The organism is Bacillus sp. AFS001701 (assembly GCF_002559405.1).
In the GTDB taxonomy this organism is placed as follows: domain Bacteria; phylum Bacillota; class Bacilli; order Bacillales; family Bacillaceae_G; genus Gottfriedia.
The window spans coordinates 1-57,209 of sequence record NZ_NTZO01000107.1 but is presented as its reverse complement, the minus strand read 5'-3'; the positions used below and the strand labels follow the sequence as shown (position 1 = coordinate 57,209).

The 57,209-nt window shown below is 36.8% G+C and carries 69 protein-coding genes and 2 other annotated features (1 of these 71 running past the window's edge); all 69 genes read right to left on the bottom strand.

Annotated elements, in window-relative coordinates; all coding sequences use genetic code 11:
- Nucleotides 1-400: the 5' end (the start) of an ATP-binding protein gene (locus CN514_RS09190; protein WP_098232318.1), read on the bottom strand. Its footprint begins 854 nt before the window's first position; the window shows 400 of its 1,254 coding nt (coding positions 1-400); the start codon lies at nucleotides 398-400; its stop codon lies off the left edge, out of view.
- Between the two features lie 173 nt (nucleotides 401-573).
- Nucleotides 574-2,268, bottom strand: coding sequence for an NAD-dependent malic enzyme (locus CN514_RS09185; RefSeq protein WP_141529339.1), 1,695 nt, complete (start codon nucleotides 2,266-2,268; stop codon nucleotides 574-576).
- 226 nt (nucleotides 2,269-2,494) lie between these two features.
- The gene (gene aspA, locus CN514_RS09180) at nucleotides 2,495-3,931 is read right to left on the bottom strand and encodes an aspartate ammonia-lyase (protein WP_098232310.1); all 1,437 of its coding nucleotides are present in this window, start codon (nucleotides 3,929-3,931) and stop codon (nucleotides 2,495-2,497) included.
- Between the two features lie 18 nt (nucleotides 3,932-3,949).
- Entirely contained in the window at nucleotides 3,950-5,221 is a 1,272-nt protein-coding gene (locus tag CN514_RS09175; RefSeq protein ID WP_098232309.1) for a cation:dicarboxylate symporter family transporter, read from the bottom strand.
- A gap of 332 nt (nucleotides 5,222-5,553) precedes the next feature.
- On the bottom strand, nucleotides 5,554-5,946 hold the full coding sequence (gene rpsI / locus CN514_RS09170; RefSeq protein ID WP_056467505.1) for a 30S ribosomal protein S9: 393 nt from the start codon (nucleotides 5,944-5,946) through the stop codon (nucleotides 5,554-5,556).
- Between the two features lie 21 nt (nucleotides 5,947-5,967).
- A complete protein-coding gene (rplM, locus tag CN514_RS09165; RefSeq protein WP_098232308.1) occupies nucleotides 5,968-6,405 on the bottom strand; it encodes a 50S ribosomal protein L13 in 438 nt (145 codons plus the stop codon).
- 157 nt (nucleotides 6,406-6,562) lie between these two features.
- Nucleotides 6,563-7,306, bottom strand: coding sequence for a tRNA pseudouridine(38-40) synthase TruA (gene truA, locus CN514_RS09160; RefSeq protein ID WP_098232307.1), 744 nt, complete (start codon nucleotides 7,304-7,306; stop codon nucleotides 6,563-6,565).
- A 12-nt stretch (nucleotides 7,307-7,318) separates the two neighbouring features.
- On the bottom strand, nucleotides 7,319-8,113 hold the full coding sequence (gene cbiQ, locus CN514_RS09155; RefSeq protein WP_098232306.1) for a cobalt ECF transporter T component CbiQ: 795 nt from the start codon (nucleotides 8,111-8,113) through the stop codon (nucleotides 7,319-7,321).
- Nucleotides 8,110-8,976: an energy-coupling factor ABC transporter ATP-binding protein gene (locus CN514_RS09150; RefSeq protein WP_098232305.1), complete on the bottom strand. Its 867-nt coding sequence runs from the start codon at nucleotides 8,974-8,976 to the stop codon at nucleotides 8,110-8,112. The genes cbiQ and CN514_RS09150 overlap by 4 nt, the downstream gene beginning before the upstream one ends.
- The gene (locus CN514_RS09145; RefSeq protein WP_098232304.1) at nucleotides 8,952-9,794 is read right to left on the bottom strand and encodes an energy-coupling factor ABC transporter ATP-binding protein; all 843 of its coding nucleotides are present in this window, start codon (nucleotides 9,792-9,794) and stop codon (nucleotides 8,952-8,954) included. Before CN514_RS09145 ends, CN514_RS09150 begins: the two co-directional genes overlap by 25 nt.
- A gap of 113 nt (nucleotides 9,795-9,907) precedes the next feature.
- On the bottom strand, nucleotides 9,908-10,270 hold the full coding sequence (gene rplQ / locus CN514_RS09140) for a 50S ribosomal protein L17 (RefSeq protein WP_056467487.1): 363 nt from the start codon (nucleotides 10,268-10,270) through the stop codon (nucleotides 9,908-9,910).
- An 84-nt stretch (nucleotides 10,271-10,354) separates the two neighbouring features.
- Nucleotides 10,355-11,299, bottom strand: coding sequence for a DNA-directed RNA polymerase subunit alpha (locus CN514_RS09135; protein WP_098232303.1), 945 nt, complete (start codon nucleotides 11,297-11,299; stop codon nucleotides 10,355-10,357).
- A gap of 166 nt (nucleotides 11,300-11,465) precedes the next feature.
- Nucleotides 11,466-11,855 carry a 30S ribosomal protein S11 gene (rpsK, locus tag CN514_RS09130; RefSeq protein ID WP_056467481.1) on the bottom strand — a complete coding sequence of 130 codons (390 nt, stop codon included), beginning with the start codon at nucleotides 11,853-11,855 and terminating at the stop codon, nucleotides 11,466-11,468.
- 29 nt (nucleotides 11,856-11,884) lie between these two features.
- Nucleotides 11,885-12,250, bottom strand: coding sequence for a 30S ribosomal protein S13 (gene rpsM / locus CN514_RS09125; RefSeq protein WP_098232302.1), 366 nt, complete (start codon nucleotides 12,248-12,250; stop codon nucleotides 11,885-11,887).
- Between the two features lie 21 nt (nucleotides 12,251-12,271).
- Nucleotides 12,272-12,385 (bottom strand): 50S ribosomal protein L36, encoded by a 114-nt coding sequence (gene rpmJ, locus CN514_RS09120; protein WP_000868344.1) that lies wholly within the window; start codon nucleotides 12,383-12,385, stop codon nucleotides 12,272-12,274.
- Nucleotides 12,386-12,423: 38 nt separating this feature from the next.
- On the bottom strand, nucleotides 12,424-12,642 hold the full coding sequence (infA, locus tag CN514_RS09115) for a translation initiation factor IF-1 (protein ID WP_056467475.1): 219 nt from the start codon (nucleotides 12,640-12,642) through the stop codon (nucleotides 12,424-12,426).
- A 226-nt stretch (nucleotides 12,643-12,868) separates the two neighbouring features.
- A complete protein-coding gene (locus tag CN514_RS09110) occupies nucleotides 12,869-13,519 on the bottom strand; it encodes an adenylate kinase (protein ID WP_098232301.1) in 651 nt (216 codons plus the stop codon).
- Between the two features lie 49 nt (nucleotides 13,520-13,568).
- Complete coding sequence (secY, locus tag CN514_RS09105) at nucleotides 13,569-14,873, bottom strand: preprotein translocase subunit SecY (protein ID WP_098232300.1); 1,305 nt, start codon at nucleotides 14,871-14,873, stop codon at nucleotides 13,569-13,571.
- A gap of 1 nt (nucleotide 14,874) precedes the next feature.
- On the bottom strand, nucleotides 14,875-15,315 hold the full coding sequence (rplO, locus tag CN514_RS09100; protein WP_056467467.1) for a 50S ribosomal protein L15: 441 nt from the start codon (nucleotides 15,313-15,315) through the stop codon (nucleotides 14,875-14,877).
- Between the two features lie 30 nt (nucleotides 15,316-15,345).
- Nucleotides 15,346-15,528 carry a 50S ribosomal protein L30 gene (gene rpmD, locus CN514_RS09095; protein ID WP_056467464.1) on the bottom strand — a complete coding sequence of 61 codons (183 nt, stop codon included), beginning with the start codon at nucleotides 15,526-15,528 and terminating at the stop codon, nucleotides 15,346-15,348.
- Between the two features lie 15 nt (nucleotides 15,529-15,543).
- Nucleotides 15,544-16,044 (bottom strand): 30S ribosomal protein S5, encoded by a 501-nt coding sequence (gene rpsE, locus CN514_RS09090; protein ID WP_056467462.1) that lies wholly within the window; start codon nucleotides 16,042-16,044, stop codon nucleotides 15,544-15,546.
- A gap of 20 nt (nucleotides 16,045-16,064) precedes the next feature.
- Entirely contained in the window at nucleotides 16,065-16,427 is a 363-nt protein-coding gene (gene rplR, locus CN514_RS09085) for a 50S ribosomal protein L18 (protein ID WP_069033615.1), read from the bottom strand.
- 33 nt (nucleotides 16,428-16,460) lie between these two features.
- Nucleotides 16,461-16,997, bottom strand: coding sequence for a 50S ribosomal protein L6 (rplF, locus tag CN514_RS09080; RefSeq protein ID WP_069033614.1), 537 nt, complete (start codon nucleotides 16,995-16,997; stop codon nucleotides 16,461-16,463).
- Nucleotides 16,998-17,027: 30 nt separating this feature from the next.
- Nucleotides 17,028-17,426 carry a 30S ribosomal protein S8 gene (gene rpsH / locus CN514_RS09075; protein ID WP_056467453.1) on the bottom strand — a complete coding sequence of 133 codons (399 nt, stop codon included), beginning with the start codon at nucleotides 17,424-17,426 and terminating at the stop codon, nucleotides 17,028-17,030.
- Between the two features lie 33 nt (nucleotides 17,427-17,459).
- Nucleotides 17,460-17,645 carry a type Z 30S ribosomal protein S14 gene (locus CN514_RS09070; protein WP_056467450.1) on the bottom strand — a complete coding sequence of 62 codons (186 nt, stop codon included), beginning with the start codon at nucleotides 17,643-17,645 and terminating at the stop codon, nucleotides 17,460-17,462.
- 34 nt (nucleotides 17,646-17,679) lie between these two features.
- Nucleotides 17,680-18,219, bottom strand: coding sequence for a 50S ribosomal protein L5 (gene rplE / locus CN514_RS09065; RefSeq protein ID WP_069033613.1), 540 nt, complete (start codon nucleotides 18,217-18,219; stop codon nucleotides 17,680-17,682).
- A 28-nt stretch (nucleotides 18,220-18,247) separates the two neighbouring features.
- Complete coding sequence (gene rplX, locus CN514_RS09060) at nucleotides 18,248-18,559, bottom strand: 50S ribosomal protein L24 (RefSeq protein WP_056467443.1); 312 nt, start codon at nucleotides 18,557-18,559, stop codon at nucleotides 18,248-18,250.
- Between the two features lie 56 nt (nucleotides 18,560-18,615).
- Entirely contained in the window at nucleotides 18,616-18,984 is a 369-nt protein-coding gene (gene rplN, locus CN514_RS09055; protein ID WP_056467440.1) for a 50S ribosomal protein L14, read from the bottom strand.
- Nucleotides 18,985-19,030: 46 nt separating this feature from the next.
- On the bottom strand, nucleotides 19,031-19,294 hold the full coding sequence (gene rpsQ, locus CN514_RS09050) for a 30S ribosomal protein S17 (protein WP_098232299.1): 264 nt from the start codon (nucleotides 19,292-19,294) through the stop codon (nucleotides 19,031-19,033).
- A gap of 21 nt (nucleotides 19,295-19,315) precedes the next feature.
- A complete protein-coding gene (gene rpmC, locus CN514_RS09045; protein ID WP_056467434.1) occupies nucleotides 19,316-19,516 on the bottom strand; it encodes a 50S ribosomal protein L29 in 201 nt (66 codons plus the stop codon).
- A complete protein-coding gene (gene rplP, locus CN514_RS09040; RefSeq protein ID WP_056467431.1) occupies nucleotides 19,506-19,940 on the bottom strand; it encodes a 50S ribosomal protein L16 in 435 nt (144 codons plus the stop codon). The genes rpmC and rplP overlap by 11 nt, the downstream gene beginning before the upstream one ends.
- Before the next feature lie 2 nt (nucleotides 19,941-19,942).
- Entirely contained in the window at nucleotides 19,943-20,602 is a 660-nt protein-coding gene (gene rpsC / locus CN514_RS09035; protein ID WP_056467428.1) for a 30S ribosomal protein S3, read from the bottom strand.
- Nucleotides 20,603-20,605: 3 nt separating this feature from the next.
- A complete protein-coding gene (rplV, locus tag CN514_RS09030; protein ID WP_056467425.1) occupies nucleotides 20,606-20,947 on the bottom strand; it encodes a 50S ribosomal protein L22 in 342 nt (113 codons plus the stop codon).
- A gap of 17 nt (nucleotides 20,948-20,964) precedes the next feature.
- Entirely contained in the window at nucleotides 20,965-21,243 is a 279-nt protein-coding gene (gene rpsS, locus CN514_RS09025) for a 30S ribosomal protein S19 (RefSeq protein ID WP_069033610.1), read from the bottom strand.
- A 57-nt stretch (nucleotides 21,244-21,300) separates the two neighbouring features.
- Nucleotides 21,301-22,131, bottom strand: coding sequence for a 50S ribosomal protein L2 (rplB, locus tag CN514_RS09020; RefSeq protein ID WP_056467419.1), 831 nt, complete (start codon nucleotides 22,129-22,131; stop codon nucleotides 21,301-21,303).
- Between the two features lie 31 nt (nucleotides 22,132-22,162).
- Nucleotides 22,163-22,453 carry a 50S ribosomal protein L23 gene (gene rplW / locus CN514_RS09015; RefSeq protein ID WP_056467416.1) on the bottom strand — a complete coding sequence of 97 codons (291 nt, stop codon included), beginning with the start codon at nucleotides 22,451-22,453 and terminating at the stop codon, nucleotides 22,163-22,165.
- Nucleotides 22,453-23,076, bottom strand: coding sequence for a 50S ribosomal protein L4 (rplD, locus tag CN514_RS09010; protein WP_056467413.1), 624 nt, complete (start codon nucleotides 23,074-23,076; stop codon nucleotides 22,453-22,455). The genes rplW and rplD overlap by 1 nt, the downstream gene beginning before the upstream one ends.
- A gap of 27 nt (nucleotides 23,077-23,103) precedes the next feature.
- Complete coding sequence (gene rplC / locus CN514_RS09005) at nucleotides 23,104-23,733, bottom strand: 50S ribosomal protein L3 (protein ID WP_056467410.1); 630 nt, start codon at nucleotides 23,731-23,733, stop codon at nucleotides 23,104-23,106.
- Nucleotides 23,734-23,766: 33 nt separating this feature from the next.
- Nucleotides 23,767-24,075, bottom strand: coding sequence for a 30S ribosomal protein S10 (gene rpsJ, locus CN514_RS09000; RefSeq protein WP_088003795.1), 309 nt, complete (start codon nucleotides 24,073-24,075; stop codon nucleotides 23,767-23,769).
- Nucleotides 24,076-24,412: 337 nt separating this feature from the next.
- The gene (gene tuf / locus CN514_RS08995) at nucleotides 24,413-25,600 is read right to left on the bottom strand and encodes an elongation factor Tu (protein ID WP_088070810.1); all 1,188 of its coding nucleotides are present in this window, start codon (nucleotides 25,598-25,600) and stop codon (nucleotides 24,413-24,415) included.
- Between the two features lie 121 nt (nucleotides 25,601-25,721).
- Entirely contained in the window at nucleotides 25,722-27,800 is a 2,079-nt protein-coding gene (gene fusA, locus CN514_RS08990) for an elongation factor G (RefSeq protein WP_069033608.1), read from the bottom strand.
- Nucleotides 27,801-28,035: 235 nt separating this feature from the next.
- Nucleotides 28,036-28,506, bottom strand: coding sequence for a 30S ribosomal protein S7 (gene rpsG, locus CN514_RS08985; RefSeq protein ID WP_056467395.1), 471 nt, complete (start codon nucleotides 28,504-28,506; stop codon nucleotides 28,036-28,038).
- Nucleotides 28,507-28,538: 32 nt separating this feature from the next.
- Nucleotides 28,539-28,961, bottom strand: a complete 423-nt coding sequence (gene rpsL, locus CN514_RS08980) for a 30S ribosomal protein S12 (protein WP_056467392.1) — start codon at nucleotides 28,959-28,961, stop codon at nucleotides 28,539-28,541.
- Nucleotides 28,962-29,207: 246 nt separating this feature from the next.
- Nucleotides 29,208-32,816, bottom strand: coding sequence for a DNA-directed RNA polymerase subunit beta' (gene rpoC / locus CN514_RS08975; RefSeq protein WP_098232298.1), 3,609 nt, complete (start codon nucleotides 32,814-32,816; stop codon nucleotides 29,208-29,210).
- Nucleotides 32,817-32,862: 46 nt separating this feature from the next.
- Entirely contained in the window at nucleotides 32,863-36,393 is a 3,531-nt protein-coding gene (rpoB, locus tag CN514_RS08970) for a DNA-directed RNA polymerase subunit beta (protein ID WP_098232297.1), read from the bottom strand.
- 244 nt (nucleotides 36,394-36,637) lie between these two features.
- Nucleotides 36,638-37,237 (bottom strand): class I SAM-dependent methyltransferase, encoded by a 600-nt coding sequence (locus tag CN514_RS08965; RefSeq protein ID WP_098232296.1) that lies wholly within the window; start codon nucleotides 37,235-37,237, stop codon nucleotides 36,638-36,640.
- Nucleotides 37,238-37,346: 109 nt separating this feature from the next.
- Nucleotides 37,347-37,706: a 50S ribosomal protein L7/L12 gene (gene rplL, locus CN514_RS08960; protein ID WP_069033604.1), complete on the bottom strand. Its 360-nt coding sequence runs from the start codon at nucleotides 37,704-37,706 to the stop codon at nucleotides 37,347-37,349.
- Between the two features lie 56 nt (nucleotides 37,707-37,762).
- Nucleotides 37,763-38,263, bottom strand: a complete 501-nt coding sequence (gene rplJ, locus CN514_RS08955) for a 50S ribosomal protein L10 (RefSeq protein ID WP_069033603.1) — start codon at nucleotides 38,261-38,263, stop codon at nucleotides 37,763-37,765.
- Between the two features lie 43 nt (nucleotides 38,264-38,306).
- Nucleotides 38,307-38,441, bottom strand: a sequence feature (ribosomal protein L10 leader region).
- Nucleotides 38,442-38,495: 54 nt separating this feature from the next.
- A complete protein-coding gene (rplA, locus tag CN514_RS08950; RefSeq protein ID WP_056467376.1) occupies nucleotides 38,496-39,185 on the bottom strand; it encodes a 50S ribosomal protein L1 in 690 nt (229 codons plus the stop codon).
- A 115-nt stretch (nucleotides 39,186-39,300) separates the two neighbouring features.
- Complete coding sequence (gene rplK, locus CN514_RS08945; protein WP_056467373.1) at nucleotides 39,301-39,726, bottom strand: 50S ribosomal protein L11; 426 nt, start codon at nucleotides 39,724-39,726, stop codon at nucleotides 39,301-39,303.
- Nucleotides 39,727-39,895: 169 nt separating this feature from the next.
- Nucleotides 39,896-40,429, bottom strand: coding sequence for a transcription termination/antitermination protein NusG (gene nusG / locus CN514_RS08940; protein WP_097978206.1), 534 nt, complete (start codon nucleotides 40,427-40,429; stop codon nucleotides 39,896-39,898).
- 114 nt (nucleotides 40,430-40,543) lie between these two features.
- A complete protein-coding gene (gene secE, locus CN514_RS08935) occupies nucleotides 40,544-40,741 on the bottom strand; it encodes a preprotein translocase subunit SecE (protein ID WP_235832964.1) in 198 nt (65 codons plus the stop codon).
- A 112-nt stretch (nucleotides 40,742-40,853) separates the two neighbouring features.
- A complete protein-coding gene (gene rpmG / locus CN514_RS08930; RefSeq protein WP_098232294.1) occupies nucleotides 40,854-41,000 on the bottom strand; it encodes a 50S ribosomal protein L33 in 147 nt (48 codons plus the stop codon).
- Nucleotides 41,001-41,133: 133 nt separating this feature from the next.
- Entirely contained in the window at nucleotides 41,134-41,784 is a 651-nt protein-coding gene (gene sigH, locus CN514_RS08925; protein ID WP_056467364.1) for an RNA polymerase sporulation sigma factor SigH, read from the bottom strand.
- 65 nt (nucleotides 41,785-41,849) lie between these two features.
- Nucleotides 41,850-42,329, bottom strand: coding sequence for an NYN domain-containing protein (locus tag CN514_RS08920; RefSeq protein WP_387332445.1), 480 nt, complete (start codon nucleotides 42,327-42,329; stop codon nucleotides 41,850-41,852).
- Between the two features lie 34 nt (nucleotides 42,330-42,363).
- The gene (gene rlmB, locus CN514_RS08915) at nucleotides 42,364-43,107 is read right to left on the bottom strand and encodes a 23S rRNA (guanosine(2251)-2'-O)-methyltransferase RlmB (RefSeq protein ID WP_098232293.1); all 744 of its coding nucleotides are present in this window, start codon (nucleotides 43,105-43,107) and stop codon (nucleotides 42,364-42,366) included.
- Nucleotide 43,108: 1 nt separating this feature from the next.
- Nucleotides 43,109-43,525 (bottom strand): Mini-ribonuclease 3, encoded by a 417-nt coding sequence (locus CN514_RS08910; RefSeq protein ID WP_098232292.1) that lies wholly within the window; start codon nucleotides 43,523-43,525, stop codon nucleotides 43,109-43,111.
- A gap of 4 nt (nucleotides 43,526-43,529) precedes the next feature.
- Nucleotides 43,530-44,930, bottom strand: a complete 1,401-nt coding sequence (cysS, locus tag CN514_RS08905) for a cysteine--tRNA ligase (protein WP_098232291.1) — start codon at nucleotides 44,928-44,930, stop codon at nucleotides 43,530-43,532.
- A 4-nt stretch (nucleotides 44,931-44,934) separates the two neighbouring features.
- Nucleotides 44,935-45,573: a serine O-acetyltransferase gene (cysE, locus tag CN514_RS08900; RefSeq protein WP_098232290.1), complete on the bottom strand. Its 639-nt coding sequence runs from the start codon at nucleotides 45,571-45,573 to the stop codon at nucleotides 44,935-44,937.
- Nucleotides 45,574-45,655: 82 nt separating this feature from the next.
- Nucleotides 45,656-45,875: a binding site (T-box leader), on the bottom strand.
- Nucleotides 45,876-45,917: 42 nt separating this feature from the next.
- On the bottom strand, nucleotides 45,918-47,378 hold the full coding sequence (gene gltX, locus CN514_RS08895) for a glutamate--tRNA ligase (protein ID WP_098232289.1): 1,461 nt from the start codon (nucleotides 47,376-47,378) through the stop codon (nucleotides 45,918-45,920).
- 42 nt (nucleotides 47,379-47,420) lie between these two features.
- Nucleotides 47,421-47,900, bottom strand: coding sequence for a 2-C-methyl-D-erythritol 2,4-cyclodiphosphate synthase (ispF, locus tag CN514_RS08890; protein ID WP_098232288.1), 480 nt, complete (start codon nucleotides 47,898-47,900; stop codon nucleotides 47,421-47,423).
- Between the two features lie 11 nt (nucleotides 47,901-47,911).
- A complete protein-coding gene (gene ispD / locus CN514_RS08885; RefSeq protein ID WP_098232287.1) occupies nucleotides 47,912-48,598 on the bottom strand; it encodes a 2-C-methyl-D-erythritol 4-phosphate cytidylyltransferase in 687 nt (228 codons plus the stop codon).
- A 20-nt stretch (nucleotides 48,599-48,618) separates the two neighbouring features.
- Nucleotides 48,619-49,689, bottom strand: a complete 1,071-nt coding sequence (locus CN514_RS08880) for a PIN/TRAM domain-containing protein (protein WP_098232286.1) — start codon at nucleotides 49,687-49,689, stop codon at nucleotides 48,619-48,621.
- Between the two features lie 49 nt (nucleotides 49,690-49,738).
- The gene (disA, locus tag CN514_RS08875; protein ID WP_069033593.1) at nucleotides 49,739-50,812 is read right to left on the bottom strand and encodes a DNA integrity scanning diadenylate cyclase DisA; all 1,074 of its coding nucleotides are present in this window, start codon (nucleotides 50,810-50,812) and stop codon (nucleotides 49,739-49,741) included.
- A 2-nt stretch (nucleotides 50,813-50,814) separates the two neighbouring features.
- Nucleotides 50,815-52,194 carry a DNA repair protein RadA gene (radA, locus tag CN514_RS08870; protein ID WP_098232285.1) on the bottom strand — a complete coding sequence of 460 codons (1,380 nt, stop codon included), beginning with the start codon at nucleotides 52,192-52,194 and terminating at the stop codon, nucleotides 50,815-50,817.
- Nucleotides 52,195-52,373: 179 nt separating this feature from the next.
- A complete protein-coding gene (gene clpC / locus CN514_RS08865; protein WP_098232284.1) occupies nucleotides 52,374-54,815 on the bottom strand; it encodes an ATP-dependent protease ATP-binding subunit ClpC in 2,442 nt (813 codons plus the stop codon).
- A 20-nt stretch (nucleotides 54,816-54,835) separates the two neighbouring features.
- Nucleotides 54,836-55,903: a protein-arginine kinase McsB gene (mcsB, locus tag CN514_RS08860; protein WP_098232283.1), complete on the bottom strand. Its 1,068-nt coding sequence runs from the start codon at nucleotides 55,901-55,903 to the stop codon at nucleotides 54,836-54,838.
- A gap of 5 nt (nucleotides 55,904-55,908) precedes the next feature.
- Complete coding sequence (gene mcsA / locus CN514_RS08855; RefSeq protein ID WP_098232282.1) at nucleotides 55,909-56,457, bottom strand: protein-arginine kinase activator protein McsA; 549 nt, start codon at nucleotides 56,455-56,457, stop codon at nucleotides 55,909-55,911.
- Nucleotides 56,458-56,476: 19 nt separating this feature from the next.
- Nucleotides 56,477-56,938: a CtsR family transcriptional regulator gene (locus CN514_RS08850; RefSeq protein WP_069033588.1), complete on the bottom strand. Its 462-nt coding sequence runs from the start codon at nucleotides 56,936-56,938 to the stop codon at nucleotides 56,477-56,479.
- Nucleotides 56,939-57,209 lie beyond the last annotated feature (271 nt).

The following is a 57,209-nucleotide window of genomic DNA, read 5'->3' as shown; positions in this document are numbered from 1 at the left end:
CATCGACTGTAAGTGAAGAACCCATCCCATATAGTTGAAGTATTAATTCGATTAAACTAGAAGTGATTTCAATAGTAATACCGAAGATTCCTATTAGTAAAGGATGCTGAAACCGATTCACCTTCAGTAAATAAAATAAAATGGAATATGAAAAATAATATAAGAAAGTAGGAAATCTAACTGAAAAAGATGAGGCAAGATTAAAATCGGTCAATACTAACCAATCTAGTCCAACACGGAATACAAAGACAGATATGCCTATTAATAGCCCCATTAAAACAGAATGATAATTCCTAAAATACAATAAAGAAAAGAAAAAAATTGGGGTTCCAAAACTAACGCGAAATATATTATCAAATGGATGAAAGTTCAGTTCACCCGCTATTGGAACTATAACCATAAGTGCAATAACAATCCAGATATCTTTACCTTGCAGTCCTTTTGATTTCAAATCCGCCACTTCCTGATTTTTGCTACTAGTATATCGCCTTGTTGTTATTAACACAATGATCCTCCATACTACGAAATTTCATAAGAAAATACAGCTTGATAATACAAGCTGTAGTTTTGTTTTTATATAGTGACCAATTCTTTTGTAGCTTTAATCGGACGATATGCAGGCTCCCACATTGCGTTTCGTACTGCTTGCTCAATATCGTCGTGTACAACTCGTGCTACTCCATCAGCAACTGCTGCTTTTGCTACTTCAATCGCAACTACTTCAGAAATAGTACGTAGATTCTCGATTTGAGGAAGTAAAGGTGCACCTAATTTACTTACATCGATCATTTCCGCTACAGCTTCTGCAGCCGCTGCAAACATTCCATCCGTAATAATACTAGCGCGTGAAACATTTGTTCCAAGTCCTAAGCCTGGGAAAATAAGCGCGTTATTTGATTGACCAATTACATAAACCGTTTTGTTATATGTTACTGGAGCAAAAGGACTTCCTGTTGCTACCAATGCTCTTCCTTCAGTCCACTTAATTAAATCAGAAGGTTTTGCTTCTGCAAGTGGTGTAGGATTGGACATCGGTAAAATTACAGGTCTTTCAACATGTGCTGCCATATCTTTTACAATCTCTTCTGTGAAAGCACCGGCAACCGTTGAAGTACCAATTAAAATCGTAGGATGAACTTGGCTTACAACTTCTGCTAGGCTTACACCTGAGTTATTTTCCTCGATTGGGCGTGCATACGGTTGTTGGAAGTCGAACAACCCTTGCATATCCTCTGCAAGCAATCCATTTCGGTCAATACACCAGAATCTGCGGTTTGCTAATTCGAATGAAAGGCCTTCACGTACCATTGCATCACGTACTTGATCTGCGATTCCAATACCAGCCGCTCCTGCACCGAGTACAACTACACGATGTTCACTTAATGGAATACCAGATGCATTCACTGCTGCTAATACAGCTGCAAGTGATACAGCTCCTGTGCCTTGAATATCATCATTGAAAGTACAAACTTGGTGACGATATTTATCTAAAATGTTTCGTGCATTTTTAGAACTAAAATCTTCCCAATGAAGTAATGCATTTGGGAATTTTTCTACAGCAGTCGTTACAAACTTATCAATGAACGCATCATATCGGCTATCGCGAACGCGAGGATGACGGTTTCCAACATAAAATGGATTATCTAGTAGCTCTTCACGATCAGTACCAACATCTAAAACGACTGGCAATACTCTTGCTGGATCAATACCTGCTGCAGCTGTATATACCGCTAATTTACCAATTGCGATATTAATACCTCCAACTCCCCAGTCACCAATTCCTAATATTCCTTCACCGTCAGTAATAACGATTAAATCAATTTCATCTGCATTTGCCCCATAATTATCAAATGCTTCCGCAATACCATCTTCTTCATTAATTGAAAGGTACAAACCACGAGGTCTTCTATATTCATTACTATAACGTTGAATTGCTAACCCAACGGTTGGTGTATAAACAACCGGAAGCATTTCAGGTAAGTGATCAGTTAGTACTCGATAAAATAATGTTTCATTACGATCATGTAAAGCTGATAATGCAACATTTTTATGCAAATCTGTAGGTTGTGACGAGAATTGCGCGTAAGCTCGTTTAGCTTGCTCCTCCAGCGTCAGTACAGCTGGCGGTAATAATCCTGTTAAACCTAATTCTTTTCGTTCCTCTTGAGTAAATGCAACTCCTTTATTAAGCATTGGTACACCTAATAATTCGGCACCACGCAAGGTAGTCTCCACTTCTCCATTCGAACCTACCTTGAATTTATGCATATAATCCCATCCCTTTTCTATCTTTTTTATTTTTATCTTTTTTAGTTAAGCAAAAAAGGGCTTTTCGCCCTTACTTTGTAATTATTAATTGTCAGACTGATTGAAAACGAATTATCTTTCAATCCGCAAGGCCAGAAGCGGTGCTCGATTTACATACATGGCGGTATAAGCACCGCAAACAGGCTAAGCAAATAGATAGTGAGCGTTTATCAGCAGACTGACTGTTTTATTGACGTTCTAAAAGAACTGCACCAGCAATACCAGGGTGAGTCATTTCAAATGGATCTAAAATTAAATCAAGCTCTTCTTCTGATAATACATCATATTTTAAGCAAAGTTCACGAATTGGCTTTCCTGTTAAAATAGCTTCTCTCGCTATTCTCGCAGCAACTTCATAACCGATATGTGGATTAACCGCTGTGATTAGACCAACGCTCTTTTCTACATATTCTTTCATTCTGTCTTCATTAGCTTCAATTCCTTTTAAACAATTATCTGTAAATACACGGAATGCATTATTCATAATGTTAATTGATTGAAGTAAATTAAATACTAAAACAGGCTCCATAACGTTTAATTCTAATTGTCCTGCTTCAGACGCTAAACAGATTGTATGATCATTACCGATTACTTGGAATGCAACTTGGTTAATAACTTCTGCCATTACAGGATTTACTTTACCTGGCATAATAGATGAACCAGGTTGACGTGCTGGCAATGAAATTTCACCAAGACCTGCACGTGGGCCAGAAGCCATTAAACGTAAATCATTCGCAATTTTAGACATATTCATCATACATACTTTTAGAGCAGCCGATACTTCTGTGTAAGCATCAGTGTTTTGAGTAGCATCAACAAGATGCTCAGCTCCAACAAGTGATAAGCCGCTTATTTCAGCAAGTTGCTTAACAACTAGTTCAATATAGCGTGGATCTGCATTTAAACCTGTTCCAACCGCTGTAGCCCCCATATTTACTTCATATAAGTGCTGACGAGATTGTTCGATACGTTTTATATCACGACCAAGTACTCGAGAATATGCTTCGAATTCTTGTCCTAAACGAATAGGTACTGCATCTTGTAAGTGAGTACGGCCCATTTTAATGACATGGTCAAATTCTTTTGCCTTTAAGTCAAATACATCACGCATATAATTCATTGTGTTTAATAATTTCTCTAACATATTTAAAGTCGCGATATGAATTGCAGTTGGGAATGCATCATTTGTAGATTGCGACATATTTACATGGGTATTTGGACTAATACAGAAATAGTCTCCTTTTTCTTTACCTAGTATTTCAAGCGCACGATTTGCAATCACTTCATTTGCATTCATATTCATTGATGTCCCTGCTCCACCTTGAATTGGATCAACAATGAACTGATCATGCCATTTGCCCTCAATAATTTCTTGAGCTGCCTCTGCAATCGCTTTACCATTTCCCTCATAAAGGCGTTTTGTTTCTACGTTAGCAAGTGCTGCTGCTTTCTTTACAATTGCTAAAGCTTTAATCAGCTCTTCGTGAATTTTATAACCAGTAATAGGAAAATTCTCAACTGCACGTAATGTTTGTACACCATAGTAGGCATCTGCTGGAATTTCTTTTTCCCCTAAAAAATCTTTTTCAATGCGTATGTTTGGTTTAATTTCAGTAGCCGCCATTTGTTTTTTCTCCCATCTTTACGCAACTTTTGACTCCTTAATCGAATCAATATATTGTTGCGCTTTATCTTTATCGTATTCGCCTTCCCATTTCGCCATTGTAATGGCTGCTAACGAGTTTCCTAATACATTTACTGCAGAACGAACCATATCTAAAATACGATCAATACCTGCAATTAATGCGATTCCTTCTAAAGGTAATCCCATTGAACCTAGTGTAGCCAGTACTACTACGAACGATGCACCAGGGACACCAGCCATACCTTTTGACGTAAGCATTAGTACAAATAATAATGTTACCTGCTCCATAAATGACATGTGAATATTGTACATCTGAGCAACAAATAATGCAGCAAGTGCTTGGTAAATCGCTGAACCCGTTAAATTAAACGAGTACCCTGTCGGTATAACAAAAGATACTATTGCTTTTGGACAACCCATGTCTTCCATTTTTTTCATAATGTTTGGAAGTACTGCTTCCGAACTTGCTGTTGTAAAAGAAAGAATCAGCTCTTCCTTTAAAATCTTCATAAGTGTAAAAATATTCGTCCCTGTCATTTTAGCATTAATACCTAAAATAACAATAGCAAAAAATGCCACAGTTATATAAACAGCTAAAACAAGTTTACCAAGTGGTAATAAAGTACTTACACCAAACTTCGCAACCGTTACAGCAATTAACGCGAATACCCCAAACGGAGCGGTTTTCATAACTTGATTTGTAACCCAAAACATCGCTTCTAATACGCCTTCAAAAAATCCAAGAACAGGCTTTCCTTTATCCCCTATTGCTGCTACTCCTAAACCAAATAGAACAGAGAAGAAAATAATCGGCAATAAATCACCTTGTGCCATTGATTCAAACACATTTTTCGGGAAAATATGAACAATTGTCTCTGCAAAACCACTTTGTTGTGTTGCAGTTGCTGTTTGTTCATATGCTGAAATATCACCTTTTTGTAGATGAGTCATATCTACGCCTTTACCTGGGTGGAATAAATTCGCTGCAAGCATTCCAATTCCAAGCGCAATCGTCGTAATGATTTCAAAATAAAGAAGTGTTTTTCCTCCAAGTTTTCCTAGCTTCTTTATATCCCCTACACCTGCTACAGCTACTACAAGAGCTGAAATTACAATTGGCATAACGATCATTTTAATTAAATGAATAAAGATATCACCAATCGGTTGAATATAAGATATTGCTTTTTCATTTCCGTATACTAAAGCCCCTACAACAATACCTAATATAAGAGCAACAAAGATTTGCGTAGCTAATCCAAATTTCTTCATATAAATCCCCCTTGTTAACGCTTTCAAATATATAAATGAAATACTTAACTAATTCTATATGCAAACCTACAAAACAATACAAAAACCTACAAACACTTTTAAAATAATTATAAAAAGTTTCAAAAACTTAAATGGTCGAACGGATTGAACAAGGAATAAATCAAAAGAAAAAGTAAAAAATCTGTCCATAATCAAAGGAAAGATAGGGAAATAGAAGTATAGTAAGGGGAAGAATTGAAAATAGCAGAATTTATACATGATGAAATAAACCTACAAAAATAAAAAACTCCTGTCCACAAAGTGGAGAGGAGTTTTGAACGTATAAATAAAAATTAACGTTTTGAGAACTGAGGAGCTCTACGTGCACCTTTAAGACCGTATTTTTTACGCTCTTTCATACGTGCATCACGAGTTAATAATCCAGCGCGTTTTAAAGTTCCGCGGTATTCAGGATCAACTTGTAATAATGCTCTTGAGATACCGTGACGAATTGCACCAGCTTGACCAGTGTATCCACCACCGTTAACGTTTACTAAAATATCATAGCTACCTAATGTTTCAGTTGCAACAAGTGGTTGTTTAACAACTTCTCTTAATGCAGCGAATGGGATGTAATCTTCAAAATCACGACCGTTAATGATAACGCGTCCTTCGCCAGGAACTAAACGTACACGAGCTACTGAGCTTTTACGACGTCCTGTGCCATAGTATTGTACTTGTGCCATGTGAATGCCCTCCTTTTATAATTATCCGCGAAGTTCGAAAACTTCTGGTTTTTGTGCTTGGTGTGGATGCTCGTTACCAGCATACACGTGTAACTTTTTAAATTGAGCACGTCCAAGACGTCCTTTTGGAAGCATACCTTTAACAGCTAACTCAAGCATTTTAACTGGGTAGTTAGTACGCATTTCTAAAGCTGTACGCTCTTTTAAACCACCAGCATACATTGTATGACGGTAGTAAATTTTATCGTTTAATTTGTTTCCTGTTAAATGAACTTTCTCAGCATTGATGATGATTACGTTATCACCTGTATCAACGTGTGGTGTGAAAGTTGGTTTGTGCTTACCGCGAAGTAAAGTAGCTACTTCAGTTGCAAGACGACCTAAAGTTTTTCCTTCAGCGTCTACAACGAACCACTTACGTTCAACTTCGCTAGCTTTTGCCATATAAGTTGTGCGCATTCTATTTTCCTCCTAATACAATATACATAAAGTAAAATTGTTTTTATTGTTTATCTTTAACACGACTGGTTCCGGGGCTAATCGTGGTTCTTAAAACAATACCGTATTTAATATTAAACTTTATACCTTCTAATGTCAAGCAAATGTTACACCAGGATTAGTTGTTATAATCAACTTTCCATAAAAACAGCCCATTAGGTGGTGAAGTCTTGCCAGCCTTGGCTCGATCACGTGCTAATAATGCGTTTTTAACACTTTTTACATCACGCTTTCCTTGCCCTACTTCAATTAATGTTCCAACAATTATTCTTACCATATTATAAAGAAAACCATTTCCTTCAAGAGCGATGACAATACCCTGATCTGTTTTATTAATACTTCCTTTATAAATCGTTCGTACTTTATCCTTAATATCCGTATTTGATGCACAAAAGGAACTAAAATCATGTGTACCTAGTAAGCAATCTAATGCTTCTTGCATTTTAGCAATATTTAGATCAAAAGGAAAAAAATAATGATGGTTTCTAGAAAAAACATTTTCGTCTTTTTCATTCCAAATAAAATAACGGTATTCTTTCCGAACGACATCAAATCTAGAATGAAAATTATCATCGACAATCTCTACATATCTCACATTAATATCTTTAGGCAATTGTGCATTTAATGCTCTCTTCCATTGCTCTGGTTGAAGGGCATATTCACTATCAAAATGAATTACTTGTCCTACTGCGTGTACCCCTGTATCTGTCCTACCAGATGCATGGATTCTTATTGGATTACCTTTGTGCATTTTTGTTAGAACCTTCTCAAAATCTGTTTGGACTGTTCTCTGATTAGGTTGTACTTGGTATCCATTAAATAGTGTGCCATCATATGAAATTATACATTTAATTCGATTCATAACTTATCTCCATTACTTACGTAAAAACAATAATAGTAAAAACAAAATCAGTAAGACAACAAAACATGCTGTATCCCGTAAATGCCACTTCATAATACGAAACTTTGATCTTCCATCTCCGCCTTGGTAACCTCTAGCTTCCATTGCAACTGCTAAGTCTTCAGCTCGTTTAAATGAATGAATAAATAATGGAACAAGTAAAGAAACTAATGCTTTTAACCTGTCTTTTATAGGTCCTGAAGAGAAATCCACTCCTCGAGACGATTGTGCCTTCATAATCTTTTCAGTCTCTTCCATAAGCGTTGGAATAAATCGTAGTGAAATTGACATCATTAAAGCCATTTCATGCACTGGTAGACCAAACCTTTTAAATGGGTTAAATAATGACTCAAGTCCATCGGTAATTTCGATTGGATTTGTTGTTAATGTCAGTAAGGTAGTAATGGAAACTAAAAGAAAAAATCTCAAAGATATATAAATACCTTGAATAATTCCTTCTTTATGAATTTCGACCCATCCAAAATGATAAATTAGTGGTCCCTCTTTATTTGTAAAAACATGCAATAAAAACGTAAACACTGCTAACAACCAGATTGCTCTCAATCCTTTTAAATAATAATTTAGAGGTACTCTTGATAGCAATACTGTTACAATTGAAAATAAAAATAAAATACCGTATGTTATAAAATTATTTGCTAAGAAAACGATACAAATAAAAATGAACATTGTAAGAAGTTTTGCTCTAGCATCTAGACGATGAATAAGAGAATCGATTGGAATATATTTTCCGATAATTAGACTATTCATTTTGTTTCCCCATTATAAAGATTCGCTATATAATTAGCGAGTTGTTCGATTGTTAAACTTGTAGCTTTTTCTTTAATGCCTAACTTTTGATTTAGTTCTTGGTGGAATTTTAAAGAAAGTGGAATTTGTAATCCAATTTCCTCTAGTTCCTTTTCATATGAGAACACTTCTAAAGGGCTTCCCTTTAAATACGTAGTCCCTTTTTGAAGCACATGGATCGTATCAGCATATCTCGCTGCATCTTCCATGCTATGCGTCACCAAAATGATCGTCAGGCCCTTTTCTTTATGCAATTCATAAAACATATCCATTAACGCCTTTTGACCACTAGGATCAAGACCAGCCGTTGGTTCATCCAAAACTAAAACTTCTGGCTCCATTGCTAAAACACCTGCAATAGCAACCCTTCTCATTTGACCACCACTTAATTCAAATGGTGACTTCATTAAATATTCTTCACTTAAGCCTACTTTTTCAATTAGATCTTTAGCTCTTTTTTTTGCTTCATCTTCAGATACACCAAAATTCATTGGACCAAAGCAAATATCTTTCTCTATAGTTTCTTCAAATAATTGCTGCTCAGGAAACTGAAAAACTAAGCCTACTTTTTTTCTTAATGATTTTAAATTCTTATTTTTCTTATCTGATAAAAGAGTAATATCGTCTATTTTGGCGATGCCCTCCGTTGGTTGTAAGAGGCCATTTAAATGTTGCAGAAAAGTAGATTTACCTGAGCCTGTGTGACCAATTACAGCATAATATGACCCATCTGGTATCGTAACATCAATATCATAAAGAGCACGATGCTCGAAAGGTGTCTTCGGCTGATAAGTATAGCCTACTTTTTCAAAAGTAATTTGCATAATTCGCTCACCAAGCTTTCTTGCTCTAGATGGTCTTGTCTCAAAGGTAAACCTTTTTCGATTAATAAACTAGAAAGGTTATTTGTAAAAGGAGATGCTAATCCAAGCGACTCTAAAGAAAACTCTGTTTTTAAAAGCTCTTCTGGCGTTACGCTTTGAACTAAATGACCATCATGCATAATTAAAATACGGTCTGCATGTATTGCTTCTTCTATATCATGCGTAATTGAAATAACAGTCATATTAATGTCTTTATGTAAACTACGAATTGTCTCGATTACTTCTTTTCTACCGAAAGGATCTAACATCGAGGTAGCTTCATCTAATATTAATATACTTGGTTGAATTGCTAATGCTCCTGCTATTGCTACTCTTTGTTTTTGGCCACCAGAAAGAGAGTGTGGCTCATGGAGTACAAATTCGTTCATATTGACGATGTTTAAAACTTCTTCAATTCGACGATCCATTTCTTTTTTCTCAATTCCATGGTTTTCTAATCCAAATGCAATATCGTCTATTACTGTCGTACCTACAAACTGATTATCAGGATTTTGAAATACCATCGCTATTTTCTTTCGGACGTCCCAAATTGTTTTTTCTGATAAGCTAATTTCTTCATCAATCACAATTTGGCCCTCTTCGGGTAATATTAGTCCATTTAAAAGTTTAGCTAATGTTGACTTTCCAGATCCGTTTCGACCTACAATAGCGATCCATTCATTTTCTTTTATATTAAATGATACAGAATGAACTGCATTTGATTGTGCCTGTGGATATTTAAAAGAGATGTTATCTACTTTAATACTATCTTTTCTCATTTGTTCACCTATAATTTCTCATTGTTTATAGATATATAATAGTCTAAAAGTAAACAGAAAAAAAGGGCAACGACATGTTTACAAGAAACGTCGAGCCCTTTTGTATTCGAATATTAAACTAATTCGATAACAACCATTGGTGCAGCGTCTCCACGACGAGGACCAATTTTTGCGATACGAGTGTATCCACCTTGGCGCTCAGTGTAACGAGGAGCGATGTCAGCAAATAATTTTTGTAAAGCGTCTTGACCGTTTTCAGCGTTAGCAACTTCATTACGGATGTAAGCAGCAGCTAGACGACGAGCGTGTAAGTCTCCACGTTTACCTAAAGTAATCATTTTTTCAACAACTGAACGTAACTCCTTCGCACGAGTCTCAGTTGTTTGAATACGTTCGTTGATAATTAAATCAGTAGCTAAGTCACGTAACATAGCTTTACGTTGTGAGCTAGTACGTCCTAATTTTCTGTATCCCATTTCTAGTTCCCTCCTTTGTAAGTAGTATCAAAATTGGGTCATATAGACATGAAGAGAACGCCTCTCCCTTTATCGAAGCTACAATCAGTCTTCTTTACGTAGGCCAAGACCTAACTCTTCTAACTTATGTTTTACTTCTTCTAAAGACTTACGACCTAAGTTACGTACTTTCATCATGTCTTCTTCTGTCTTATTCGCAAGCTCTTGTACAGTATTAATACCAGCTCGCTTTAAGCAGTTATATGAACGAACAGAAAGATCAAGTTCTTCAATCGTCATTTCAAGGACTTTATCTTTTTGATCTTCTTCTTTTTCGACCATGATTTCTGCATTTTTAGCTTCGTCAGTTAAACCTACAAAAATGTTTAAGTGTTCAGTAAGAATTTTTGAACCAAGTGCGATAGCATCCTTTGGTCCAATACTTCCGTCAGTCCAAACATCAAGTGTTAACTTATCGAAATTTGAAACCTGTCCCACACGTGTATTTTCAACTTGGTATGTGACACGAGACACTGGAGTGTAAATCGAGTCGATAGGAATAACACCTATTGCTTGATCCTCTCTTTTGTTACCATCTGCAGGGATGTATCCACGTCCACGTCTAGCAGTTAGACGCATACGTAAATGAGCATCTTTAGCAAGAGTTGCAATATGAAGATCTGGATTTAGAACTTCAACATCGCTATCATGCGTAATATCGGCTGCAGTAATTGGCCCTTCACCGCGTACATCAATTTCTAATGTTTTTTCTTCGTCTGAATAAATTTTCAGAGCAAGTTTTTTAACATTAAGGATCATTGTTGTAACGTCTTCTACAACACCTTCAACTGTAGAGAACTCATGTAACACGCCATCAATTTGAATAGCAGTAACAGCGGCACCAGGAAGTGAGGATAAAAGGATACGACGTAAGGAGTTACCTAGCGTTGTACCATATCCACGCTCAAGTGGTTCAATAACGAATTTACCGTATTTGGAATCGTCACTGATCTCAACCGTTTCGATTTTCGGCTTTTCGATTTCAATCATTTTTTAAACCCTCCTTCAAAACGTCGAAACCCTCGGTTAGACCATGCTAACCGAAAGTCCCTATTAGGCAGTTCCTAATTGTGCACAACAAGAGATGTCTGTTAATATTTGCCAAACATATATCATAATCCATTATAGACAATTTTTGAAAATTTATACAGACAAATTATACACGACGACGTTTTGGTGGACGGCATCCGTTATGTGGAACTGGAGTAACGTCTCTGATAGCAGTTACTTCAAGACCAGCAGCTTGAAGAGCACGGATAGCAGCCTCACGACCAGCACCCGGACCTTTAACAGTTACGTCAAGAGTTTTTAAACCGTGTTCCATAGAAGCTTTAGCAGCAGTTTCAGCAGCCATTTGTGCAGCGAATGGAGTAGATTTACGAGATCCTTTGAAACCTAATGATCCAGCGCTTGACCAAGAAATTGCGTTACCATGAACATCAGTGATTGTTACGATTGTGTTATTGAAAGTTGAACGAATATGAGCTGTACCAGCTTCAATATTCTTTTTCACACGACGTTTACGTACATTTGTTTTACGTGCCATGTTGAATACCCTCCTTTACTTAAAAAATATTATTTCTTCTTGTTCGCTACTGTGCGGCGTGGGCCTTTACGAGTACGAGCATTGTTTTTAGTGTTTTGACCACGAACAGGTAAGCTACGACGGTGGCGAATACCACGATATGAACCGATTTCGATTAGACGTTTAATGTTTAAAGAAACTTCACGACGAAGATCCCCTTCAACTTTCAACTTGTCGATTAATTCACGAATTTTACCTAATTCTTCTTCTGTTAAATCACGTACACGAGTGTCTTCTGAAATACCAGCATCAGCTAAGATTTTTTCAGAAGTTGCACGACCGATTCCGTATACATAAGTTAAAGAAACAACCACGCGTTTGTCGCGAGGAATATCTACACCAGCAATACGAGCCATTCTAGTGCACCTCCTTTTTTATTAACCTTGTTTTTGTTTATGTTTTGGATTTTCACAAATTACCATTACTTTACCACGTCTGCGGATAACTTTACATTTTTCACAGATTGGTTTTACTGATGGTCTCACTTTCATGATTTCAACCTCCTTGTAGATTACGGAGTGCATATTTATTATTTAAAACGGTACGTAATACGGCCACGAGTTAAATCATATGGAGATAGTTCTACAGTAACTTTGTCACCTGGAAGAATACGAATGAAGTTCATACGAATTTTACCAGAAACGTGTGCAAGAACGACATGACCATTTTCCAATTCAACCTTGAACATCGCATTCGGAAGTGTTTCCGTAACGGTACCTTCAATTTCAATTACATCATCTTTCGCCATTAGGGCATTCTCCTTTCTTCAAATCAGTAGCTTGCTTGTAGGCAAACATACGCTTAGGAACATTAAGCCAAAGTGCTCTGATATGTTGGAGATTTTTGGCCTACTAAAGACCTATATTATATCAATCGTTCCAAGCAAAGCTATGTTTAAGCTTTTATAACTGTATCAGTTTTGACGAAACAACAATACGTCATACACAAGGAACGACGATCTTATCGTTCAATTATTAAACTAACTCTTTTAAAAGATTATCAATGTCGTTGAAGACTTTAGTAATCTCTTGTTCACCTTCAATTGTTTTTACATAACCAAGATTATTGTAGAAATCAAGTAAAGGCTGAGTTTGTTTGATATTTACTTCAAGGCGATTTGCAACTGTTTCTTCATTATCATCCGCACGTTGATAAAGTTCTCCGCCACATTTAGGGCAAACACCCTCTTCAACAGGTGGATTGAAAATTAAATGATAAGTTGCTCCACACTCTTTGCAAATACGACGACCTGTTAAACGTTCAATTAAAAGTTGTTGGTCTACATGAATGTTTAACACGAAGTCAATTTTACGATTCATTACTTTCAGAGTCTCTTCTAGTGCTTCAGCCTGCGCAACTGTTCTAGGAAAACCATCCAGTAAAAAACCATTTTGGCAATCATCTTTAGCTAATCGTTCACGTACAATACCAATTGTTACCTCATCGGGAACAAGATGACCTTGATCCATAAACGATTTTGCTTGAAGACCTAGTTCAGTGCCGTCTTTAATCGCTGCACGGAACATATCACCAGTAGATATATGAGGAATGCCGTATTTTTCGACAATTTTCTCAGCTTGTGTGCCTTTGCCTGCACCAGGAAGCCCCATAAGAATTAAATTCATGGTTAATCCTCCTCAAAATTAGGTGAGCAATAGGGAATTATGCATTTCCCTATGCTCGTTCTTTAATAAAGCCTTTGTAGTTTCTCTTAACAAGCTGACTTTCTAATTGTTTCATTGTTTCAAGCGCAACTCCGACTACGATTAGTAAACTTGTTCCTCCAATTTGAGCTGAAGGTGGTAAGTTCGCAATTTTACCAAATACAATTGGTAATAAAGCGATGACAGCTAAGAAAATTGCTCCTACGAAAGTTAAACGATATAAGACTTTAATGATATATTCTTGAGTGCTCTTACCTGGGCGAATACCCGGGATGTAGCCACCTTGCTTCTGAAGATTTTCAGCCATTTGCTCTGGGTTTGCCTGAACAAAAGTATAAAAATATGTGAAAGCAACGATCAAGATTAAATAAAATGCCATACCCCATGGATTGTTATACGTAAAGTGCGTTTTAATCCAATCAGTCACATTGTTACTTGGTAAGAACGATGCAATTGTTGATGGAGTTATTAAAAATGAAACAGCGAAGATTACCGGAATAACCCCAGCGCCATTTACTTTTAATGGCAAGTGAGTAGATTGTCCTCCGACATAACTATTATTACCATTGTTACGCTTAGCATATTGAATTGGAATTTTACGATTAGCTTGTTGAATGTAAATTACAGCTACGATTACTAATAGTAAAACTAAAACCACTAGGCCAACTTTCACGATGTTTAAGAATAGCGCGTCACCAGCACCTTTAAATTGTTGCTGATAGACTTGACTCATTGTATTAGGTATAGCAGCAACAATACCGCCAAAGATGATAACTGATATACCGTTCCCTACACCTTTAGCAGTAATCTGCTCACCTAACCACAATAAGAAAGATGTTCCAGCTGTTAGTACAATTGCTATATAAAGATAGGTTGACCAACCTGGATTTTCAATTAACATTCCGCCAGTAATATTGTTCATACTGATTGATAATCCAATTGCTTCTACAAAACCAAGAATAATTGTGATGTATCTAGTCAGTTGAGTCAATTTACGTCGACCAATCTCACCTTGCTTCGACCATTCAGTTAACTTCGGAACAACGTCCATTTGAAGTAACTGAATAATGATTGAAGCAGTAATGTAAGGCATTATACCCATTGCAAAAATCGAGAACTGTTTAAGAGCTCCTCCACCGAATGTGTTTAGAACCCCAAAGATGCTTGAGCTATCTTGAGATGCTAATACATCGGCGTTGACGTTTGGAACAGGTATAAACGTTCCAATACGAAATACAATTAACATTAATAACGTAAAAAATATTTTTTTTCTAATATCTGCAATGCGCATAAAGTTGGAGATTGTCCGGAACATTTTAGATCACCTCAGCATTTCCACCAGCTGCTTCGATTGCCTCTACCGCAGAAGATGAGAACTTGTGAGCTTTAACAGTAAGTTTAACTTCTAACTTACCTTTACCTAAAATTTTAATACCAGCTAATTCTTTACGAACAATACCAGTTTCGATCAGTAACTCAGGAGTTACTTCAGTTCCGTTTTCGAAGCGATTTAACGTTTCAACATTAACGATTGCGTAATCTTTACGGTTGATGTTAGTGAAACCACGTTTTGGTAAACGACGGAATAAAGGAGTTTGACCACCTTCAAATCCAAGACGAACACCGCCACCTGAACGAGCGTTTTGTCCTTTATGACCTTTACCTGCAGTTTTACCAGTACCTGAACCAATACCACGACCGATACGTTTAGATACTTTACGAGAACCTTCTGTAGGTTTTAATTCATGAAGTTTCATTAGGGCACCTCCTTACTTATTCATGTTCAATTAAATTTCTTTTACAGATACAAGGTGAGAAACTTTGTTAATCATCCCACGCATTGCAGCGTTATCTTGTTTAACAACAGTTTGGTTTGTTTTAGTAATACCTAAAGCACGAACTGTTGCGATTTGATCTTGTTTACGACCAATTACACTGCGAGTAAGGGTAATTTCTAACTGTTTAGCCATCGTTATCCCTCCTTATTAACCTAGTAATTCTTCTACAGATTTACCACGTAGTTTTGCAACTTCATCCGCACGTTTTAAGTTACTTAAACCTTCGATAGTAGCACGTACAATGTTTACTGGTGTGTTAGAACCAAGAGATTTAGATAAAATATCATGTACCCCAGCAAGTTCTAATACCGCACGAACAGGACCTCCAGCGATAACTCCAGTACCTTCAGAAGCAGGTTTTAAGAATACTTCACCAGCTCCAAAACGACCAGTAATTACGTGAGGAATTGTAGTTCCAACGATTGGTACGTTAATTAGGTTTTTCTTAGCATCTTCAACAGCTTTACGAATAGCATCAGGTACTTCTTGAGCTTTACCAGTACCAAAACCTACATGACCGTTTTTGTCACCAACAACTACTAATGCTGCAAAGCGGAAACGACGACCACCTTTTACAACTTTAGCAACACGGTTGATCGTAACTAAGCGTTCTTCAAGCTCTAATTTATTAGGATCAATGCGACGCATGTATGTCCCTCCTTCTTTTATTAAAATTGTAAACCAGCTTCACGAGCAGCTTCAGCTAAAGCTTTTACGCGACCATGATATAAGTAACCACCGCGGTCGAATACAACTACAGAAACACCTTTTTCAGTAGCGCGTTTTGCAACTAAACTACCAACTAATGTTGCTGCTTCGATATTGCCAGTACCATTTAAAGTTAATTCTTTATCTAAAGTTGATGCACTTGCTAATGTTACACCATTAACATCATCAATGATTTGAGCATAGATATGGTTGTTTGAACGGTAAACGTTTAAACGTGGACGTTCTTGAGTACCAGATAATTTAGTACGAACACGAGCATGTCTTTTTTTACGTACTGCATTTTTATCAGCCTTAAAGATCATCTTGGTCACTCCTTTCTCTTATCTAGTTATAGATTACTTCGCAGTTTTACCTTCTTTACGACGAACCATTTCGCCTTCGTAACGAATACCTTTACCTTTGTAAGGCTCTGGTGGACGTACTTGACGGATGTAAGCAGCAAGAGCGCCTACACGTTCTTTGTCGATACCTTTAATACTGATTTTAGTATTTGAAGGTACTTCGATTTCAACACCATTTTCAGGAGTGATTTCAACTGGGTGAGAATAACCAACAGCTAGAACAAGTTTGTCACCTGTTTTAGTTGCACGGTAACCTACCCCAACTAATTCAAGGTTACGAGTATAACCATTTGTTACACCTTCAACCATGTTACCTAAGATAGCACGAGTTGTACCATGAAGAGCACGGTGCTCTTTGTTATCAGTTGGACGTGCAACTGATAATACGTTCTCGTTAACTTCGATTGTCATATCAGGGCTAAAAGTACGAGTTAACTCACCTTTAGGTCCTTTTACTGTAATAGTATTGTTGTTATTAGTAAGAGTAACTCCAGCAGGAATTACAAGTTCTTTTTTACCAACACGAGACATTCACTACACCTCCATTCTCTCTGTGTTATATTACCAAACGTATGCTAAGATTTCGCCACCAGTTTTTGCTTGACGAGCTTCTTTATCTGTCATTACACCTTTAGATGTTGAAACAATTGCAACACCTAAACCGTTAAGTACGCGAGGTACTTCGTCAGCTTTCGCGTATACACGTAAGCCAGGCTTAGAGATTCTTTTTAATCCAGTGATAACACGTTCGTTGTTCACACCATATTTTAAGAAAATACGGATGATACCTTGTTTATCATCTTCAATGTACTCAACGTCACGGATGAAACCTTCACGTTTTAGAATTTCAGCAACTTCTTTCTTTAGGTTAGAACCTGGGAATTCTAATTTCTCGTGACGTACCATGTTCGCATTACGAATGCGAGTAAGCATATCTGCAATAGGATCTGTCATGACCATGTTCAGATAACCTCCTTCCTAATATCTATAGAATTACCAACTAGCTTTTTTAACGCCAGGGATTTGTCCTTTATAAGCAAGTTCACGGAAACAAATACGGCAAAGTTTAAATTTACGTAATACTGAGTGTGGACGTCCGCAACGTTCGCAACGTGTATACTCTTGTACTTTAAATTTCTGAGCACGTTTTTGTTTCGCAATCATTGATTTTTTAGCCACGTTTTCGCCTCCTCTTCTTTAGCGCTGGCTTTCATTATTTTTGAAAAGGCATTCCGAATAATGTTAGCATTTCACGAGCTTCTTCATCAGTATTTGCAGTAGTTACAATAACGATGTCCATACCACGTACTTTGTTTACTTTATCATAATCGATCTCTGGGAAGATTAATTGCTCTTTAACACCTAAAGTGTAGTTTCCACGGCCATCGAATGCTTTTTTAGAGATTCCACGGAAGTCACGTACACGAGGTAATGTTACAGAAACTAATTTCTCAAAGAATTCGTACATACGCTCACCGCGTAATGTAACTTTAGCACCGATAGGCATTCCTTCACGAAGACGGAATTGTGCGATTGATTTTTTAGCTCTAGTTACAACAGGTTTTTGACCTGCGATTAAAGTTAATTCCTCAACAGCAGTATCTAATGCTTTTGAATTTGAAACAGCCTCACCAACACCCATGTTGATGACGATCTTTTCAATTTTTGGCACTTGCATAACTGATTTATAGTTAAACTTGCTCACTAGAGCAGGAGTGATTTCATTTTGATATTTCTCGACTAGGCGGTTCATTCAGTTGACCTCCTTTCATAAATTTCTATTATTTATCAAGTAATTCGCCTGATTTTTTTGCAATACGTACTTTTTTACCATCCACTAATTGGTAACCTACGCGTGTAGGTACTCCAGTTTTTGGATCTAATGCCATAACATTAGAAACATGGATTGGTGCTTCTTTCTCGATGATGCCACCTTGTGGGTTAGCTTGAGTAGGTTTTGAGTGTTTTTTAATGATGTTAACACCTTCAACTAGTACGCGGTTATTCTTTGGAAAAGCAGCAAGGATAACACCTTGTTTTCCTTTGTCTTTACCAGAGATAACTTGAACTTTATCACCTTTTTTTACATGCATCTTCTTCGTGCACCTCCTTAATAAGGCTTTCTGAAGTATTTATTAAAGTACATTAATTAAAGTACTTCTGGAGCTAATGATACGATTTTCATGAAGTTGCTATCACGTAATTCACGTGCAACTGGTCCGAAAATACGAGTACCACGTGGGCTCTTATCATCTTTAATGATAACAGCTGCGTTTTCATCAAATTTGATGTAAGTACCGTCTGGACGACGAACACCGCGTTTCGTACGAACGATAACAGCTTTAACTACATCACCTTTTTTAACAACGCCACCTGGTGTTGCTTGTTTTACTGTACATACGATGATATCACCGATGTTAGCAGTTTTACGGCCTGAACCACCTAATACTTTAATAGTAAGTAATTCACGTGCACCTGAATTGTCAGCAACTTTTAAACGAGTTTCTTGTTGGATCATGTCAAATTGACCTCCTTTCGGATTAAGAATGATATCCGATCATCTATTAGATAATAACAGCTTCTTCTACGATTTCAACTAAACGGAAACGTTTTGTAGCTGATAATGGACGAGTCTCCATGATTTTTACGATATCGCCAACTTTTGCAGCGTTTAGCTCATCGTGCGCTTTATATTTCTTAGAATATTTAACGCGTTTTCCGTATAGTTTATGCGTTTTATAAGTTTCAACTACAACAGTAATTGTCTTATCCATCTTATCAGAAACTACACGTCCTGTGTAAACTTTACGTTGGTTACGTTCGCTCACTGTGCAAACCTCCCCTCATTATTAATTATTAGAGTTAATTTCTCTTTCACGAACTACAGTTTTCATACGAGCAATTGCTTTACGAACCTCGCGGATACGAGCAGTGTTCTCTAATTGTCCTGTAGCTAATTGGAAACGAAGATTGAATAACTCTTCTTTAAGAGATTTCACTTTTAATTCAATTTCAGCAGTGGTAAGATCGCGAATCTCATTAGTTTTCATTAGAATCACCACCATTGTCTTCACGTTTTACAAACTTACATTTAACTGGTAATTTGTGAGCCGCTAAGCGTAGTGCTTCACGAGCTACTTCTTCAGATACACCAGCGATTTCGAACATAATTTTTCCTGGTTTAACGACTGCTACCCAACCTTCTGGAGCACCTTTACCGCTACCCATACGAACCTCAAGAGGTTTAGCTGTGTAAGGTTTAGAAGGGAAGATTTTAATCCATACTTTACCGCCACGTTTCATGTAACGAGTCATAGCACGACGCGCTGCTTCAATTTGACGGTTAGTAATCCAAGAAGCTTCAGTAGATTGTAAACCGAATTCACCGAATGCAATTTCAGTACCACCTTTGGCACGTCCACGCATTTTTCCACGATGCTCTCTTCTATATTTAACACGTTTAGGCATTAACATAATTAATTTCCTCCTTCCTCAGAAGCTTTCTTTTTTGTAGGAAGAACTTCACCTTTGTAGATCCATACTTTTACGCCTAGTTTACCGTATGTTGTATCTGCTTCTGCAGTTGCATAATCGATATCCGCACGTAATGTATGAAGTGGCACTGTACCTTCACTATATGATTCTGAACGAGCAATATCTGCTCCGCCAAGACGACCAGAAACTTGTGTTTTAATACCTAATGCACCAGCACGCATAGCACGTTGAAGTACTTGCTTTTGAGCACGACGGAAAGAAACACGGTTTTCTAATTGACGAGCGATGTTTTCAGCTACTAATTTAGCATCAAGATCTGCTCTTTTAATTTCGATGATGTTGATATGAACACGTTTGCCAGTAAGGTTGTTTAAAGCTTTACGAAGAGCTTCAACTTCCGAACCACCTTTACCGATTACCATACCTGGTTTTGCAGTGTGAACAGTAATGTTTACACGGTTAGCAGCTCTTTCGATTTCTACTTTAGATACAGCAGAATCTTTTAAACGAGTGCTGATGTACTCACGAATTTTGATGTCTTCATGTAAAAGATCAGCGTAATCTTTTTCAGCGTACCATTTAGATTCCCAATCTTTAATAATACCAACACGAAGTCCGACTGGATTTACCTTTTGTCCCATCGATTATCCCTCCTTCTTCTCTGATACCACGATTGTAATGTGGCTTGTGCGTTTGTTGATTGCGCTAGCACGTCCTTGTGCACGAGGGCGGAAACGTTTTAAAGTAGCACCTTCATCAACGAATACTTTTTCGATGTATAAGTTATTAACATCCATATCATAGTTATGCTCTGCGTTAGCAATAGCAGATTTTAATAATTTTTCTACAACAGGAGAAGCAGTTTTTGGTGTGTGTCGAAGGATTGCGATCGCTTCGCCAACTTGTTTACCTCGGATTAAATCGACTACTAGACGAACTTTACGAGGAGCGATACGAACTGTTCTCAGTACAGCTTTAGCTTGCATTGGAGTGCCTCCTCTCATTATCTTCTAGTTTTCTTGTCATCCGCATCGTGACCTTTATAAGTACGAGTTGGAGCAAATTCACCAAGTTTGTGACCTACCATATCTTCCGATACATATACAGGTACGTGTTTACGACCATCGTATACTGCAATAGTATGTCCGATAAATTGTGGGAAAATAGTCGAACGACGTGACCAAGTTTTAACAACTTGCTTAGAGTCAGTCTCGTTTAATTTCTCAACTTTAGCTAATAAGTGATCATCAATAAATGGACCTTTTTTTAGGCTGCGTCCCATTGTGGTACCTCCCTTCGTGATTGACCTACGGTTCTAGTGAACCGTAGCACAATCGCGTTATTTTTTACGACGACGAACGATAAACTTGTCTGACGCTTTGTTTTTCTTACGAGTTTTGTAACCAAGTGTTGGTTTACCCCATGGAGACATTGGTGATTTACGTCCGATTGGAGAGCGTCCTTCACCACCACCGTGTGGGTGATCAACTGGGTTCATTACAGATCCACGTACAGTTGGGCGTTTACCCATCCAACGAGAACGACCTGCTTTACCGATGTTAATAAGTTCGTGATGTTCGTTACCAACTTGACCTACTGTCGCGCGGCAAGTTGCTAAAATCATACGTACTTCACCAGAGTTTAAACGAACTAGTACATAACGGTCTTCTTTACCTAATACTTGAGCAGAAGTACCAGCTGAACGTACTAATTGTCCTCCACGACCTGGTTTTAACTCGATGTTGTGGATTGTAGTACCTACTGGAATGTTTACAAGTGGTAAAGCGTTACCTACTTTAATATCTGCTTCAGGACCTGAAACAATTTCCATTCCTACTACTAAGTTTTTAGGAGCTAGGATGTAACGTTTTTCTCCATCAGCGTAGTTAATTAACGCAATGTTTGCAGAACGGTTTGGATCGTACTCGATTGTAGCAACGCGTCCTGGTATACCATCTTTATCTCGTTTGAAATCGATGATACGGTATTGACGTTTGTGTCCACCACCTTGGTGACGAACAGTAATTTTACCTTGGTTATTACGGCCAGCTTTTTTGCTAAGTGGAGCTAATAATGATTTTTCTGGTTTGTCAGTAGTGATCTCAGCAAAATCATTAGTAGTCATACCACGGCGACCGTTAGTGGTTGGTTTATACTTTTTGATTCCCATCGTAATTTCCCTCCTTTTCTAGTAGTTAGTATTAAACGCCTTCGAATAATGTAATTTCTTGGCTATCAGCAGTTAATTTAACGATTGCTTTTCTACGACGGTTTGTGTAACCAGCATGTTTACCCATACGCTTAAACTTACCTTTGTAGTTCATTACGTTAACTTTTTCTACTTTAACACCGAAGATTGCTTCAACAGCATCTTTAACTTCAGTTTTATTAGCTCTTACATCTACTTCAAAAGTGTATTTTTTTTCAGCGATTGCTTCCATAGAAGCTTCAGTGATAACTGGGCGTTTGATAATATCACGAGGATCCTTCATTACGCAAGCACCTCCTCTACTTTTTCCACCGCAGCTTTAGTCATGATTAATGTATCATGATGTAAAACGTCGATTACGTTTACTTCATTTGCTGCAAGGACTGTGATTCCAGGGATATTGCGAGCAGATAAAGCTACGTTTTCATTTAGGTCAGCTGTTACGATTAAAACTTTCTTAGCAACTGATAAGCCAGTTAAAACAGTAACCATATCTTTTGTTTTTGGTGCGTTTAACGCTAAATCTTCAAGAACTAGCATGCTTTGTTCTAATACTTTAGTAGATAAAGCAGATTTAATCGCTAAGCGACGTACCTTTTTAGGTAATTTATATGAATATGATCTTGGAGCTGGACCGAATACGATACCACCACCACGCCATTGTGGAGAACGGATTGAACCTTGACGAGCACGGCCAGTTCCTTTTTGTCTCCATGGTTTACGACCACCACCACGTACTTCAGAACGAGTTTTAACTTTGTGAGTACCTTGACGTAAAGATGCACGTTGCATCATTACAGCATCAAATAAAGCATGTTCGTTTGGAGCGATTCCGAATACAGCATCTGCTAATTCGATTTCTCCTACTTGAGCACCTGTTTGATTAAACATAGTAACTTTAGGCATTTTATTTCCTCCTTTCTTCTAAATTAATTATTTAGATTTAACCGCAGTACGGATTGTTACGTAAGATTTTTTAGAACCTGGTACATTACCTTTTACTAATAGTAAGTTACGTTCAACGTCAACTTTAACGATTTGTAGGTTTTGTACAGTTACTTTTTCTCCACCCATTTGACCAGGTAAAGCTTTGTTTTTGAATACACGGTTCGGAGCAACAGGACCCATTGAACCTGGACGACGGTGGTAACGAGAACCGTGAGACATTGGTCCACGAGATTGTCCGTGGCGCTTAATGCTACCTTGGAATCCTTTACCTTTTGAAGTTCCAGTTACATCAACGATGTCACCATTTGCAAAAATATCTACTTTGACTTCTTGACCAACTTCATAAGCTGATACGTCAGCGTTGCGAAGTTCACGAACGAAGCGCTTAGGTGCAGTGTTTGCTTTAGCAGAGTGCCCTTTTTCTGGTTTGTTAGCTAATTTTTCACGTTTGTCAGCGAAACCGATTTGGATAGCTTCGTAGCCATCAGTTTCAGTAGTTTTCTTTTGTAAAACCACGTTTGGAGTAGCTTCGATTACAGTTACTGGAATTAACTCGCCGTTTTCAGCAAATACTTGTGTCATACCGATCTTTTTCCCTAAGATTCCTTTAGTCATAAGTCACACCTCCTGAATTTATATATAATGTTATTAAAGTTTGATTTCAATATCAACGCCAGATGGTAAATCTAGTCTCATTAATGAATCAACTGTTTGTGGAGTTGGATTCACGATATCGATTAAACGTTTGTGAGTGCGCATTTCGAATTGCTCACGAGAATCTTTGTATTTATGAACCGCACGAAGGATCGTGTAAATTGATTTCTCAGTTGGTAACGGAATCGGACCAGATACAGAAGCACCAGAACGTTTCGCTGTTTCAACGATTTTCTCTGCAGATTGATCTAAAATACGGTGATCATAAGCTTTTAAACGAATACGAATTTTTTCTTTTGCCATAATTTTCCCTCCTTTTTCGCCTATTTAAATAATAGACATACTCCGTGGAAATTTCCTTACACTCGCCATGGCAAAGCGGCCGGGTGTATCAGCAACCTTCCACTTCTACGCAGTCAAAGACCAACATCATCTATTATACATAAAAAATAATGCTATTGCAAGCATTTGTTATAAGTTTAGATAAATAATGTTTTCGTCGTCTTCAGTACTTTGTTATTATATTATCTTCAATTATTAAAATCAAGCAAGAATCGGTTTTAATACATATTTTAAATATTTCCAATTTACTTATAAAAAAAAGCTTAGAAGAATAGATCTTCTAAGCTTATAAGTTTAATTATTCAACGATTGTAGCAACTACGCCAGCGCCTACAGTACGTCCACCCTCACGGATAGAGAACTTAGTTCCTTCTTCAACAGCGATTGCGTTGATTAACTCAACAGTCATTTCGATGTTGTCGCCAGGCATAACCATTTCAACGCCTTCTGGTAATTGGATGATTCCAGTTACGTCAGTTGTACGGAAATAGAATTGTGGACGGTAGTTAGCGAAGAATGGAGTGTGACGTCCACCTTCTTCTTTAGATAAAACGTAAACTTCAGCTTTGAACTTAGTGTGTTGTTTAACTGAACCTGGTTTAGCTAAAACTTGACCACGTTGGATATCGTCACGAGCAACCCCACGAAGAAGTGCACCGATGTTATCTCCAGCTTCTGCTTGGTCAAGAAGTTTACGGAACATTTCAACACCTGTTACAGTAGTTGATTTTGGTTCTTCAACAAGACCGATGATTTCTACTACGTCACCAACTTTAACGATACCACGCTCAACACGACCAGTAGCAACTGTTCCACGACCAGTGATTGAGAATACATCCTCAACTGGCATTAAGAAAGGCTTGTCAGTTTCACGAGCTGGTGTTGGAATGTAAGAATCAACTTCAGCCATTAATTCATGAATTTTAGCTTCCCACTCAGCATCTCCTTCAAGAGCTTTAAGTGCAGAACCTTTGATTACTGGAATGTCATCGCCAGGGAATTCGTATTCTGATAATAGATCACGGATTTCCATTTCAACTAATTCAAGTAACTCTTCGTCGTCAACCATGTCACATTTGTTCATGAATACTACGATGTAAGGTACACCTACTTGACGAGATAAAAGGATGTGCTCACGAGTTTGAGGCATTGGACCATCAGCAGCAGATACTACTAAGATACCACCGTCCATTTGAGCAGCACCAGTGATCATGTTTTTAACATAGTCAGCGTGACCTGGGCAGTCAACGTGTGCATAGTGACGAGTTTCAGTTTCGTACTCAACGTGTGCAGTAGAGATTGTGATTCCACGTTCTCTTTCTTCTGGAGCTCCGTCGATTTGATCGTAAGCGCGAGCTTCAGCTCCACCTACTTTAGCTAATACAGTTGTAATAGCAGCAGTTAATGTAGTTTTACCATGGTCAACGTGTCCGATTGTACCAATGTTAACGTGTGGTTTTACACGTTCGAATTTAGCTTTACCCATTGTAAAAATCCTCCTTATAATTAAGAAAATTAATTTTTAGTTTTATTATTATGCCACAAAGGGTGAGACACCCTTTGTAGCTAACATAAATAGTTATACATGATGAGAACTAAATAATCAATTACTCACCTTTATATTTTTTGATAATCTCTTCAGAAATTGATTTTGGTACATCTTCGTAATGGTCAAATACCATTGAGAACGTTCCACGACCTTGTGTGTTAGAACGTAATGAAGTTGCATAACCAAACATTTCAGAAAGAGGAACCATTGCACGAACTACTTGAGCGTTACCGCGAGCTTCCATACCTTCAACGCGTCCACGACGAGAAGTGATATCACCCATGATATCTCCTAAGTATTCCTCAGGGATAACAACTTCTACTTTCATTAATGGTTCAAGTAGAACTGGGTTACATTTCTTAACAGCATTTTTAAGAGCTAATGAAGCAGCTACTTTAAACGCCATCTCGTTTGAGTCAACGTCATGGTAAGATCCATCGAATAATTTCGCTTTAATGTCGATTAGTGGGAAACCAGCTAATACACCATTTTTAAGAGAATCTTCAAGACCTGCAGCTACAGCTGGGATGTATTCACGAGGAACAACACCACCAACGATTGCGTTTTCAAATTCGAAGCCTTTTCCTTCTTCATTTGGTGAGAATTCAATCCAAACGTGTCCGAATTGTCCACGTCCACCTGATTGACGAACGAATTTACCTTCTACTTGTGCAGAAGAACGGAAAGTTTCACGGTATGCTACTTGAGGAGCACCAACGTTAGCTTCTACTTTGAATTCACGACGCATACGGTCAACGATGATATCAAGGTGAAGCTCACCCATACCAGCGATGATTACTTGACCAGTTTCTTGGTCAGTATGTGCACGGAAAGTTGGATCTTCTTCAGTTAATTTTACTAATGCTTGACCCATTTTATCTTGGTCAGCTTTAGATTTTGGCTCAATCGCAATTGAGATAACTGGATCAGGGAATTCCATAGACTCAAGAATTACTAAATTCTTTTCATCACATAAAGTATCACCAGTTGTAGTGTCTTTAAGACCTACAGCAGCGGCGATATCTCCAGCGTATACTTTCGAAATCTCTTGACGAGAGTTAGCATGCATTTGTAGGATACGACCTACACGCTCACGCTTACCTTTTGTAGAGTTTTGAACGTATGAACCAGATTCTAACGTACCTGAGTATACTCGGAAGAACGTTAATTTACCAACATAAGGATCAGTCATGATTTTGAATGCTAATGCAGCGAAAGGCTCTTCATCACTTGAAGGAACGATTTTCTCCTCATCAGTATCAGGTAAAGTTCCTTTGATAGCTGGTACATCTAATGGAGATGGTAGGTAATCAATTACTGCATCAAGCATTAATTGAACACCTTTGTTTTTGAAGGCAGAACCACATACTACTGGGTAGAATTGTACTGAACATGTAGCTGTACGAATAGCAGCTTTTAATTCAGGAATTGTGATTTCTTCACCTTCTAGGTATTTCATCATTAATTCTTCATCTAGCTCAGCTACCGCTTCGATTAAACGACCACGGTATTCTTCAGCTAGTTCTTGATATTCTTCTGGAATTTCGATCGTTTCAATGTCAGTTCCTAAGTCATTATTGTACTTAATAGCTTTCATTTCAACTAGGTCAACGATTCCCCAGAAGTTATCTTCAGCACCCATCGCTAATTGAATTGGGTGTGCGTTAGCTTGTAAACGGTCATGTAACGTACCTACAGAGTATAAGAAATCCGCGCCGATTTTATCCATTTTGTTAACGAATACTACACGTGGAACTCCGTAAGTAGTTGCTTGGCGCCAAACTGTTTCAGTTTGAGGCTCAACACCTGATTGAGCATCAAGAACTGCTACTGCGCCATCAAGTACACGTAGAGAACGTTCAACTTCTACAGTGAAGTCTACGTGACCTGGAGTATCAATGATATTTACACGGTGGTTATTCCACTGAGCTGTTGTAGCAGCAGATGTGATAGTGATACCACGCTCTTGCTCTTGCTCCATCCAGTCCATTTGTGAAGCTCCTTCATGAGTTTCACCAATTTTGTGAATACGACCTGTGTAATAAAGGATACGCTCTGTTGTTGTTGTTTTACCAGCATCAATGTGAGCCATGATCCCGATATTACGAGTGTTATTTAAGGAGAACTCTCTAGTCATCAGGGTTCTTTCTCCCTTCCAGTATTAGTTAGGATTTTTTAGTACAAGAAAAAGTTATTCCTATACATACTTCATGTTATTAAGTTAAGCAAGCACTACAAGCAAGGAACTATTATGTCATCCTAAATTATGTAATCCGACGTTCACCTATTTAATCTAGCAAGCTAAATTAGAAATAGGTGAACGACTTAACCAACATTCATTATGTGCAGAAATAACTAAATTGCTTTGAATCTTACCAACGGTAGTGAGCAAACGCTTTGTTCGCTTCTGCCATTTTGTGTGTATCTTCACGTTTCTTAACTGCAGAACCTGAGTTGTTAGCTGCATCAAGAATTTCATTAGCTAAACGCTCTTCCATCGTTTTTTCTCCACGAAGACGAGCATAGTTAACTAACCAGCGAAGACCTAAAGTTGTACGGCGCTCAGGGCGAACCTCAACTGGTACTTGGTAGTTTGAACCACCAACACGACGAGCTCTAACTTCTAGAACTGGCATGATATTTTTAAGAGCTGCTTCGAATACTTCCATTGGTTCTTTACCAGAACGTTCTTGGATTAATTCAAATGCTCCGTATAAGATAGCTTGAGACTTTCCTCTTTTTCCGTCAATCATCATTTTGTTGATTAAACGAGAAACTAATTTTGAATTATAAAGTGGATCTGGCAATACATCTCTTTTTGCAACAGGACCTTTACGTGGCATGTTATTTCCTCCTTTCGGCTAGTTGTTATTAATTACTTCTTAGCTGCTTTTGGTCTCTTAGTTCCGTATTTAGAACGACCTTGCATACGCTTGTCAACACCTGCAGTATCTAATGCACCACGAACGATATGGTAACGTACCCCCGGTAAATCTTTTACACGTCCACCACGGATAAGAACAACACTGTGCTCTTGTAAGTTGTGTCCGATACCTGGGATATAAGCAGTTACCTCGATTTGGTTAGTTAAACGCACACGAGCATATTTACGTAAAGCTGAGTTTGGTTTCTTTGGAGTCATTGTACCAACACGAGTACAAACACCACGTTTTTGTGGAGCTGATAAATCAGTTGATTTTTTCTTTAATGAGTTGAAACCTTTATTTAATGCTGGTGATTTTGATTTCCATACTTTAGAAGTACGTCCATTACGCACTAACTGGTTAATAGTAGGCATGAGTTTTCCTCCCTTCAAATATTTATAAGACCACACATCCAGGTGGTTCATAATAAGTTGAAAACAAAGTTTTTGCAAGAAGGAAGAAGCCCTCCTTCTCACAAAAACAGTTTTAACCTGTATATTCCTAAATTAGCCCCGGATCTAACCTGCTTAGATTAGCAGTGCTATTGTCTAGGAGCAACCTTGAATATCTTATCATTTTTCATCAAATGATGTCAACTCAAGTTTTAAAATATTTTAAGATTATTTTTCAACTAATACTTCTTCATTCATTTCAACTGATTCAGTTAAATCCTTAACAAGATCTACTTTACGGTATCTATTCATACCAGTACCAGCTGGAACCAACTTACCTATAATAACATTCTCTTTTAATCCTAGCAACTCATCACGTTTTCCTTTAATCGCAGCGTCTGTTAATACACGCGTTGTTTCTTGGAATGATGCAGCAGATAGGAATGAGTCTGTTTCTAATGATGCTTTTGTAATACCTAGTAATAATGGGCGTGCAGTAGCTGGTTGTTTACCTGCAAATAAAGCTTCTTTATTCGCTTCAGTAAACTGGTGTAGTTCTAATAATGTACCAGGTAGTAAAGTAGTCTCACCTGCATCCATTACACGAACTTTCTTCAGCATTTGACGTACCATTACCTCTACGTGCTTATCACCAATTTCTACCCCTTGCATACGGTATACTTTTTGTACTTCACGTAGTAAGTATTCTTGAACAGCATTTGTACCTTTTACTTTTAGAAGTTCTTTAGGATCAATTGAACCTTCAGTCATTACCTGACCGCGTTCAATCGATTCACCTTCTTGAACTTTTAGTCTAGCGCCATAAGGAACTGGGTAGTTTCTAGATTCTACTGAGCCTTGAACAATAATTTCTTGCTTATCTTTAGCATCAGTAGAAATTGAAATAATACCATCAATTTCAGAAATAACCGCTTGACCTTTAGGATTACGTGCTTCAAATAGCTCTTGAATACGAGGTAAACCTTGAGTAATATCGTCTCCTGCTACCCCACCTGTATGGAATGTACGCATCGTTAACTGAGTACCTGGTTCACCGATTGATTGTGCAGCGATAATACCTACTGCCTCACCAACTTCAACCTCAGCACCTGTAGCTAAGTTACGGCCATAACATTTTTTACATACTCCATGGTTAGTATTACATGTGAACGCAGAACGGATATTAACTTCTTCAATACCAGCATCGATAATTTCACGAGCTAAGTCTTCTGTAATTAAATCGTTCTCTTGTGCAAGTAATACACCTGTTTCTGGGTGACGTAACGTTGAACGTAAATGACGACCAACTAAGCGATCGTATAATCCCTCAATAATTTCGTTACCTTCTTTAATTGCTTTAACGTGTAATCCACGGTCAGTACCACAATCATCTTGACGAACGATTACATCTTGTGCAACGTCAACTAGACGACGAGTTAAGTAACCTGAATCGGCTGTTTTTAGTGCTGTATCGGCAAGACCTTTACGTGCACCGTGTGTAGAGATGAAGTATTCAAGTACCGTTAGACCTTCACGGAATGAAGATTTGATTGGTAACTCAATAATACGACCAGCCGGGTTGGCCATCAGACCACGCATACCAGCAAGCTGAGTAAAGTTTGATGCGTTACCACGGGCACCAGAGTCACTCATCATAAAGATTGGGTTGCGTTTATTTAGGGAAGCCATCAGTTTGCCTTGAATAACATCCTTTGCATCACTCCAAATCGCGATTACACGATCGTAACGCTCATCTTCTGTGATTAAACCACGACGGAATTGTTTTAGAACTTTATCTACCTTCTCTTGAGCTTCAGCAATAATTAACTGTTTCTCAGGTAATACGATGATGTCTGATACACCAACTGTAATACCAGCTTTAGTAGAGTGTCTAAATCCAAGATCCTTCATGCGGTCTAGCATTTTTGACGTTTCAGTAATTTTGAAACGTTTAAATACTTCTGCGATGATATTTCCAAGTATTTTCTTTTTGAAAGGAGCAATTTCTTCTCTACTTTCAATAATCTCTTTAATATTCGAACCTTTAGCTACAAAATACATCTGAGGAGTTTCCTTCTCAAGGTTACTCTGAGTTGGTTCATTAATATATGGGAACGAAGTAGGTAAGATTTCATTGAAGATTAACTTACCAACCGTTGTAATTAATAATGAATTTTTTTGTTCTTCAGTAAATGTTTCGTTATTTAAAGAATTTGCTGCAACAGCAACACGAGAATGTAAATGTACATAACCATTTTGGTATGCTATTAACGCTTCATTAATATCTTTAAATACCATACCTTCACCGACAGCGCCTGCACGCTCAAGAGTTAAGTAATAGTTACCTAATACCATATCTTGAGATGGTGTAACTACTGGTTTACCATCTTTCGGATTCAGGATGTTTTGTGCTGCAAGCATTAAAATACGAGCTTCTGCTTGAGCTTCACTTGATAACGGTACGTGAACAGCCATTTGGTCACCATCAAAATCGGCATTGTATGCAGTACATACAAGTGGATGTAGACGGATTGCACGGCCTTCTACTAATGTAGGTTCGAACGCTTGGATACCAAGTCTGTGTAGAGTTGGGGCACGGTTTAGTAACACCGGGTGCTCACGAATAACTGATTCTAATACATCCCAAATCTCAGGGTGTAAACGCTCAATTTTACGTTTTGCAGACTTAATGTTATGTGCTAAGCCACGCTCTACTAATTCTTTCATCACGAATGGCTTGAATAATTCAATTGCCATTTCTTTTGGTAATCCACATTGATACATTTGTAAGTTAGGTCCTACAACGATAACCGAACGACCAGAGTAGTCAACACGTTTACCAAGTAAGTTTTGACGGAAACGTCCTTGCTTACCTTTAAGCATGTGAGAAAGAGATTTTAATGGACGGTTACCTGGTCCAGTAACTGGACGACCACGACGACCATTGTCAATTAACGCATCAACAGCTTCTTGAAGCATACGTTTTTCGTTTTGTACGATGATGCTTGGTGCACCAAGGTCTAATAAACGTTTTAAACGGTTGTTACGGTTAATTACACGACGATATAAATCGTTTAAATCTGAAGTTGCAAAACGTCCACCATCTAGTTGAACCATTGGTCGTAATTCAGGTGGGATTACTGGTAGCACATCTAAGATCATCCAAGAAGGCTCATTACCAGAGTTACGGAATGCTTCTAAAACTTCTAACCGTTTAATTGCTCTTGTACGACGTTGACCTTGAGCAGTTTTTAACTCTTCTTTTAATGAATCAACATCTTTTTCAAGATTAATATCGCTTAATAATTTTTTAATCGCTTCAGCACCCATAGATGCTTGGAAAGTTTGACCGTAACGCTCACGATAAGCACGGAACTCTTTCTCAGAAAGCAATTGTTTCTTTTCTAAAGGAGTATCTCCAGCTTCTGTTACTACGTAAGAAGCGAAGTAGATTACTTCTTCCAGAGCACGTGGGGACATGTCTAAAACAAGTCCCATTCGGCTTGGAATACCTTTGAAATACCAAATATGTGATACTGGTGCAGCTAATTCGATGTGACCCATACGCTCACGTCGTACTTTTGCACGAGTTACTTCAACTCCACAACGATCACAAACTACACCTTTATAACGTACACGTTTATATTTTCCGCAATGACATTCCCAATCTTTCGTAGGACCGAAAATGCGTTCACAGAAAAGACCATCTTTTTCAGGTTTTAATGTACGGTAGTTAATTGTTTCAGGTTTTTTAATTTCCCCGTATGACCACGAGCGAATTTTGTCAGGCGATGCAAGTCCGATCTTCATATACTCGAAATTATTTACATCTATCAAGGGGCCTACCTCCCTTTCTGTCCTAAGGTTTTACCCTATATAATACTTATTCTTTTACGTATTCCATATCCATCGCTAAATGTTCTGAAGCTTGATCATCATCATCTTCAGTATCACGCATTTCGATTTCTTGATCTGTAGCAGACATCATTTTAACATCCATACCTAGAGATTGTAATTCCTTAATCAATACTTTGAATGATTCTGGAACACCTGGTTCTGGTACATTTTCACCTTTAACGATTGCTTCATATGTTTTCACACGGCCAACAACGTCATCAGATTTAACTGTTAAGATCTCTTGTAATGTGTAAGCAGCACCGTATGCTTCAAGTGCCCAAACCTCCATCTCACCAAAACGCTGTCCACCAAATTGTGCTTTACCACCAAGTGGTTGTTGCGTAACAAGTGAGTATGGTCCTGTTGAACGAGCATGTAACTTATCGTCAACCATGTGTGCAAGTTTGATCATATACATGACACCTACAGAAACACGGTTATCGAAAGGCTCACCACTACGTCCATCATATAGTACAGTTTTTGCATCACGTGCCATACCAGCTTCTTCGATTGTTCCCCAAACATCTTCCTCACGTGCTCCGTCAAATACTGGAGAAGCAACATGAACTCCAAGATATCTAGCAGCCATACCTAAGTGTAGCTCTAATACCTGACCGATGTTCATACGAGAAGGTACCCCTAAAGGATTTAACATGATATCAACTGGCGTTCCATCAGGTAAGAATGGCATATCTTCTTCTGGTAAAATACGAGAGATAACCCCTTTATTACCATGTCGTCCAGCCATTTTATCCCCTTCAGAGATTTTACGTTTCTGAACGATATAAACACGAACTAGTTGGTTTACTCCTGGTGGTAATTCATCACCGTTTTCACGAGTGAATACTTTTACATCAAGAATAATTCCGCCTCCACCGTGTGGAACACGTAAAGATGTATCACGAACTTCACGAGCTTTTTCACCGAAGATTGCATGTAGAAGACGTTCTTCAGCAGTTAATTCAGTTACACCTTTAGGCGTTACTTTACCAACTAATAAATCTCCATCTTTTACTTCAGCACCAATTCGGATAATTCCACGCTCATCAAGATTTTTAAGTGCATCTTCACCAACGTTTGGAATATCACGAGTGATTTCTTCAGGTCCTAATTTTGTATCACGAGCTTCTGATTCATATTCTTCAATATGAACTGAAGTGTAAACATCTTCTTTAACAAGACGGCGACTCATAATGATCGCATCCTCGTAGTTGTAACCATCCCATGTCATGAATGCTACTAATACGTTACGTCCTAGTGCTAATTCACCTTTTTCCATTGAAGGTCCATCTGCAAGAATTTCGCCTTTTACTACTTGGTCACCAACACTTACGATTGGGCGTTGGTTATAACAAGTACCTTGGTTAGAACGTACGAATTTTAACATACGATATTTATCAAGGTCACCTTTAACTTTTTGTCCATCTACTTCTAAGTAGCGACGTACCCAAACTTCTTTCGCTTCAACACGTTCAACGATACCTGGGTGTTTACAAATTACTGCAGCACCTGAGTCTTTTGCTGAAACGTATTCCATACCTGTACCTACGATTGGAGATTCAGGGTTTAATAATGGTACTGCTTGACGTTGCATGTTCGCTCCCATTAGGGCACGGTTCGAGTCATCGTTCTCTAAGAACGGAATACATGCTGTCGCAGCTGATACTACTTGTTTAGGAGATACATCCATGTAGTCAATTCGTTCACGTTTAACAACTGTGTTATCTCCACGGAAACGAGCTACTACATCTTCATCTAAGAAGCTTCCGTCTTCACCTAAACGAGCATTCGCTTGGGCTACAACGTATAGATCCTCTTCATCAGCAGTTAAATAGTCAATTTTATCAGTTAGACGACCCGTTTCAGGGTCTACACGACGATAAGGAGTTTCAATGAAACCAAATTGATTTACTTTTGCATAAGAAGAAAGTGAGTTAATTAATCCGATGTTCGGTCCCTCAGGTGTTTCAATCGGACACATACGGCCATAGTGAGAGTAATGAACGTCACGCACTTCAAATCCTGCACGTTCACGTGTTAAACCACCTGGTCCAAGTGCTGATAGTCTTCGCTTATGAGTTAACTCAGCAAGAGGGTTTGTTTGGTCCATGAATTGAGATAGCTGTGAACTACCAAAGAATTCTTTAATTGAAGCAATTACAGGGCGAATATTAATTAATGCCTGCGGAGTAACTGCGTTTGTATCTTGAATTGACATACGTTCACGTACTACACGTTCCATACGAGATAGACCGATACGGAATTGGTTTTGAAGTAATTCACCAACTGAACGTAAACGACGATTTCCTAAATGGTCAATATCGTCAGTGTCACCTACGTTATGTAGCAGGTTAAAGAAGTAAGAAATTGAAGAGATAATGTCCGCAGGTGAAATGTTTTTCACACTTTTGCTTACATTCGCATTTCCAATAACTTGAATAACTTGTTCACCATCTTCTACAGGAGCGTAAATTTTAATAGATTGTAAAGTAATCTCATCTTCTAATACGCCAGCAGCAGGGTGAGCAACTTTTTCACCGATATTCTTTTCTAAGAATGGAATAATACGGTCTAACGTACGGCGATCAAGAGTTGTCCCTTTTTCTACAATAATTTCACCAGTTTCTGGATCCACTAATGTTTCTGCAATACGTTGGTTAAATAGTCTATTTTTAATGTGTAATTTTTTATTTATTTTGTAGCGTCCAACGCTAGCTAAGTCATAACGCTTCGGATCAAAGAAGCGAGTAATTAATAGGTTTTTAGCGTTTTCTACTGTAGGTGGTTCACCTGGACGTAATCTTTCATAGATTTCAAGAAGCGCTTTTTCAGTGCTATCTGTGTTATCTTTTTCAAGAGTATTACGTAGGTATTCATTTTCGCCTAATAAGTCTAGAATCTCTTGGTCTGTACCAAACCCAAGCGAACGTAGTAGTACCGTTACAGGTAATTTTCTTGTACGGTCAATACGTACATAAACTACATCCTTCGCGTCCGTTTCGTACTCTAGCCAAGCACCGCGGTTCGGAATAACTGTAGCCGTATAACCTTTTTTACCATTTTTGTCGATCTTTCCACTATAGTACACACTTGGAGAACGTACTAATTGTGAAACGATTACACGTTCAGCACCATTAATAATGAATGTGCCCGTGTCCGTCATCAGCGGGAAATCCCCCATGAAAACGTCTTGCTCCTTAACTTCGCCAGTTTCCTTATTTAATAGGCGAACTTTCACTCGAAGTGGAGCAGCGTAGTTTACGTCACGCTCTTTCGATTCTTCTACAACATACTTCGGCTCACCTAAACTGTAATCAATGAATTCTAATGATAGATTACCTGTGAAATCCTCAATTGGTGAAATGTCTTGGAACATTTCTCTCAAACCTTCATCTAAGAACCATTGGTAAGATGCAGTTTGAATTTCAATTAAGTTAGGTAACTCTAAAACTTCACTGATACGAGCATAACTTCTGCGTTGGCGGTGTCGTCCATATTGAACTAGTTGACCTGTCAACATATTCACCCCTTAAATAAGAGTATTTAAAACAAAAAAATAGTAACAAATAAGCAGAAAACATCCCTTACTTGTTAAACAAAAAATAAAATGGTTTCAAAATGAAAACCATTTATTAAACTCAACGACAGTCATTTTACTATCATTTCCAAAGAATATAGAAATATACCCACTTTCAAAAAATCATTTTTGAAAATAAATATATATTGGCATTTAATAATACTATCACAAGCAAAAATTGCAGTCAATCTTTTTTACTTTTTATGATATAATATCCTTTATCTTTTTTTACTACCTCAACCTCGTCGAAAGTTTCTTTTAATAAATCAAGAGCAGATGGCGCTCCTTGCTTCTTTTGTATAACAACCCAAAGCTCTCCACCAGGGAGTAATTTTTCATGAGCACCTTTTAAAATTTCATGAACAACACTTTTCCCAGCACGAATTGGCGGATTTGTTAGAATAGCAGCATATTCACCAGTTACATTTTCATAGATGCTACTTTCATAGATTTTCACATTATCTATTTTATTTACATCCGCATTTTCTTTTGCTAATTCTATCGCTCTTAAATTCACATCGACCATTTCCACTGTTCGACTCGAATCATCTTTTGCGATTGATAATCCTATTGGGCCGTATCCACATCCAACATCTAAAATATTACCTTCAATTTCCGGATATGTGAACACGTTAATTAAAACACGGGATCCAAAATCAACTTCATTCCTAGAAAAAACACCTGAATCAGATTGGAACTTCAAATCATTACCTCTCAAAGTAAATGAAAATACCTTTTTATCAGTTTTACTATTCGGTTGATTTGTAAAATAATGATCTGCCATAAAAAATCCTTCTTCCATATATATACTTATCAACAGTCTTCCCAAAAGTAACCCCATATGTACAAAAAAAGCTCGCATAAATGCGAGCTTTTCTAAAAACTTTTAGAAATTACTTAACTTCTACGTTAGCGCCAACTTCTTCAAGTTTAGCTTTCATTTCTTCAGCTTCTTCTTTGCTGATTCCTTCTTTAATTGCTTTAGGAGTGTTGTCAACTAATTCTTTAGCTTCTTTTAATCCTAAACCAGTTAATTCACGAACAACTTTGATTACTTTGATTTTTTGGTCGCCAGGGCTAGCTAATACTAAATCAAATTCAGTTTGCTCAGCAGCAGCTTCTACAGCGCCACCCATCATAGCTACAGGAGCAGCAGCAGTTACGCCGAACTCTTCTTCGATTGCTTTTACTAAGTCATTTAATTCTAATACAGTCATGTTTTTAACTGCTTCAATGATTTGTTCTTTAGTCATTGTTAATTTCCTCCTTGTTTATACCTTTAAATTATATATTTTAAGCGATCTTGGCATTAAGCGCCTTGTTCTTCTTTTTGTTCTGCAACTGCTTTAGTTGCAAGAGCGAAGTTGCGGATTGGTGCTTGTAGCACGCTAAGCAACATAGAAAGTAAACCTTCGCGAGATGGAAGTTCAGCAAGAGCTTTAACTTCTTCAACAGTAGCAACGTTTCCTTCGATTACACCAGCTTTAATTTCTAAAGCTTCGTGTTTTTTAGCGAAATCATTGATTACTTTAGCAGGAGCAATTACATCCTCCGTACTAAACGCGATTGCGTTTGGACCAGTTAATGATTCGTTTAAACCAGCTAAGCCAGCCTCTTCAGCAGCACGACGAGTTAAAGTGTTTTTGTAAACTTTGAACTCAACGCCAGCTTCACGTAATTGCTTACGTAATTCAGTTACTTCAGCAACATTTAAACCACGGTAGTCAACAACAATTGTTGATTTACTATCACGTAATTTAGCAGCTACTTCAGATACAACTTGTTTTTTAGCTTCTAATACTGCGCTCATTTATTACACCTCCTGTGGATTTTTGTGTGTATACCGCAAAAGTGTAACCATAGCAAAACCTCCACGAACTTTTTAAAAAAGACATGGAGGTTGTATATGCACGAATTTATCAGTTATACACCTCGGTAGGATATTAAGCTTAAGCACCTACTGTCTACGGTAGTCTATTTAATTAGCAAGACAATCTCCATTATAGAGAGTTCTTGTCGAATTGTCAACTTTGTTTTTTATCTTAGAAACTTGCTGGATCTACTTTGATACCAGGGCCCATAGTTGAAGTAATTGCTACGTTCTTCATGTATGTTCCTTTAGCAGCAGCAGGTTTAACTTTTACCATAGTTTCAAAGATTGTTGTAAAGTTTTCTACTAACTTTTCGTTTTCGAAAGATACTTTACCGATTGGTACGTGAATGTTACCAGCTTTATCAACACGGTATTCAACTTTACCAGCTTTGATTTCGTTAACAGCTTTAGTTACGTCAAATGTAACTGTACCTGTTTTCGGGTTTGGCATTAAACCTTTAGGTCCTAATACACGTCCTAATTTACCAACTTCAGCCATCATGTCTGGAGTTGCTACTACTACATCAAAATCGAACCAACCTTGTTGGATTTTGTTAATCATGTCAGCATCGCCTACGAAATCAGCACCAGCAGCTTCAGCTTCTTTAGCTTTTTCACCTTTAGCGAATACTAATACACGTTGCACTTTACCAGTACCGTGTGGAAGAACTACTGCACCACGAATTTGTTGGTCAGCTTTCTTTGGATCTACTCCTAATCGGAATGCTACTTCAACTGTTGCATCAAAGTTAACAGTTGTAGTCTTTTTAACAAGTTCAACAGCTTCGTTTACTGCGTAAACAGCTGTACGATCTACTAATTTAATAGCTTCTTGGTATTTTTTACCTTTGTTAGCCATGTTTTATTCCTCCTAATGTGGTTTTAACGGATTTTCCTCCCACGAATAAAGGTTGCGATAAAACACATCAAATGATGTTCGCAACCTCCTCAATCACACCTTATTGAAGATGGGATTAGTCTTCAATAACGATACCCATACTACGTGCAGTACCTTCTACCATACGCATAGCAGCTTCAACAGAAGCAGCATTTAAGTCAGGCATTTTTTGTTCAGCAATCTCACGCACTTTGTCGCGTTTTACTGTTGCTACTTTTTTACGATTCGGTTCACCAGAACCAGACTCAATACCAGCCGCTACTTTAAGAAGAACAGCAGCAGGAGGAGTTTTCGTAATGAATGTAAACGAACGATCTTCGAATACAGTGATTTCAACAGGAATGATTAGACCAGCTTGGTCAGCTGTACGAGCGTTGAACTCTTTACAGAATCCCATGATGTTAACACCTGCTTGTCCTAGTGCAGGACCAACCGGTGGTGCTGGGTTTGCTTTTCCTGCAGGAATTTGCAATTTTACCATTTTAATTACTTTTTTAGCCACGAGACACACCTCCTTAAGTCCGTGATGTGGTAATGGGGTTTTACGCCCTCCCACTCATATCGTTTTGCATTTACATGCATATTCTTATACAGAAGTTAATATCATCTTTTCGATGCATATTGACCTTTAAAAGTCTAACATTTTCAAAATAAAAATGCAAGGTCTTGTATTATAATTTTTCAATAAGATGTAAATCCAGCTCTACCGGTGTTTCTTTATTAAAGAATTCTACTAATACAGTCACTTTTTTCTTTTCGAAATCAATTTCTTTAATTGATCCAGTATAATTTGCAAATGGACCTTCTTTTAAACGAACGACTTCATTTACATCTAAATCAAAATCAATTGTTTGTTCATCTAGACCCATATGTTTTAGAATATGTGTAATTTCTTCTTCTAAAAGTGGGGTTGGTTTTGAACCAGAACCAGCTGAACCAACGAAACCAGTTACTCCCGGTGTATTTCGAACTACATACCAAGAATCATCAGTCATGACTAGTTCAACTAATACATAACCCGGAAACACTTTACGTTTCGTTACTTTCTCTTTACCGTTCTTCATTTCTACTTCTGATTCTTCTGGAACGATTACACGGAAAATTTTATCCTGCATTCCCATTGTTTCTACACGTTTTTCTAAATTCGCTTTTACTTTATTCTCATATCCTGAGTAAGTATGAACTACATACCATCTTTTTTCCATGTTAGAGGACTACTTGTCCTTCCCTCCCCGGTCAACTTTCTTTGCAAATTAAAAAACCCGTCACCGGGCTTTTTTTTAAACATTATCACTCATTATAGCACAATTAGTTTTAACTTATTCAAGAATAAGTCGAATTAGTTTAGAAAGTCCTGTGTCAATTACAGCGAAGAATACTACAAAGAACAAAACTGTAGCTAATACTGTAACTGTAGAATTAACTAATTCTTTACGTTTAGGCCATGAAACTTTTTTCATTTCACTTTTTACTTCGCGAAAAAACTTACCGATACGACCCACAGATGCAACCCCCATATATACTAGTTTAGAGATTTACGAAACGTCCGTCTTGTCCAAAAATTAGTGCATGATCTTTAGTTTATAAATAGAATAAGGACATTCGCAATTATCATTTATCTTACTTCATTTATTTTGTTTCTTTATGTGTAGTATGCTCGTTGCACGTTTTACAAAACTTTTTCATCTCCAAACGTTCTACAGAAGAGGAATTCTTCATCGTGGAGTAATTTCTATTATTGCAATTAGTGCACGACAGGACAACTTTTTTTCTCATGGTGACACCAGCCTAATTCATCTATAATTATCCAATTAGAATGTACCATGTGAAATATAAACTGTCAAATTCATTCTAAACCCTTGTATTCCTATATATTATTATGATTTACAAGGGAATTTCTTTGATCTAATTAAACTGATAGTTCTCTAATTTCCATATATCTTTCAAGCTTTCTTTTCACTCTTTGTAAAGCATTATCAATCGATTTTACATGTCTGTTTAACTCTTCTGATATTTCTTGGTAAGATCGACCATCTAAATAGAGTGATAATACTTTTCTTTCTAAATCGCTTAATAATTCAGACATTTTAAGCTCTATGTCCACATTTTCTTCTTGATTGATAACAAGTTCCTCTGGATCCATGTTTTTTGTTTCTGTTAAAACATCCAGTAATGTACGATCAGATTCCTCATCGTAAATTGGCTTGTCCAATGAAACATAAGAATTTAATGGGATGTGCTTTTGTCTAGTTGCTGTTTTAATCGCTGTGATAATTTGTCTTGTAATGCATAATTCTGCAAACGCCTTGAAGGACGAAAGTTTATCTTCTTTGTAATCACGAATTGCTTTGTATAATCCAATCATACCTTCTTGAATGATGTCTTCACGGTCAGCTCCTATTAGGAAATAAGACCTAGACTTTGCTTTAACGAAATTTCGGTACTTTTGAATTAAAAATGTTAGTGCCTCTTGATCACCCTCTCGAACATATTCGAGAATTACCTCATCTTCTAAAGGTCCATACTCTATCATTAGCTTCAATTCCTGTTCAACGTTCAAAATTAGCACCTCCGACCAAAGAATTTAATTAAATTATACAGCACAAAGAAGAAGGAAACAATAAGTCATCGTTCCCCTCTTCGCCATTTTTCTAAAATTTCTGTTTGTTTCGAATTTAAAGTCTTACTAATCGTCAGTCTTTGATCAGGTATTTCACTAATTCGACTACTTATCATTTTTTTATTTTGAGTAACCGATCGATAAAGTTCCATTGCAGGTATACGAAGTGCACCTTGTCCAAATATTTGCCATTGCTCAGTAAAGTCAGATGTCGCAACATAAATATGATGGTTAACATGACGAAGCTCAATTGCAAGTTTTTCAATTTTTTCATCAGCCGTTTGGTTTTTCCGAGTAAAAATTACTTCGACCTTGGAATTCTTGTCGACCTTTTCGATTCCATTTACAAAATGAGCATCAAATACAACAATTATATACATCCCTGTGTATGCCTTATACTCAGCAAGTTGAGTAATTAGATAATCACGTGATTTATCAAAGTCAATTTCTCGAAGTTTTCTAAGATTCGGCCAAGCTCCAATCATGTTATAACCATCTACAATAAGAATCTCTTTCTTTTTATGATCCAAGCGGGTGTCTCTTACGATGTATTTCATACATTAATAGACTAGCCGCAACAGACGCATTTAAAGATGTAACTTTACCGACCATTGGTAACTTAATTAGGAAATCACATTTTTCCTTTAAGATCCTGCTCATGCCTTTACCTTCGCTACCAATAATTAACCCAAGAGAAATTTGGCCATCCATGTTTCGATAGTCATCAGCACCTTTTGCATCTGTACCAAAAATCCAAACTCCTCTTTCTTTTAATTCATCTATAGTTCTTGCTAAGTTCGTTACTCTTGCTACTGGAATATATTCAATTGCTCCAGTAGAAGCCTTAGCAACCGCTGAAGTTAAACCTACCGCTCTTCTCTTTGGAATAATGATTCCATGAGCACCAACTGCATCTGCAGTTCTCATAATTGAGCCTAAATTATGAGGATCTTCAATTTCATCAAGAATTAAGAAGAACGGTTGTTCATTTCGGCTATTAGCCACTTCAAACAAATCATCAATTTCCACGTATTCATATGCAGCTACTTGCGCTACAACCCCTTGGTGGTTACCTTTAACCATTCCATCTAATTTCTTGTTTGGTGCAGTTTGAACGATCACTTTGTTTTGGTTAGCTAATTCTAAAAGTTTATGGATTTGACCTTTATTAGCTCCTTCACTAACCCAAATTTTATTTATATCACGACCTGAACGTATTGCTTCCATAACTGGATTACGTCCAATAATAAATTCCTCAGACATATTATGCTCCTTTATCGTTCTCAATATATTGAATCGCAAAATCTACAATTGTATTGAGTCTATCTTCATTTTTTAATAAATAATGGTACCCAATTAACGCTTCCATTGCGGTTGCGTATCGATATGTTTGTACATCCGTATTTTTTGGTACAGTTCCTGACTTTGCATTACGGCCCCTTTTAACGACCGCAACTTCTTCATCTGACAGTATCTCTGTAAAAAGCATTTCTCTAATTACTTTAGCTTGTCCTTTCGCAGAAACAAATCTTGTTGCTGCTCGGTGAAGTTGATTAGGTCTTACTGTCCCTTTTTCAAGGAGGTGATGACGTACATAAATTTCATATACAGCATCACCTATATAAGCAAGTGCTAAACTGTTTAGTTGTTTAGCATCAATATTTTGGTTACTTTCAATCATGAAGTTATCCTCTTTTCCAGCGAATACCTTGCGGAGTATCTTCAATGATTATATTCATTTCTTTTAATTGGTCACGAATTTGGTCCGCTAATGCAAAATCACGATTTTTACGTGCGTCTGTACGTTTTTGAATTAATGCTTCGATTTCATCATCTAACATTGTTTCTTCTTTAACTAGTGTAATGCCTAGTACATTTGATAATTCATCAAAAGTTGCTACTAATTGATTTAATACATTCGTAGAAGTATGTGTCTCTAGTAAATATTGATTTGCCAATTTAGCTAATTGATATAAAACAGAAATTGCATTAGCTGTATTAAAGTCATCATCCATTACTTTTGTGAAGACGGTTTTTTCATCTGCTATTTCTTTTAACCACTTATTGTCATCTTCTGTTAAATTAGTACTGCTTTCTAAACGATGCTTACTATTTTGATATGCCGTTTTAATACGTTCAAAACCATTTCTAGCTTCTTGTAAAAGTTCTTCGCTATAGTTAATTGGGTGACGATAATGCACTGATAACAAGAAGAAACGTAATAACATAGGATCAACGATTTTTATAATGTCATGTACTAATACAAAGTTACCTAATGACTTAGACATTTTTTCGTTGTCGATATTGATGTATCCATTATGCATCCAATAATTTGAAAAAGTTTTCCCGCTTAAAGCTTCTGACTGAGCGATTTCATTCTCATGGTGTGGAAAAGATAAATCTTGACCGCCAGCATGTATATCAATTGTTTCTCCAAGGTATTTCTTTGCCATTGCTGAGCATTCAATATGCCATCCTGGTCTACCTTTCCCCCATGGACTTTCCCAGAATATTTCTCCTGGTTTAGCTGATTTCCATAAAGCAAAATCTAATGGATCTTCTTTCTTTTCGCCAACTTCAATTCTTTCACCAATTCGAAGGTCTTCAATTGATTGGTGTGATAGCTTACCGTAACCATCAAATTCCTTTGTTTTGAAGTAAACATCACCTTCGGATTCATATGCATAACCTTTTTTTACAAGCTCATCGATAAACTCAATAATAATATCCATATTATCCATTACACGAGGATGATTCGTAGCTGTTTTGCAACCTAGCGCTTGAACATCTTCAAAATATGCATTAATAAAACGATCTGCTATAGTTGGAACATCTGAACCTAATTCATTTGCTGCTTTAATTAACTTATCATCAACATCAGTGAAATTTGAAACATAGTTCACTTCGTATCCACGATATTCAAAATAGCGTCTTACTGTATCAAAAACAATAGCAGGTCTTGCATTACCAATGTGAATATAGTTATATACAGTAGGTCCACATACATACATTTTGACCTTGCCTTCTTCTATCGGCTTAAAATCTTCTTTATTCCTTGTTAATGTATTATAAATTTGAATTGCCATAGTTTTACTTCCTTTCAGATATTCTCATTAAACTTCTTAGGTCTTCTAATTCCGCTTCTAGTTGTAGTAATCGATCTGCTACTGGGTCAGGTAGATCACAGTGATCAAATTGATTATTTACTCTAATTCCATCTTGAACAACTATCTTACCAGGTATACCAACAACAGTAGTATTATTTGGAACATCCTTTAGTACAACTGAATTTGCACCGATTTTTGCATTTTCTCCGATTGTGATGGATCCTAGAACTTTTGCTCCCGTAGCTACTAGTACCCCACTCAATAAGGTTGGATGTCGCTTACCTTTTTCCTTACCGGTTCCACCTAATGTTACCCCTTGATAAATCGTAACATCATCACCTATTTCACATGTTTCTCCAATTACGACTCCTGCTCCATGATCGATAAAAAATCGCCTACCAATTTTCGCCCCTGGGTGAATCTCGATTCCTGTTAAAAAACGAGCAAACTGTGAAATACTCCTTGCAATAAAGTGCCATTTTTTCCGATAGAAATAATGAGCAAATCGATAAAGCCATAATGCATGTAAACCAGCATACGTAAGAATAACTTCTAAATAGCTAGTAGCGGCTGGATCGCGTTCAAATATCGTCGCTACATCTTCCTTCATGTACTTTAGCATCTTCATTTCCCCTTAAAGAATTTATTAAGAATTTTATTTTTTCTCTATAAAAAATAAAAAGCGTCCCAGTGTACATAAAATACACAGAGACGCTTTATGCGCGGTTCCACTCTGTTTAGATAAAATAAATTTATCTCAACTCATGTAATGTAACGGTTTCCACCGCCCTAGCCTACTAAAACGTATTTTTCGGCTAAGGACTCAAGGGGGCACTTCCATGACTACCGTTAAAATCACTTTCACCAATGTGATTCTCTCTGGGTAACGCGTAACCATTTACTTTTCCCTATCAACATTTTACCTATATGAATATTACTTATATATATTACAAATTAATCAAAATGTTAACCAATTATTTGTTGTAAACGAGCAATAACTTTTTCTTTTCCTAATAAAGTCATCGCTGCTGGTAATTCAGGACCATGGCATTGACCAGTAGTTGCAACACGAATTGGCATAAATAACTTTTTGCCTTTTTGTCCAGTTGACTTTTGTACTGATTTCATTGCAGCTTTAATTGAATCAACTGTAAATTCTTCAGAAGCTTTAAGTTCTTCAACTAATGCTGAAAGTACTTCCTTCACTTGCTCTTCAGAAATAACAGCTTGCTCTTCTTCACCGAATGTTAATACTTCTTTGAAGAATAAGCTTGATAATTCTACAATTTCAGCACCAAAGCTCATTTGGTCTTGATATAAAGCTACTAGATTTGTAACCCACAGATTTTCATCTGCAGTGCGTTCTTCACTTACAAAACCAGCTTTAATTAGATGTGGTAATGAAATTTCTACTACTTTTTCTAATGGTTGCTCTTTAATATATCGGTTGTTAATCCAAGTTAATTTTTGCTTATCAAACATAGCAGGAGCAGAGCTTAAACGGCTAGGATCGAAAATCTTAATAAATTCATCCTTGCTGAAAATTTCTTCTTCACCAACTGGTGACCAACCAAGAAGAGCAATAAAGTTAAATAACGCTTCTGGTAAGTAACCAAGATTTTGATATTGTTCAATAAATTGTAATACAGATTCGTCACGTTTTGAAAGCTTTTTACGGTTTTCGTTCACAATTACTGCCATATGACCAAAATCTGGAGCATCCCAATTTAATGCACGATATACCATTATTTGTTTAGGAGTATTAGAAATATGCTCTTCACCGCGTAGTACGTGACTAATCTTCATTAATGCATCGTCAACTACTACCGCGTAGTTATAAGTAGCGATTCCATTCTTTTTAACAAGAACCCAGTCACCGATATCTTTTGATTCAAATTTAATATTTCCACGAACGATATCTTCCCACTCATACGTATCATTTGCTGGTACTGCAAAACGAATAGTGTGTTCTGCACCTGCTGCTTCTTTTGCAGCTCTTTCTTCAGCTGATAAATGACGGCATTTTCCACTATAACGTGTAGTTGGATGACCAGCCGCTAATTGTGCTTCACGTTCCGCTGCAAGTTCTTCCTCTGTACAATAGCACTTGTACGCATGACCGTTCTCAATTAATTCATTAGCATATTGTTTGTATAAGTCTAATCTTTCTAGCTGACGATAAGGACCGTACTCCCCACCTTTATCTGGACCCTCATCCCAATCAATACCTAACCAGTGTAAATATTTCGCTTGGCTTTCTTCGCCACCTTCAACATTACGTTCAATATCAGTATCTTCAATACGTAATACCATATCACCGTTAAAATGCTTAGCAAATAAATATACGTATAATGCTGTACGTGCATTTCCAATATGTAAATGACCTGTCGGACTAGGGGCATAACGAACTCTTACTCTATTTGACATTTATAGACACTCTCCACTGAATAATTAATATACTTTATTAGTTTAAGCCTTCTTTTGTAACAATACAACCGCTTGGGATGCAATTCCTTCTTTTCTTCCTGTAAAACCTAATTTTTCAGTTGTTGTTGCTTTAACATTAATACAATCAGATGTCGTTTCAAGCAGTTCTGCAATTCGCTCTCTCATTACTTGGATATATGGTGCCATTTTAGGCGCTTGAGCAATAATCGTACAATCCGCGTTAACTAACTCATAGCCTTTATCCTTAACAATATGAAATACGTGTTGAAGTAGTTTTGCTGAATCAGCATCTTTAAAAGCTGGATCCGTATCCGGGAAATGTCTACCTATATCTCCTTCACCAATAGCCCCTAGTAATGCATCCGATATTGTATGAAGAAGAACATCGGCATCAGAATGACCTAATAAACCTAATTCGTATGGGATTTCAATTCCACCAATAATTAACGGGCGATTTTCCGCAAAAGCGTGAACATCAAACCCTTGTCCAATTCTAAACATGTAAACACCTTCTAACCTCTATATTGTTCATAGATTGTTTCAGCAAAAAACAAATCTTCTTTAGTTGTTACTTTAATATTGTTATAATCTCCATTTACTACAAAAACTTTACTTCCGTTCCATTCAACTAAGCTAGCATCATCAGTTCCTAAATAACCATTTTCGATTGCTTTTTGATGTGCTTCTATTAAGCATTTGTATGTAAAAGCTTGGGGAGTCTGTACTCCCCAAAGTGTAGAACGATCAATTGTTTCAACGACTTCTTGATCAATAACTTTCTTTATTGTATCTTTTATTGGAACAGCACAGATGACTGCCTCATGTTCATTCATCTTTTCTAGAATCCGCTCAATCACTGCATTTGTTACAAAAGGTCTCGCCCCATCGTGTACTAAAATAAAACTTTCAGTATCCTTAATTGAAACTAAACCATTATAAACACTTTCTTGTCTTTCTGCTCCACCTTTTACATAGGTTATTTTATTTTGAATAAAGCTTGGCAAATTTAAAGTTTCAAAGAACTGTTTTTCAGATTCTTTAATCGGTAAGATAATCTCATTGCAACGATGATCTTCGCCAAATACTTTTAAAGTTAATTCAATAATTGGTGAGCTAATTATTTTTAGAAATAATTTATTATAGCCTGCACCCATTCGAGAGCCAGAACCCGCTGCTGGAATGATGACCTTATATTGCATTTTACGTATACCCCTCTAACCTACTTTACTTTTGCAAAAATCATACGACCAGCAGAAGTTTGTAGCACGCTCGTAACGACTGTCTCTACTCGTTTACCAATTGATTCTTTACCGTCTTCTACAACGATCATTGTACCATCGTCTAAATATGCAACACCTTGTAATTTTTCTTTACCTTCTTTTACTACAAAAGCAGTTAATACTTCCCCAGGTAATACTACTGGTTTAATTGCATTTGCTAGATCGTTAATATTCCAAACTTTAATTTGCTGAAGTTCACTTACTTTATTTAAATTAAAGTCATTTGTCACTAAAATACCATTTTTTAATTTAGTAAGCTTTACTAATTTAGCATCTACTTCAGGGACATCTTCAAAATCCCCTTCGTAGATTTCAACTTTCATAGCTAGCTCTTTTTGAATTCTGTTTAGAATATCTAATCCTCTTCGACCTCTATTTCGTTTTAACGTATCTGAGGAATCAGCTATATATTGTAATTCTGCTAATACAAATTGTGGAATCACAATTGTTCCTTCTATGAATCCAGTTTGGCATATATCAGCAATACGACCATCAATGATTACACTAGTATCTAAAATTTTAACTGGAATATCGAATGATGCATCTTGCTCTTCAGCAGCCTTTTTCTTGGCCTTTGAAGATAAAGTAAATAAACTCAATAATTCTTCTCTCTTTTTAATCCCAACTTGAAAACCTAAATATCCTAATAAAATCGTAACAACTATTTGAATAATTGATGAAACATACTGTAATCTAATTGAGTCAATTGGCAATGAAATAAGAAATGCCAGAATAAGTCCAAAAACAAGTCCTAAACTACCAAACAAAATCATTGAAATAGGAGCTTTTAATAATTTCTCCTCAATATACTTGATAAACGTTACTGTTGGATCAACTAACCAAAGCGATAAAATAAAAAAGATCACTGCTCCACTTAAAGCTTGCACATAAGAATTATGCAAAATATTAGGTAACTCTGTTTTTAACAGTTTATCTAATAGTGGAAAAAGTACTAAACCTAAAGTACTTCCGACAAAAATATAAATAACTTGAACGATCCTCTTTATCAATTCGCCACCTCCTTTAAATAAATAATAACTCTATCTTAGACGAAATAACTTAGTTATGTCTATTGATATACAGTTGCTCCTGAATTCGTTTTAATCCTTCTTTGATTTTTTTTGCACGAATTTCACCAATTCCATCAACATCATCTAACTCAGCAAGAGTAGCTTTGTAGATCCCTTTAAGGTGCTTAAATCGCTGTGTTAAATTTTCAATCACTAGCGGCGGAAGTCTAGAGATTTTCATTAACATACGATAGCCTCTAGGCTCTACCATTTCCTCAAGATTTGTGTTATTCGGATAACCTAGCAATTTAATAATGGCATGATCCTCTAACAATTCTTCATTTGCCAGTTCTTGGAGTTTTTGCAAAATACTTTTAGGATCTTGTTCCTTACTATAATGATAATCCTTTATTAAAAGTAATGCCTCCTCCTCAAGGTCCGAAATAATCTCAATTAACTGTAATTCAATCAGTCGTCCCTCATCACCAAGCTCAATTACATAGTTATTAATTTCATTTTTAATTCGAAGAACCATTTCAACACTATGTAAAACATTTACAACTTCAAATAATGTAACTAGCTCTTCAAATTCTAAAATACTAAGTGAGGTAATCCCTTGATTCCACACAATTTTATATTTTTCAAGAGTCTGAATCGCCTGATTAGCTTTTGTTAAAATTACGCCAATATCTCGCAGTGTATAGCGCAAATTACCTTTATATAAGGTAATAACATTACGCCTTTGCGAAATAGCAATTACTAAGTTTCCTGTCTGTCTTGATACTCGTTCTGCAGTTCGATGACGCATACCAGTTTCTTTTGTAAAGATTGATTGATCTGGTATTAATTGTGCATTTGCTAACAGGATTTTTGACCCTGTTTCATTTAAAATGAGTGCTCCATCCATTTTTGCTAATTCATATAAGCTAGCTGGAGAGAAAGGGTCATTAATATGAAAACCACCATCGACCATTTCTTTTGTTTCATCATTAAAGCCAAGTACAATTAATCCACCAGTCTGTGCTCTAAGTACATTATCAATGCCATCACGCAATGGTGTACCTGGAGCAATCATTTCTAAAACTGGTAACATTGATTTAGCTTTTTGTTTTTGATCCTCCATCTCTACCCTCCTAACACGTATTTTAATGCTTCATGTACTGTATTAATACCTATTATTTCCATTCCTTCAGGAAAACTCCATCCTCCAATATTTTTTGATGGAATTATTGCTCTTTTAAATCCAAGTTTAGCTGCTTCTTGTACTCTTTGCTCTATTCTTGATACCCTTCGAACTTCTCCTGTTAAACCGATCTCACCTATTACTACATCTGTTGGATTAGTAGGTTTATCTTGAAAGCTTGATGCTATACTTACCGCAACAGCTAAGTCCACCGCTGGCTCATCTAACTTCAGTCCTCCGGCAACCTTTAAATAAGCATCTTGATTTTGTAATAAAAGGCCCATTCTCTTTTCTAATACAGCCATAATTAACGATACTCTATTATGATCTATACCAGTTGCCATTCGTCTTGCATTTCCAAAGCTCGTTGGAGAGACAAGTGCTTGTAGTTCAACTAATACAGGTCTAGTACCTTCCATAGAAGCAACAACAGTTGAACCTGCTACTCCATAAGGTCTCTCTTCTAAGAATATTTCAGATGGATTCAGCACTTCCACTAATCCTAACTCTTTCATCTCAAAAATACCAGTTTCATTAGTAGATCCAAAACGATTTTTAACTGCCCTTAATATTCGATATGTATGATGTCTTTCACCCTCAAAATATAATACTGCATCTACCATATGTTCCAGTAAACGTGGGCCAGCAATTGATCCCTCTTTTGTCACATGCCCTACTATAAAGATTGGGATACCTTTTGTTTTCGCGATTTTCATTAATTCTGAAGTACACTCTCGTACTTGTGAAACACTACCAGGAGCAGATGTTACTTCTTGTAAATAGATTGTTTGAATCGAATCAATTACAACAAAATCAGGTGACATCTCATCCATATATCGAGCAATATAAGACAAATCTGTCTCGGATAAAACATATAAGTTTTGTGTAGCGACACCTAGTCGTTCTGCTCTTAATTTTATTTGCTTCTGAGATTCTTCACCTGAAACATATAAAACTTTATGGTCCTTTTTAGCCAATTGTGAGGAAACCTGTAAGAGCATTGTCGACTTACCAATTCCCGGGTCACCACCAATTAACACCAACGAACCTAAAACGATACCGCCACCTAAAACCCGGTTAAACTCATCGAATGAGGTTTCGATACGAGTTTCAGTGCCAATTTCCACTTCCATGATTGAAATTGGTTTCGTTCCTTCTACTGTTGCGTTTGTATTAAATGTTAGCCTTCTTGAACTAGCAGGCTGTTCTATAAACTCAACCATTGTATTCCACTCGTTACATGCAGGACACTTTCCAATCCACTTAACTGATTCATATCCACAAGACTGACAAACGAATTTCGTTTTATTTTTTTTAGCCATATGTATAGTACCTCTTTTGTTACTATGATTTTCTATATTAATAGAGTATGTATTCTAAGTCTATCCTAACGCTTTTTTGATATAAGAAAAAGGGCTTCACGCCCTTTTTCACAAATTAGATAACTTTACAATTAATTTGTTCAATTATCCTTCATAAAAGGTATGAACTTTGTAATTGCTTATTGATTTACAGTTTCAGCCGCTGTTCTAATCAAATATTCATTATCCTTTACATCAAGAATAACTTTTCGGCCTTTTTCAACATTACCTTTTAATAATTCTTCGGATAAACGATCCTCTACTTGTTTTTGAATTGCTCTTCTTAATGGACGAGCTCCGTATTCAGCATCGAATCCTTCATCTGAAATTTTATCAATTGCTGCATCTGATAATTCTAGTTCAATTTCTTGTTCTTTTAAACGCTTCGTTAAGCTGTTAACCATTAGGTGAACAATTTCTTTAATATGTTTCTTCTCTAATGAATGGAAGACGATTGTTTCATCGATACGGTTTAGGAATTCAGGACGGAATGCTTTTTTCAGTTCCTCCAATACTTTTCCTTTCATATCTTTGTAATCTTTTTCTCCATCGTTAATATTGAATCCAACATATTTATTTGTTTTTAAAGCACTCGCTCCAACGTTTGATGTCATAATAACAAGTGTATTTCTAAAATCAACTGTGCGGCCTTTTGAATCAGTTAATCGACCGTCTTCTAATACTTGAAGTAGGATATTAAATACGTCTGGATGAGCTTTCTCAATTTCATCTAATAGAATTACTGAATAAGGTTTACGTCTTACTTTCTCAGTCAATTGACCACCTTCATCATATCCTACATATCCTGGAGGTGCTCCTACTAAACGAGATGTTGCGTGTTTTTCCATATACTCCGACATATCAATACGAATCATCGCATCTTCATCGCCGAAAATTGTTTCAGCTAACGCTCGAGCCAACTCTGTTTTACCTACCCCTGTAGGACCTAAGAAAATAAATGAACCAATTGGACGTTTTGGATCTTTTAATCCAGCTCTTGCACGTCTTACAGCTTTAGAAACTGCTACTACTGCTTCTTCTTGACCAATTACTCGTTTATGAAGAACACTTTCCATATTTAACAGTTTATCTGCCTCTGTTTGAGCAAGTTTTGTAACTGGAATATTCGTCCAAGATGATACAACATTCGCTATATCCTCTACAGTTACTTCAGAGTTTTCTTTACCTTGTTTCTCTTTCCATTGACGTTTCGTATCTTCTAATTGTTCACGTAATCTTTGTTCTGAGTCTCTTAATGATGCTGCTTTTTCAAATTCTTGACTTTGAACAGCTGCATCTTTCTCTTTACGAACTTCCTCTAATTTTAATTCTAATTCTTTTAAATTTGGCGGTGTTGTAAAGCTACGTAGTCGTACTTTAGAGCCTGCCTCATCAATAACATCAATTGCTTTATCCGGTAAGAAACGGTCTGTAATATATCGATCAGATAGTTTTACAGCTTCAATAATTGCCTGATCAGAAATTGATACCCTATGATGTGCCTCATAACGGTCACGTAAGCCTTGTAGAATTTGAATTGACTCCTCTACACTCGGCTGATCAACTTGAATTGGTTGGAAACGACGCTCTAACGCAGCATCTTTTTCGATATATTTACGGTATTCATCAATTGTTGTTGCACCGATGCATTGTAGTTCACCACGTGCTAATGATGGCTTTAAGATGTTAGATGCATCGATTGCACCTTCCGCTCCACCTGCACCAATTAATGTATGAAGTTCATCAATGAAAAGAATAATATTACCAGCTTGACGAATTTCGTCCATTACTTTTTTCAGACGATCTTCAAATTCACCACGGTACTTAGTACCAGCTACGACAGTACCCATATCAAGTGTCATTACTCGTTTATCTCTTAAAATTTCTGGTACTTCATTATTAACAATTTGTTGAGCTAATCCTTCTGCAATAGCTGTTTTACCTACACCAGGCTCACCAATTAAAACTGGATTATTCTTAGTGCGTCGGCTTAACACTTCAATTACTCGCTGAATTTCTTTACCACGTCCGATTACTGGATCTAAGCGACCCTCTCTAGCCGATACTGTTAAATCACGAGCTAAGCTGTCTAATGTCGGTGTGTTTGCTTGATTAGCAGATCCATTTTGATGATTAGACGAGCTTTCATTGCTACCTAATAATTGAAGAACTTGTTGACGAGCTTTATTTAAGCTAACACCAAGATTATTTAATACTCTTGCTGCTACACCTTCTCCTTCTCGAATTAATCCTAAAAGGATGTGTTCTGTTCCTACATATGAATGCCCTAATTTACGAGCCTCATCCATTGATAATTCAATCACTTTTTTAGCTCTAGGAGTGTAGTGTACTGTTTGAGCAACTCCTTGGCCACGTCCTATTAATGTTTCTACTTCTTGTTGTACTTTCTCTGGGCTTAATCCAAGTGCAAGTAATGCTTTAGCAGCAATCCCTTCTCCTTCTCGAACAAGTCCTAGTAAAATATGTTCTGTACCTATATTTGAGTGTCCAATTCGGATTGCCTCTTCTTGAGAAAGAGCTAATACTTTTTGAGCACGTTCTGTAAATCGACCAAACATCATAATTGGTTCCTCCCATATAATTAGTTATTTTTATTAGATAGTCTTTCGCGTATTAGTGATGCTCTTTTAATATCCCTTTCTTCAGGAGTAAGCTGATCACCGACATACTGTTGTAAAATACCTGGTTGAGTTAATATCATTAATTCATGTAAAAAGTTTTTAGATAAACCTTCAATTAAACCTAAATCAATCCCTAATTGTACATCTGATAAACACTTAGCACTTTCCTTTGTTTCTATTATTCTTCCGTATTTCAATGTACCTAAAGAACGAAAGACTCGATCTTCTAAAAGAATTAAAGAAGTTCTGGCAAGTGCGTCTCTAGCTGATTTCTCGTGTTTGATCAGTTGTTGGACAATTGTCGTTAAATCTTCAATTATTTCTTCTTCAGATTTCCCTAAAGTTATTTGATTCGAAATCTGAAAGATATTACCTAATGCTTCGCTACCTTCACCATAAATTCCTCTTACTACTAAACCGAGTTGATTAATAGTAGGAATTAAACGGTTAAATTGTTTCGTGATGACTAGTGCTGGAAGATGCATCATCACTGAGGCCCTTAATCCGGTACCAACATTAGTAGGACAGCTGGTTAAATAACCAATTGTTTCATCAAAAGCATATTCAAGCTGACTCTCTATATAATTATCAATATGATTCGCTTGAGTATGTGCCTCTCTAAGTTGTAAACCTGGAAATAGAGCTTGAATTCTTAAATGGTCTTCTTCATTGATCATAATACTAATTTGTTCATCCTGAGATAATATACATGCACCATGTACCGACTCTTGAACTAAATTAGGACTTATTAAGTGTTTTTCAATTAATACTCTTTTCTCTACTGGTTCTAACTTATTAATTTCAATATATTCAAAAGGTCCGTTTGGTAAAGCTGTACTACCTTCAAAATAATGTTTAACTAAATGACAAATTTCTTTAGCCTTGTCTTGACTAAGTAAAGCTGGATACAAATATGCACTGAAATTTCTAGCTAATCTAATACGACTACTTAAAACGATATCATCATCTGGACCTTCTTGTTTCATCCATGGACTGATGGCCTCATTAATAATTCGATTAATAGACATGTAATTTACTCCACCTCCTTTTGAAGGGTTTGTAAATCTTGCTCAATTTCACGAATTTCATCCCGGATCTTAATTGCTTGCTCAAAATCTTCTTTATCAATAAAATTTTTCATTTGAGATTTCAAGTCTTGTAACTTCCTTTTCAAGGAGATTGCCCCATTAATCTTTTGAGGTATTTTCCCTGTATGCGATACATTACCGCTATGAATTCTTTTAACAATTGGTTTCATCTGATCCCTAAATGTTTCATAACAAGTAGAACAACCTAAACGTCCAATTTTAGTAAACTTTTGAAAAGTCATCTTACATCTAGGACATTCAATTTGGGAATCTTGATGAAATTTATTTTTCTTCATTTCATAAATACCAGTATTACCTTTAAACAATCCAGCTAACAAATCATTTACAGAATAACCACCTATTTCAGAAAAAATATGTTTATTGTTCGATTCATTTGCGCATTTCTCACATAAGTGAATATCTGTTTTCTCACCATTAATAATTTTAGAATAGTGTAATGTTGCCGGACGTTCTTGACATTCTTGACAAATCATTATGGGCAACCTCCATATTCTATTTATACTTTAAGCTTCTTAGCATTGCCTTAAACATTCTTGCCCTTAACTCGTCTCGATAAGGCAAATTAACCATTATTACTGAACGATCTAATACACTTAACATCATTTTTGCTTCTCGCCCTGTAATTACATTTTTTTCTAGTAGTAGACGAATATAGTCCTCCGAGCTAGACTGTGCAATATTGTTAGTAAAACTACTTAATATTTGATCAATCACGCTCGCTTTATCATGAAATTGCACTTTAATAATTCGAATATACCCGCCACCACCGCGTTTACTTTCTACTACATATCCTCTTTCTAATGTGAATCTAGTATTAATTACATAATTTATTTGAGAAGGTACACAATCAAATTTATTTGCTATTTCACTTCTTTTTATCTCGACATAATCTTTATCAGATATGTCAAAGTAGTGCATTAGATATTGTTCAATAATATCTGATATATTCTTCATCTATTTACCACCTTTACTGACTTTGACTATCTTTGACTATTATTATATTCCTTTCATGAAAAATTTCAACTATTATCTCTTTACCATTTTTTCCAAACGATACAGCTCTTAATCTTTTTACCATTAAGAATTGTATAAATTGGTAGCCTAGAAGAAAAATTGACGTATTTTTCAATTTTAGGTATTAAATATAAGTGCTATATTCTCTCTGTCTTTACCTAAAGGCTCGCCAATTGGCGATTTTTCTTTATCAGTATATATATATATATGT

Bases quoted from the DNA above. Each gene is read 5' to 3' on its own strand.
- CN514_RS08850 (WP_069033588.1), bottom strand. From the start codon at position 56,938: ATGAAGAATATATCAGATATTATTGAACAATATCTAATGCACTACTTT.
- cysE (WP_098232290.1), bottom strand. From the start codon at position 45,573: ATGCTAAAGTACATGAAGGAAGATGTAGCGACGATATTTGAACGCGAT.
- aspA (WP_098232310.1), bottom strand. From the start codon at position 3,931: ATGGCGGCTACTGAAATTAAACCAAACATACGCATTGAAAAAGATTTT.
- secY (WP_098232300.1), bottom strand. From the start codon at position 14,873: ATGTTCCGGACAATCTCCAACTTTATGCGCATTGCAGATATTAGAAAA.
- rplF (WP_069033614.1), bottom strand. From the start codon at position 16,997: ATGTCTCGTGTTGGTAAAAAAGAACTTGTAATTCCTGCTGGAGTTACT.
- mcsA (WP_098232282.1), bottom strand. From the start codon at position 56,457: ATGATTTGTCAAGAATGTCAAGAACGTCCGGCAACATTACACTATTCT.
- rplB (WP_056467419.1), bottom strand. From the start codon at position 22,131: ATGGGAATCAAAAAGTATAAACCAACCACTAACGGTCGCCGTGGTATG.
- CN514_RS08920 (WP_387332445.1), bottom strand. From the start codon at position 42,329: ATGATTGGAGCTTGGCCGAATCTTAGAAAACTTCGAGAAATTGACTTT.
- rpsG (WP_056467395.1), bottom strand. From the start codon at position 28,506: ATGCCACGTAAAGGTCCTGTTGCAAAAAGAGATGTATTGCCAGATCCA.
- rpsS (WP_069033610.1), bottom strand. From the start codon at position 21,243: ATGGGACGCAGCCTAAAAAAAGGTCCATTTATTGATGATCACTTATTA.
- rlmB (WP_098232293.1), bottom strand. From the start codon at position 43,107: ATGTCTGAGGAATTTATTATTGGACGTAATCCAGTTATGGAAGCAATA.
- rplD (WP_056467413.1), bottom strand. From the start codon at position 23,076: ATGCCTAAAGTTACTATGTTTAATCAAACAGGTGCTCAAGTAGGAGAA.
- fusA (WP_069033608.1), bottom strand. From the start codon at position 27,800: ATGACTAGAGAGTTCTCCTTAAATAACACTCGTAATATCGGGATCATG.
- ispF (WP_098232288.1), bottom strand. From the start codon at position 47,900: ATGTTTAGAATTGGACAAGGGTTTGATGTTCACGCTTTTGCGGAAAAT.
- rplE (WP_069033613.1), bottom strand. From the start codon at position 18,219: ATGAACCGCCTAGTCGAGAAATATCAAAATGAAATCACTCCTGCTCTA.
- secE (WP_235832964.1), bottom strand. From the start codon at position 40,741: ATGGGGGTTGCATCTGTGGGTCGTATCGGTAAGTTTTTTCGCGAAGTA.
- CN514_RS09150 (WP_098232305.1), bottom strand. From the start codon at position 8,976: ATGCAAATTACTTTTGAAAAAGTAGGCTATACTTATCAGCCGAAGACA.
- rpsK (WP_056467481.1), bottom strand. From the start codon at position 11,855: ATGGCACGTAAAACAAATGTACGTAAACGTCGTGTGAAAAAGAATATT.
- rpsI (WP_056467505.1), bottom strand. From the start codon at position 5,946: ATGGCACAAGTACAATACTATGGCACAGGACGTCGTAAAAGCTCAGTA.
- CN514_RS08965 (WP_098232296.1), bottom strand. From the start codon at position 37,237: ATGGCAGATCATTATTTTACAAATCAACCGAATAGTAAAACTGATAAA.
- rpsE (WP_056467462.1), bottom strand. From the start codon at position 16,044: ATGCGTCGCATTGATCCTAATAAATTAGAGCTTGAAGAACGCTTAGTT.
- rpmG (WP_098232294.1), bottom strand. From the start codon at position 41,000: ATGAGAAAAAAAGTTGTCCTGTCGTGCACTAATTGCAATAATAGAAAT.
- rpsC (WP_056467428.1), bottom strand. From the start codon at position 20,602: ATGGGACAAAAGGTAAATCCAGTCGGACTTCGTGTTGGTATTATTAAA.
- clpC (WP_098232284.1), bottom strand. From the start codon at position 54,815: ATGATGTTTGGTCGATTTACAGAACGTGCTCAAAAAGTATTAGCTCTT.
- rpsJ (WP_088003795.1), bottom strand. From the start codon at position 24,075: ATGGCAAAAGAAAAAATTCGTATTCGTTTAAAAGCTTATGATCACCGT.
- rpmJ (WP_000868344.1), bottom strand. From the start codon at position 12,385: ATGAAAGTGAGACCATCAGTAAAACCAATCTGTGAAAAATGTAAAGTT.
- rpsM (WP_098232302.1), bottom strand. From the start codon at position 12,250: ATGGCTCGTATTGCTGGTGTAGATATTCCTCGCGACAAACGCGTGGTT.
- rpsL (WP_056467392.1), bottom strand. From the start codon at position 28,961: ATGCCTACTATTAACCAGTTAGTGCGTAATGGACGTACTTCTAAAGTA.
- mcsB (WP_098232283.1), bottom strand. From the start codon at position 55,903: ATGTCTATTAATCGAATTATTAATGAGGCCATCAGTCCATGGATGAAA.
- rplR (WP_069033615.1), bottom strand. From the start codon at position 16,427: ATGATCTTTAAGGCTGATAAAAATGCAGTACGTAAAAAAAGACATGCT.
- nusG (WP_097978206.1), bottom strand. From the start codon at position 40,429: ATGGAAAAAAGATGGTATGTAGTTCATACTTACTCAGGATATGAGAAT.
- CN514_RS09135 (WP_098232303.1), bottom strand. From the start codon at position 11,299: ATGATTGAAATCGAAAAGCCGAAAATCGAAACGGTTGAGATCAGTGAC.
- CN514_RS08910 (WP_098232292.1), bottom strand. From the start codon at position 43,525: ATGATTGAAAGTAACCAAAATATTGATGCTAAACAACTAAACAGTTTA.
- gltX (WP_098232289.1), bottom strand. From the start codon at position 47,378: ATGTCAAATAGAGTAAGAGTTCGTTATGCCCCTAGTCCGACAGGTCAT.
- ispD (WP_098232287.1), bottom strand. From the start codon at position 48,598: ATGCAATATAAGGTCATCATTCCAGCAGCGGGTTCTGGCTCTCGAATG.
- rpmC (WP_056467434.1), bottom strand. From the start codon at position 19,516: ATGAAAACTAATGAGATTCGCGATCTTACCACTGCTGAAATTGAATTA.
- rplW (WP_056467416.1), bottom strand. From the start codon at position 22,453: ATGAAGGATCCTCGTGATATTATCAAACGCCCAGTTATCACTGAAGCT.
- CN514_RS09145 (WP_098232304.1), bottom strand. From the start codon at position 9,794: ATGAGAAAAGATAGTATTAAAGTAGATAACATCTCTTTTAAATATCCA.
- CN514_RS09175 (WP_098232309.1), bottom strand. From the start codon at position 5,221: ATGAAGAAATTTGGATTAGCTACGCAAATCTTTGTTGCTCTTATATTA.
- rpsH (WP_056467453.1), bottom strand. From the start codon at position 17,426: ATGGTCATGACAGATCCTATTGCAGATATGCTTACTCGCATTCGTAAT.
- rplQ (WP_056467487.1), bottom strand. From the start codon at position 10,270: ATGGGATACAGAAAATTAGGACGTACTAGCTCACAACGTAAAGCTATG.
- cbiQ (WP_098232306.1), bottom strand. From the start codon at position 8,113: ATGAATAGTCTAATTATCGGAAAATATATTCCAATCGATTCTCTTATT.
- rplC (WP_056467410.1), bottom strand. From the start codon at position 23,733: ATGACTAAAGGAATCTTAGGGAAAAAGATCGGTATGACACAAGTATTT.
- rplV (WP_056467425.1), bottom strand. From the start codon at position 20,947: ATGCAAGCTAAAGCTGTACTGAGAACAGTTCGTATCGCTCCTCGTAAA.
- radA (WP_098232285.1), bottom strand. From the start codon at position 52,194: ATGGCTAAAAAAAATAAAACGAAATTCGTTTGTCAGTCTTGTGGATAT.
- infA (WP_056467475.1), bottom strand. From the start codon at position 12,642: ATGGCGAAAGATGATGTAATTGAAATTGAAGGTACCGTTACGGAAACA.
- tuf (WP_088070810.1), bottom strand. From the start codon at position 25,600: ATGGGTAAAGCTAAATTCGAACGTGTAAAACCACACGTTAACATTGGT.
- rplM (WP_098232308.1), bottom strand. From the start codon at position 6,405: ATGCGCACAACTTATATGGCAAAAGCTAGCGAAGTTGAACGTAAGTGG.
- rplJ (WP_069033603.1), bottom strand. From the start codon at position 38,263: ATGAGCGCAGTATTAGAAGCTAAAAAACAAGTTGTATCTGAAGTAGCT.
- rplX (WP_056467443.1), bottom strand. From the start codon at position 18,559: ATGCATGTAAAAAAAGGTGATAAAGTTCAAGTTATCTCTGGTAAAGAC.
- rplP (WP_056467431.1), bottom strand. From the start codon at position 19,940: ATGTTAATGCCTAAACGTGTTAAATATAGAAGAGAGCATCGTGGAAAA.
- CN514_RS09185 (WP_141529339.1), bottom strand. From the start codon at position 2,268: ATGCATAAATTCAAGGTAGGTTCGAATGGAGAAGTGGAGACTACCTTG.
- CN514_RS09110 (WP_098232301.1), bottom strand. From the start codon at position 13,519: ATGAATTTAATTCTTATGGGGCTTCCTGGTGCAGGCAAAGGCACACAA.
- cysS (WP_098232291.1), bottom strand. From the start codon at position 44,930: ATGGCAATTCAAATTTATAATACATTAACAAGGAATAAAGAAGATTTT.
- rplL (WP_069033604.1), bottom strand. From the start codon at position 37,706: ATGACTAAAGAACAAATCATTGAAGCAGTTAAAAACATGACTGTATTA.
- rplO (WP_056467467.1), bottom strand. From the start codon at position 15,315: ATGAAACTTCATGAATTAAAACCTACAGAAGGTTCTCGTAAAGTATCT.
- rpmD (WP_056467464.1), bottom strand. From the start codon at position 15,528: ATGGCTAAACAGTTAGAAATTACCCTTACTCGCAGTGTAATTGGTCGT.
- rplN (WP_056467440.1), bottom strand. From the start codon at position 18,984: ATGATCCAACAAGAAACTCGTTTAAAAGTTGCTGACAATTCAGGTGCA.
- disA (WP_069033593.1), bottom strand. From the start codon at position 50,812: ATGGAGGATCAAAAACAAAAAGCTAAATCAATGTTACCAGTTTTAGAA.
- truA (WP_098232307.1), bottom strand. From the start codon at position 7,306: ATGAATCGAATTAAATGTATAATTTCATATGATGGCACACTATTTAAT.
- rplA (WP_056467376.1), bottom strand. From the start codon at position 39,185: ATGGCTAACAAAGGTAAAAAATACCAAGAAGCTATTAAATTAGTAGAT.